The organism is Mucilaginibacter sp. P5_A6 (assembly GCF_056400585.1).
Genome location: NZ_JBFUKZ010000035.1, coordinates 1 through 43,074, shown reverse-complemented (window position 1 = coordinate 43,074; position 43,074 = coordinate 1). Strand labels below are relative to the sequence as shown.

Annotated in this window: 39 protein-coding genes; 16 read left to right on the top strand and 23 right to left on the bottom strand. The window is 42.1% G+C overall.

Annotated features, from left to right (window positions below; genetic code table 11):
* Positions 1 to 44: 44 nt before the first annotated feature.
* The 13 genes from AC1DO4_RS25935 to AC1DO4_RS25875 all read right to left on the bottom strand — a co-directional run bounded on the left by AC1DO4_RS25935 (position 45) and on the right by AC1DO4_RS25875 (position 14,646).
* On the bottom strand, positions 45 to 1,340 hold the full coding sequence (locus AC1DO4_RS25935; RefSeq protein ID WP_477420669.1) for a 4Fe-4S dicluster domain-containing protein: 1,296 nt from the start codon (positions 1,338 to 1,340) through the stop codon (positions 45 to 47).
* 22 nt (positions 1,341 to 1,362) lie between these two features.
* Positions 1,363 to 2,223 carry an SDR family oxidoreductase gene (locus tag AC1DO4_RS25930; RefSeq protein WP_477420670.1) on the bottom strand — a complete coding sequence of 287 codons (861 nt, stop codon included), beginning with the start codon at positions 2,221 to 2,223 and terminating at the stop codon, positions 1,363 to 1,365.
* A 58-nt stretch (positions 2,224 to 2,281) separates the two neighbouring features.
* Complete coding sequence (locus tag AC1DO4_RS25925; RefSeq protein WP_477420668.1) at positions 2,282 to 3,055, bottom strand: enoyl-CoA hydratase/isomerase family protein; 774 nt, start codon at positions 3,053 to 3,055, stop codon at positions 2,282 to 2,284.
* Between the two features lie 32 nt (positions 3,056 to 3,087).
* A complete protein-coding gene (locus tag AC1DO4_RS25920; RefSeq protein WP_477420667.1) occupies positions 3,088 to 4,899 on the bottom strand; it encodes an AMP-dependent synthetase/ligase in 1,812 nt (603 codons plus the stop codon).
* A 33-nt stretch (positions 4,900 to 4,932) separates the two neighbouring features.
* Positions 4,933 to 6,726, bottom strand: coding sequence for an acyl-CoA dehydrogenase family protein (locus AC1DO4_RS25915; RefSeq protein ID WP_477420666.1), 1,794 nt, complete (start codon positions 6,724 to 6,726; stop codon positions 4,933 to 4,935).
* A 26-nt stretch (positions 6,727 to 6,752) separates the two neighbouring features.
* Complete coding sequence (locus tag AC1DO4_RS25910; RefSeq protein WP_477420665.1) at positions 6,753 to 7,931, bottom strand: acetyl-CoA C-acyltransferase; 1,179 nt, start codon at positions 7,929 to 7,931, stop codon at positions 6,753 to 6,755.
* Between the two features lie 16 nt (positions 7,932 to 7,947).
* A complete protein-coding gene (locus AC1DO4_RS25905) occupies positions 7,948 to 10,320 on the bottom strand; it encodes a 3-hydroxyacyl-CoA dehydrogenase NAD-binding domain-containing protein (RefSeq protein WP_477420664.1) in 2,373 nt (790 codons plus the stop codon).
* Positions 10,321 to 10,361: 41 nt separating this feature from the next.
* Positions 10,362 to 10,817 (bottom strand): DUF2147 domain-containing protein, encoded by a 456-nt coding sequence (locus AC1DO4_RS25900; RefSeq protein ID WP_477420663.1) that lies wholly within the window; start codon positions 10,815 to 10,817, stop codon positions 10,362 to 10,364.
* Between the two features lie 228 nt (positions 10,818 to 11,045).
* On the bottom strand, positions 11,046 to 11,312 hold the full coding sequence (locus AC1DO4_RS25895) for an acyl-CoA-binding protein (protein WP_477420662.1): 267 nt from the start codon (positions 11,310 to 11,312) through the stop codon (positions 11,046 to 11,048).
* Positions 11,313 to 11,347: 35 nt separating this feature from the next.
* Positions 11,348 to 11,797, bottom strand: a complete 450-nt coding sequence (locus tag AC1DO4_RS25890) for an acyl-CoA thioesterase (RefSeq protein WP_477420661.1) — start codon at positions 11,795 to 11,797, stop codon at positions 11,348 to 11,350.
* 7 nt (positions 11,798 to 11,804) lie between these two features.
* Positions 11,805 to 12,782, bottom strand: a complete 978-nt coding sequence (locus AC1DO4_RS25885) for an electron transfer flavoprotein subunit alpha/FixB family protein (protein ID WP_477420660.1) — start codon at positions 12,780 to 12,782, stop codon at positions 11,805 to 11,807.
* Positions 12,783 to 12,823: 41 nt separating this feature from the next.
* Positions 12,824 to 13,567, bottom strand: a complete 744-nt coding sequence (locus tag AC1DO4_RS25880; RefSeq protein ID WP_477420659.1) for an electron transfer flavoprotein subunit beta/FixA family protein — start codon at positions 13,565 to 13,567, stop codon at positions 12,824 to 12,826.
* Positions 13,568 to 13,761: 194 nt separating this feature from the next.
* Positions 13,762 to 14,646, bottom strand: coding sequence for a helix-turn-helix domain-containing protein (locus AC1DO4_RS25875; protein WP_477420658.1), 885 nt, complete (start codon positions 14,644 to 14,646; stop codon positions 13,762 to 13,764).
* Positions 14,647 to 14,802: 156 nt separating this feature from the next.
* On the opposite strand from AC1DO4_RS25875, the gene AC1DO4_RS25870 reads away from it, so the two are divergent.
* Both AC1DO4_RS25870 and AC1DO4_RS25865 read left to right on the top strand, forming a co-directional pair.
* Positions 14,803 to 16,026, top strand: coding sequence for an OmpP1/FadL family transporter (locus AC1DO4_RS25870; protein WP_477420657.1), 1,224 nt, complete (start codon positions 14,803 to 14,805; stop codon positions 16,024 to 16,026).
* Between the two features lie 18 nt (positions 16,027 to 16,044).
* The gene (locus AC1DO4_RS25865; RefSeq protein ID WP_477420656.1) at positions 16,045 to 17,373 is read left to right on the top strand and encodes a G-D-S-L family lipolytic protein; all 1,329 of its coding nucleotides are present in this window, start codon (positions 16,045 to 16,047) and stop codon (positions 17,371 to 17,373) included.
* 118 nt (positions 17,374 to 17,491) lie between these two features.
* On the opposite strand, the gene AC1DO4_RS25860 is transcribed toward AC1DO4_RS25865, so the two are convergent.
* Entirely contained in the window at positions 17,492 to 17,761 is a 270-nt protein-coding gene (locus AC1DO4_RS25860; RefSeq protein ID WP_477420655.1) for a CHC2 zinc finger domain-containing protein, read from the bottom strand.
* A gap of 715 nt (positions 17,762 to 18,476) precedes the next feature.
* Between AC1DO4_RS25860 and AC1DO4_RS25855 the strand changes: the two genes are divergently transcribed.
* Positions 18,477 to 18,842 (top strand): RNA recognition motif domain-containing protein, encoded by a 366-nt coding sequence (locus AC1DO4_RS25855; protein ID WP_477420654.1) that lies wholly within the window; start codon positions 18,477 to 18,479, stop codon positions 18,840 to 18,842.
* 98 nt (positions 18,843 to 18,940) lie between these two features.
* On the opposite strand, the gene pckA is transcribed toward AC1DO4_RS25855, so the two are convergent.
* Genes pckA through AC1DO4_RS25840 form a run of 3 tightly spaced genes read right to left on the bottom strand, consistent with a single transcriptional unit; the run spans position 18,941 to position 22,359 of the window.
* The gene (pckA, locus tag AC1DO4_RS25850; protein ID WP_477420653.1) at positions 18,941 to 20,515 is read right to left on the bottom strand and encodes a phosphoenolpyruvate carboxykinase (ATP); all 1,575 of its coding nucleotides are present in this window, start codon (positions 20,513 to 20,515) and stop codon (positions 18,941 to 18,943) included.
* Positions 20,516 to 21,352, bottom strand: a complete 837-nt coding sequence (locus tag AC1DO4_RS25845; protein WP_477420652.1) for a sigma-70 family RNA polymerase sigma factor — start codon at positions 21,350 to 21,352, stop codon at positions 20,516 to 20,518.
* Positions 21,349 to 22,359 (bottom strand): NAD-dependent epimerase/dehydratase family protein, encoded by a 1,011-nt coding sequence (locus AC1DO4_RS25840; protein ID WP_477420651.1) that lies wholly within the window; start codon positions 22,357 to 22,359, stop codon positions 21,349 to 21,351. Before AC1DO4_RS25840 ends, AC1DO4_RS25845 begins: the two co-directional genes overlap by 4 nt.
* 383 nt (positions 22,360 to 22,742) lie before the next feature.
* Between AC1DO4_RS25840 and fbp the strand changes: the two genes are divergently transcribed.
* The 6 genes from fbp (at position 22,743) to AC1DO4_RS25810 (ending at position 29,646) form a co-directional block, all read left to right on the top strand.
* Positions 22,743 to 23,792 (top strand): class 1 fructose-bisphosphatase, encoded by a 1,050-nt coding sequence (gene fbp, locus AC1DO4_RS25835; RefSeq protein WP_477420650.1) that lies wholly within the window; start codon positions 22,743 to 22,745, stop codon positions 23,790 to 23,792.
* A 12-nt stretch (positions 23,793 to 23,804) separates the two neighbouring features.
* Positions 23,805 to 24,278, top strand: a complete 474-nt coding sequence (locus tag AC1DO4_RS25830) for an Lrp/AsnC family transcriptional regulator (protein WP_477408529.1) — start codon at positions 23,805 to 23,807, stop codon at positions 24,276 to 24,278.
* 415 nt (positions 24,279 to 24,693) lie between these two features.
* Positions 24,694 to 26,436 carry a sensor histidine kinase gene (locus tag AC1DO4_RS25825; protein WP_477420649.1) on the top strand — a complete coding sequence of 581 codons (1,743 nt, stop codon included), beginning with the start codon at positions 24,694 to 24,696 and terminating at the stop codon, positions 26,434 to 26,436.
* Positions 26,437 to 26,657: 221 nt separating this feature from the next.
* The gene (rpsO, locus tag AC1DO4_RS25820; protein ID WP_076379122.1) at positions 26,658 to 26,936 is read left to right on the top strand and encodes a 30S ribosomal protein S15; all 279 of its coding nucleotides are present in this window, start codon (positions 26,658 to 26,660) and stop codon (positions 26,934 to 26,936) included.
* Positions 26,937 to 27,066: 130 nt separating this feature from the next.
* Positions 27,067 to 29,202, top strand: coding sequence for a polyribonucleotide nucleotidyltransferase (gene pnp, locus AC1DO4_RS25815; protein ID WP_477420648.1), 2,136 nt, complete (start codon positions 27,067 to 27,069; stop codon positions 29,200 to 29,202).
* Between the two features lie 150 nt (positions 29,203 to 29,352).
* A complete protein-coding gene (locus AC1DO4_RS25810) occupies positions 29,353 to 29,646 on the top strand; it encodes a hypothetical protein (RefSeq protein ID WP_477409566.1) in 294 nt (97 codons plus the stop codon).
* Between the two features lie 32 nt (positions 29,647 to 29,678).
* On the opposite strand, the gene AC1DO4_RS25805 is transcribed toward AC1DO4_RS25810, so the two are convergent.
* Complete coding sequence (locus AC1DO4_RS25805) at positions 29,679 to 30,068, bottom strand: hypothetical protein (RefSeq protein ID WP_477420647.1); 390 nt, start codon at positions 30,066 to 30,068, stop codon at positions 29,679 to 29,681.
* A gap of 151 nt (positions 30,069 to 30,219) precedes the next feature.
* Here AC1DO4_RS25805 and rpe point away from each other — a divergent pair, with 151 nt between their 5' ends.
* The 3 genes from rpe to AC1DO4_RS25790 all read left to right on the top strand — a co-directional run bounded on the left by rpe (position 30,220) and on the right by AC1DO4_RS25790 (position 33,266).
* Positions 30,220 to 30,888, top strand: coding sequence for a ribulose-phosphate 3-epimerase (gene rpe, locus AC1DO4_RS25800; RefSeq protein WP_477420646.1), 669 nt, complete (start codon positions 30,220 to 30,222; stop codon positions 30,886 to 30,888).
* Between the two features lie 184 nt (positions 30,889 to 31,072).
* Positions 31,073 to 32,140, top strand: coding sequence for a 3-phosphoserine/phosphohydroxythreonine transaminase (gene serC, locus AC1DO4_RS25795; protein WP_477420645.1), 1,068 nt, complete (start codon positions 31,073 to 31,075; stop codon positions 32,138 to 32,140).
* A gap of 172 nt (positions 32,141 to 32,312) precedes the next feature.
* Entirely contained in the window at positions 32,313 to 33,266 is a 954-nt protein-coding gene (locus tag AC1DO4_RS25790) for a D-2-hydroxyacid dehydrogenase (protein ID WP_477420644.1), read from the top strand.
* A gap of 311 nt (positions 33,267 to 33,577) precedes the next feature.
* Here the strand turns inward: AC1DO4_RS25790 and AC1DO4_RS25785 are convergent, their stop codons facing one another.
* The 4 genes from AC1DO4_RS25785 to AC1DO4_RS25770 form a co-directional block, all read right to left on the bottom strand.
* Entirely contained in the window at positions 33,578 to 34,981 is a 1,404-nt protein-coding gene (locus AC1DO4_RS25785; protein ID WP_477408451.1) for an MBL fold metallo-hydrolase, read from the bottom strand.
* Between the two features lie 117 nt (positions 34,982 to 35,098).
* Positions 35,099 to 36,931, bottom strand: a complete 1,833-nt coding sequence (locus AC1DO4_RS25780) for an ABC transporter ATP-binding protein (RefSeq protein ID WP_477420643.1) — start codon at positions 36,929 to 36,931, stop codon at positions 35,099 to 35,101.
* A gap of 28 nt (positions 36,932 to 36,959) precedes the next feature.
* Positions 36,960 to 37,475 (bottom strand): hypothetical protein, encoded by a 516-nt coding sequence (locus tag AC1DO4_RS25775; RefSeq protein ID WP_477420642.1) that lies wholly within the window; start codon positions 37,473 to 37,475, stop codon positions 36,960 to 36,962.
* A gap of 9 nt (positions 37,476 to 37,484) precedes the next feature.
* Positions 37,485 to 38,261, bottom strand: coding sequence for an SAM hydrolase/SAM-dependent halogenase family protein (locus tag AC1DO4_RS25770; RefSeq protein ID WP_477420641.1), 777 nt, complete (start codon positions 38,259 to 38,261; stop codon positions 37,485 to 37,487).
* Between the two features lie 101 nt (positions 38,262 to 38,362).
* On the opposite strand from AC1DO4_RS25770, the gene AC1DO4_RS25765 reads away from it, so the two are divergent.
* From AC1DO4_RS25765 to AC1DO4_RS25750, 4 genes are all read left to right on the top strand, one after another.
* Positions 38,363 to 39,322 (top strand): PhoH family protein, encoded by a 960-nt coding sequence (locus AC1DO4_RS25765; protein ID WP_477420640.1) that lies wholly within the window; start codon positions 38,363 to 38,365, stop codon positions 39,320 to 39,322.
* Positions 39,323 to 39,469: 147 nt separating this feature from the next.
* Positions 39,470 to 40,414 carry a phosphoribosylaminoimidazolesuccinocarboxamide synthase gene (locus tag AC1DO4_RS25760; RefSeq protein ID WP_477420639.1) on the top strand — a complete coding sequence of 315 codons (945 nt, stop codon included), beginning with the start codon at positions 39,470 to 39,472 and terminating at the stop codon, positions 40,412 to 40,414.
* Positions 40,415 to 40,467: 53 nt separating this feature from the next.
* Complete coding sequence (locus tag AC1DO4_RS25755; RefSeq protein WP_477407353.1) at positions 40,468 to 40,845, top strand: STAS domain-containing protein; 378 nt, start codon at positions 40,468 to 40,470, stop codon at positions 40,843 to 40,845.
* 21 nt (positions 40,846 to 40,866) lie between these two features.
* Positions 40,867 to 41,781, top strand: coding sequence for a ribonuclease Z (locus AC1DO4_RS25750; RefSeq protein WP_477420638.1), 915 nt, complete (start codon positions 40,867 to 40,869; stop codon positions 41,779 to 41,781).
* Between the two features lie 183 nt (positions 41,782 to 41,964).
* On the opposite strand, the gene AC1DO4_RS25745 is transcribed toward AC1DO4_RS25750, so the two are convergent.
* On the bottom strand, positions 41,965 to 42,909 hold the full coding sequence (locus AC1DO4_RS25745) for an MlaD family protein (protein WP_477420637.1): 945 nt from the start codon (positions 42,907 to 42,909) through the stop codon (positions 41,965 to 41,967).
* Between the last annotated feature and the right edge of the window lie 165 nt (positions 42,910 to 43,074).

Below are 43,074 nucleotides of genomic sequence, written 5' to 3'. Positions count from 1 at the left end.
GCGTTCACCAGGGCTTCGCCGTTTTCCATTTCGGATTTATCATTTTACTTCTCCGCCCAGTTCAACCTGTCAGCCTGGCTATATTTCCAGGGGGCGCCGTTGTTTTCTACATTGCCAAACATGTTATTCAGGCTGGCAGGGGCCTGCGATTCTTCCATCACGATATAGCGGCGCATTTCGGTAATAATCTCCAATGGGTTAATATTTACCGGGCAGGCCTCTACGCAGGCATTACAGGTGGTACAGGCCCATAATTCCTCCCGGCTGATATAATTATCGAGCAAGGCTTTGCCATCGTCATAGTCCTTCCCATGCTTATCCAGGTTATTGCCCACTTCGGTGATCCTGTCGCGGGTATCCATCATGATCTTGCGGGGAGATAACAGCTTGCCGGTAATATTGGCCGGGCAAACACTGGTACACCGGCCGCACTCGGTGCAGGTATAGGCATCCATCAGGTTTTTCCAGCTGAGGTCGGTTACCTCTTTAGCCCCGAAACGACCGGGAGTTGTAGCCTCGGGTACAAATGCCGGGTCAAGCATCGCTTTTACCTCGTTGGTTACCGATGCCATATTGGTGAACTTTCCTTTTTTATCCAGGTTAGAATAGTAAGTGTTCGGAAAAGCCAGCAGGATGTGAAAATGCTTGGAATAGGGCAGGTAGTTTAAAAATGCCAGGATCCCGGTGATATGAAACCACCAGCATCCGCGCTCGGTCATTTCCAATGCGGGGGCATGGCCGGGTAACAGCGGGGCTATAAAACTGCTTACCGGGAAACTGCCCGCCTGGAGGTAATGCCCCACGTGAAGCGCCTGCAATTTGTAATCGGCGGCATTCATGGTTAAAAAGGCGGTCATGAGCAATATTTCGATGACCAGGATATAGTTGGCATCTGATTTGGGCCATTGGGTCATTTCCTTACCGCTGAAACGCTTTAAATGCATGATGTTTCTCCTGGCCAGGAAAACAACACAGGCAATAAGTACCAGCACCGCCAAAACCTCAAACCCGCCGATCAGGAATCCATATAAACTTCCCAGTGGTTTTGAAAATATCCTGTGCGAGCCAAACAAGCCGTCCACCATGATCTCCAGCACCTCGATGTTGATGAGCACGAAGCCTGCATAAATAAAAATATGCATTACCGCGGCCAAAGGGCGTTTCACCATTTTGCTTTGCCCTAAGGCTACCTTTGCCATCGTTTTCCAGCGCAGGCCAGGCTGATCGCTGCAATCGGTATCCCTGCCCAACAGGATATTGCGCCGTATTTTACCCGCGTTTTTGGAGAACAGGTAAACAGCGGCAACAAATAGGATGAGAAATATTAGCTGTGCAATCATTATTAATAATTTTATTGGCCGGTTAACTGCTTTTGGGGTGCCTGGTTAATTGTTCAATGCCATCCCACATATCGTTGCTTACCATCTCAAGGCCGTTAAACTGACCGGCCCCCTGCAGCCATTCGCCGCCATCAATGGTAATTACATCGCCGTTGATGTAACCAGCGAAATCTGAGATCAAATAAGCGGCAAGGTTTGCAATTTCCTGGTGCTTGCCCACTCTTTTAAGCGGTACCCTGTTTTTAAAATCAAATTTTTCGGCCATTTCACCGGGTAACAGGCGCTCCCATGCGCCTTTGGTAGGGAAGGGACCCGGCGCAATAGCATTGGTACGTATCTGGTGCCTTCCCCATTCTGCGGCTAATGATCGGGTCATGGCCAGTACACCACCCTTTGCACAGGCCGATGGTACCACATATGCGGAACCCGTGAAGGCATAGGTAGTAATAATGTTCAGGATATTTCCTGCCATTTTTTCTTTAATCCAATACTTACCCAGGGCCAGCGAACAATTGACAGAACCCTTAAGCACAATATCAATGATGGTTGAAAATGCATTAGCAGAGAGCCGTTCTGTTGGGGATATGAAGTTACCTGCAGCATTGTTTACTAAGGCGTTAACACTTCCAAAGCTTTCAATTGTTTTGTTTAGCATGCTTTCTACTTCATCGTAATTGCGCACGTCGCAGGCCAAGGCCAATACCTTGCCGCCAGTTTCGGCCTCCATTTCATTAGCTGTTTGCTGCAATACATCAAGCTTGCGGCTGGTAATTACCAAATTGGCCCCTAACTTTAAAAAGTAGGTACCCATGGCTTTACCAAGCCCTGTACCGCCACCTGTTATGATGATGGTTTTGTTTTTAAATGCATTGGCCTTGAGCATTCCGTTATCCTCATCGGCCTGGTTCAAAGGATTATTCTTATCAGGAGCTTGCATATAATTATTTGCTTTTTACAGGGTTCATTAGTTTGTCGATTATTTTTTGCAATGTCGCACGCGTTTCTGGTGCCCACCATTGCTGTAGCATCCTGTTTAAGGCTGCGCTGTTGTCGCCTTGTAGTTTTTCAGAAAGCTCCTTGCGGAAATTCATTTTACTCTGGCTCCAGGTAGTGGGATTCAATTTCATATATGCTCGCACTTTTTTTTCCGCCGAAGCCAATACATCCTCCGCCGCGCATACTTCATCAATTAAGCCCTCTTTAATTGCTTCTTCAACGGTTAGTAATTTACCCTCCAACAAGTACTGATAAGCCTTGCGATTACCTAACCAGAATGCGTAGAGATGAAATACAGTGTCGGGTACAATGATGCCTACCGGGATTTCATTTAAACCAATAATGTATTGGCCGCCGGCCATAACCCGGTAATCGCTGCATAAGGCTATAATACAACCGCCTGCAGGGCTATGCCCTGTTATTGCAGTTACAAATGGCTTTTTAAAGTTTACCAGAACTCTCTGCATCAGCATAAAATTGGTCCAAAAGTCTTTGCTCTCTTTTTCGTTATAATTGTAAACTTCCATCAGGTCGATCCCGGCAGAAAAAAAGCCCTCTTTGCCTGTAATAATTAGTCCGCCTATGTTATCGTCAGCTTCAAGATCCTTTACTGCAGTAATCAGTTCTGCGATCATTTCTGCATTTATCGGGTTGGAGCGGCCCCTGTTTAAAGTGATGATTGCAAGATTATCCCGGATGATTAACTGAAATGTATTCATTTACATGGATTATAAGAATGGAAGAGCAAAAATTAATGTGAAAGCGTTGGATTACCAATCTCGCTGGTGTACATTTTTTCTATTTCTTCGTTATATTTTTCTAAAATAGTGCGGCGCTTCATTTTGCCTGTAGGGGTTAGTTCTCCTCCATCAATGGTCCATTCGTGCTGAAGCAAGGTGAATTTTTTAACCTGTTCAACATGGTTAAACTCCGTATTTAATGAATCAATAACTGATTTAAATAAAGTGTTTACAGCTGCATTATTTACAATTTCGGTGTTTGAAGAAAGATTGAGCTTCTGTTGGGCGCACCATAATTTAAGATTAGGATAGGAGGGTACTATTAAGGCAGTTGTAAATTTCCTATCAGCACCAATAACCATCATTTGCTCAATAAAAGGACTCTCCTTCATCCTGTTTTCAATGGGGCCCGGTGCAACATATTTTCCGCCTGATGTTTTAAAGATCTCTTTCTTCCTGTCGGTAATTTTCAGGAAACCATCTTTATCCAGTACGCCAATATCCCCGGTATGGAACCAGCCGTCTTCCAGCACCTCGGCTGTGAGTTCGGGGTTTTTGTAATAACCAGCCATTATACCTGGCCCTTTGGCTAATATTTCTCCATCGTCGGCAATTTTAACCTGCACATCTTTTATTAATTGCCCAACTGTGCCGAATTTCCTGAAATGAGGATCATACTTGTTAACAGAAATTACAGGCGAAGTTTCAGTAAGACCATAGCCTTCCAAAATAACCATTTTTGCGGCAGTGAATATCCGCTCCATTCTAACCGGGCATGCCGAGCTGCCTACAACTATTGCTTTTATATTGCCGCCAATAGCTTTACGCCATTTACTGTAAACAAGCTTATCTGCAATGGCTAATTGCAGGTTATACCATGGACTTTTGCCTGCAAGCTCAAACTGTTCGGCAATTTCGATCGACCATAAAAAGATTTTTCTTTTTATACCTGTAAGCTTTTGCCCTTCAATAATGATCTTCTCAAATACTTTTTCCAGCAGGCGGGGTACGGCTGTAAAAATATATGGCTTTACTTCCCTCATATTAATACCTATAGTATCCATACTTTCGGCGTAGTAAATAGAGAAGCCGTAAAAGAAATAGATATAGGTACACATTTTCTCGAAAATATGGTTAAGTGGTAAAAAGCTTAAAGCGCGTTTATTTTCCAAAGGGATTTGATTCAGCACATCGGCCGAGCCGATAACATTACTTACAATGTTTTTGTGGGTAAGCATTACCCCTTTGGGCCGGCCGGTGGTGCCTGATGTAAAAATGATGGTAGCTACGTCATCTTCTTTAATGCCGGCGCTTATTGCATTTACCTTATCTCTGTCAATATCAGCAATGGGTTTAAGGAGTTGTTTCCAGTTGTTGCAGCTTTCTAAATCATTAAAAGAAAAAATAGATTTTAAAGAAGGAACATGGTCAATTATTGCATTTACCTTGCCGCAAAGGTCGGCATCGCTTACAAAAATACATTTAACCTCCGCTTCAATTAAAATCTGCTCCATTTCCTTTAAGCTGCTGTTAGGATAAAGAGGAACCAATATGGCTCCGATTAATTGAACCGCGAGATCAACTATCAGCCATTCGGGCCTGCCATTGCTAATCAGGCCAACTTTATTCCGGCCAATAGTAGTGCCATCACCGGCAGATATGCCCATTTTCAGGAGCGCTGTGGCTAACTGGTAAGTTTTTTCATGCACTTCGGCCGTGCTGTATGATACCCATTCACCGTTTACCTTGGCATTTAACAGGTCGGCTTTAGGGCTTTGCGCCTGGATGCTCATACAATCAAATAATCTTGCTACATTCTTCATATACCCTGCTTTTAAATATTAAATGAGGCTTTGTTAGAAGCAATATTTATTTTGCTCAATTAGTTTTGCAGCAATTCTTCTGCGCGCTGCAGTGGTGTTAATATCTTCTGTTTTGGTAAAGCGTTTTAACCCCGTCATCATCATCCTGCGTTCATCGCCTTCTGCAAAAGCATTCAGTGCTTCTTTACCGGCTTTGAATATTTTATCCGCGGCATCCCTGATATAAACCTGCATTATATCAATCTGATTTTTAACGGCGTCTTCGCCACGCTGACCGGCTAATTTTTCTACTCTTAGCTGGACAGATTCGCTTGCATAGGTCTCAATTACCATATCGGCAAGGTTCATCAAAACTTCCTGCTCTTTAGCCAGGTTGGTCATCAGTTTTTGAACTGCCGCACCCGCTACCAGTAAAATAGCTTTTTTAAAGTTTGATACATACTTTTTCTCTTTGGTGAAAAGGTCTTCTTCAATACTGTTAAAATCAGGAATGCTCATTAATTCAGCTATTACGTTCTGTGCAGGACCCATCAGGTCGATTTCGCCTTTCATGGCACGCTTCAGGATCATATCCACGGTTAATATGCGGTTGATCTCGTTGGTGCCCTCAAAGATCCGGTTGATGCGGCTATCGCGATAAGCCCTGTCCATCGGCCCTTCGGCGCTATAGCCCATGCCACCATAAATCTGTACCCCTTCATCTACAATATAATCCAGCGCTTCTGATGCATGTACCTTTATAATAGCAGCTTCTATGGCAAACAGCTCGATACCTTTAAGCCGGGCTTTTGATGCATCCATGCCATGTTCAAGTAAGTTATGTGTGGCATCTTCAATGTTCTGGCTTGCCCGGTACATAGCAGATTCGGCCGCGTAAGCACGGATAACCTGCTCACCTAATTTATAGCGGATGGCACCATATTTAGCAATGGCACGGCCAAATTGTTCGCGCTCATTGGCATACTTCACCGAATTGGTAATAACCGATTTTGCTGCCCCTAATGCTGCCCCTCCTAATTTTATACGGCCCAGGTTGAGGATATTTACGGCTATTTTGAAACCGTTACCCCGTTCCGACAGCAGGTTTTCAACCGGTACCTTACAATCATTAAAAAATACCTGGCGGGTTGAGCTGCCTTTAATACCCATTTTGTGTTCTTCGGGGTTAAGCGACAAGCCCTCAAAACCTTTTTCAACAATAAATGCGCTCAGGTTTTCGTCGTTATCAATTTTAGCAAAAACGGTGAACACATCGGCAAAGCCTGCATTGGTAATCCACATTTTTTGCCCGTTGATCAGGTAATGCTTACCATCGGCAGATAGTGTGGCGCGCGTTTTGCCCGAATTGGCATCAGAACCTGCACCCGGTTCGGTAAGGCAATAGGCGCCTTTCCATTCACCGGTGGCCAGTTTTGGGATGTATTTGTTTTTTTGCTCCGTGTTACCATAATATAGTATCGGCAGTGTGCCAATGCCCGTATGGGCCATTGCGGCGACAGAGAACGATGCCCCCGGACCTGTTTTTTCGCTGATGAGCATAGCTGTGGTGAAATCTTTACCAAAGCCGCCATATTCCTCAGGGACGGAAACACCCAGGATTCCCAGCTCACCGGCCTCATTAATTAAGCGCACCATTAGCCCTTCTTCCTGTGTATCGATACGATCCAGCAGCGGAACAACTTTTTGCTCTACAAAGTCCTGGCAGGTTTGTGCTATCATCAACTGCTCCTCATCCCAGTTTTCAGGTATAAACACATCCCCGGCAATTGTTTCCTTTACCAGGAATTCACCACCTTTTAAATGCTTGTTTTCTGCTAATGTGCTCATAATCGTATGTTTAAAATGTTTTTATCTTAGTTTAATAGTTCAAATATTCCTGCCGCGCCTTGCCCTGTACCAACGCACATGGTAACCATGCCATATTTTTTATCTCTTTGTTTCAATTCATCAAAAAGCTGTACCGAAAGTTTGGCGCCGCTGCAGCCCAACGGGTGACCTAATGCTATGGCGCCGCCATTCACATTCACGATATCGGGATTTAAGCCCAGGCCCTTTACTACAGCCAGCGATTGCGATGCAAAGGCCTCGTTCAGTTCAAAAAGGTCTATCTCATCTTGTTTTATGCCAGCTTTTTTTAATACTTCGGGAATAGCATACAAGGGGCCAATTCCCATAATGCGCGGCGGAACACCAACAACAGCGTAGTTTACTAAACGCGCAATAGGGTTTAGGTTGTTTGCTTTCATGAAACGCTCACTTACCACCATTACAAAGGCAGCACCATCGCTGGTTTGTGATGAATTACCGGCAGTTACCAAACCCCTGGCATCAAATACGGGTTTAAGTTTGGCCAATGCTTCCAGGGAAGTATCGGCCCGCGGACCTTCATCTGTGTCTATCGTAAATGATCTGGTTTTTCTTTTCCCGTTTTCATCAACATAGTTTTCGGATACATTAACGGGAACAATCTGATTCTTGAATTTTCCTCCTGCAATTGCACTTAGGGCTTTTTGATGGGATTGATAGGCAAACTGGTCCTGCTCATCGCGGTTGATATTATATTCTTTGGCAACAGCTTCAGCGGTTAATCCCATGCCCCAGTAATAATCTGGGTGTGCAATGGCAACATCTGCATTGGGAACAATGCGCCATCCGCCCATAGGTAACAGGCTCATGCTCTCTACCCCGCCGGCTATAATACAATCGGCTATACCGCTGTGTATTTTTGCCGATGCCATAGCAATAGTTTCCAATCCCGAAGCACAGTACCGGTTCACCGTCATGCCGGGAACTTTATCAGTATTAAGCGCCATAAGCGAAATAAGGCGGCCTACGTTTAAACCTTGCTCAGCTTCGGGCGTAGCGTTGCCAACTATCACATCTTCAATCTGGTCTTTATCTACATTGGGTACAGATGCCACCAGTTGCTTAATTACTTCGGCAGCAAGGGTGTCCGGTCGGGTAAACCTAAAACCGCCACGTGTTGCTTTTCCAACGGCACTGCGGTAAGCTGCTACTATATATGCGTTCATCTTGTTGTCTTTTAAATTAGTTTCTTAATGTTTTTCCGCCGGTTAAAATGGACTGTATGCGTTCTAATGTTTTGCGTTCGGCACACAGCGATACAAATGCCTCGCGTTCCAGGTTCAATAAATACTCCTCGCTTACCAAAGTAGGTTGCGACAGATCTGCACCGGCAAGTACATAGGCCAGCTTTTGTGATATTTTAACATCATGCTCGCTAATGTAATTACCGCTAAACATGGTGTTGGCCCCTACGTAGGCCAAACCAAGCGCCTGTTTGCCCAAAACCCTGATATCTTTACGCGGAACCGGTTGTACATAACCTTCGGTAGCCAATAACAGGCATTGTTTTTTTGCCTCGGATAAAAGCCTGTTGCGGGATACGACTACCATGTCCCGACCTTTTTTAAGATAACCAAGCTCAAAAGCTTCCTGTGCCGAGGTAGATACCTTAGCCTGGCCAATAGTAAGGAACCTGTCGCGGAAATTATTTAGTTCGATGTCGCCATCCTGTAATTCATCGCTTAAACGCAGGGCAAACTCTTTGGTACCGCCGCCACCGGGGATAAGCCCAACGCCAAATTCAACCAAGCCCATATAAAGCTCGGCATGTGCTACAACTTTATCGGCGTGTAAACACAGCTCGCAGCTGCCACCAAGGGCCATTTGGTGTGGTGCGGCAACAACCGGGATGGATGAATACCTAATCCGCATCATGGTGTTTTGAAATGCTTTGATCACCATATTAAGCTCGTCAAATTCCTGCTCAACAGCCATCATAAATATCATCCCAACGTTGGCGCCGGCGCTGAAATTTGCTCCTTCGTTGGAGATAACCAATCCTTTATAGCTTTGCTCGGCAAGGGTGATGGCTTTGTTAATGCCTTCAATCACCTCTCCGCCAATGGTATTCATTTTAGTATGAAACTCCAGGTTAATAATGCCATCGCCAAGATCAATAATTGTAGTGCCGCTGTTTTTCCAGATGGTATTTGCTGCGCGGATATTGTCCAGCAGGATAAAATCTTCGGTACCCGGAATCACCTGGTATGATTTGGATTTGATATCATAATATAAGCGCTTGCCATCCTGTATTTTGTAGAAACTTTTTGTACCGCTTTGCAGCATATCATAAACCCATTGTGCGGGTTTGTTGCCTTCTGCCTCCATGGCTTTAACGGTGGTTTCAACTCCCAATGCATCCCATTTTTCAAAAGGCCCCATTTCCCAGCCAAAACCGGCGTTCATTGCAGCGTCTATTTTATATAGCTCATCAGAAATTTCGGGAATGCGGTTGCTGGAATAAGCAAAAAGCTGATGAAATATAGCGCGGTAAAAATCACCGGCTTTGTCTTTAGCTGCAAACAAGATCTTCATCCGGTCTTTTAAATTATCAACCGTTTTGGTTGTTTCAAGCGACGGAAATTTTACTTTTTTAGAAGGTTCATATTCCAGTGTTTTTAAGTTGAGCGTATAAAACTGGTTGGCGCCATCCACTTTTTCTTTTTTATAAAAACCTTGTCCGCTTTTGCTGCCCAGCCAGTTGTTGGCCACCATTTTGGTTACAAACCCGGGGATTTGGAACAAGTCTTTAGCTTCATCATTGGGTACACCCTGGGTTAAACCGTTTGCCACATGTGCCATTGTATCAAGGCCTACCACATCACTGGTACGGAAGGTGGCCGATTTAGGATGGCCTATTACCGGCCCGGTAAGTTTATCAACTTCCTCAATAGTGATCCCGGTTTTATCTGCATAATGCAGTATGCTCATAATACTGAACACCCCAATACGGTTACCAATAAAGGCGGGGGTATCTTTTGCCAATACGGTTGTTTTACCTAAATATTTTTCGCCGTAATGCAGTAAAAAATCAATAACTTCTGGTAGGGTGTCAGTTGTTGGGATAACCTCCAACAGTTTTAAATACCGGGGCGGGTTAAAGAAGTGGCTGCCGCAAAAATGTTTTTTAAAATCTTCACTTCGTCCTTCGGCCATTAAATGAATAGGGATGCCGGATGTGTTAGATGTTATCAGCGTACCAGGTTTACGGTATTTCTCTACATTTTCAAATACCTTTTGCTTAATATCAAGCCGCTCCACAACCACTTCAATTACCCAGTCGCAACCGGCAATTTTGGGCATATCATCTTCAAAATTTCCAGTTGTAATATTTTTAGCCGACGCTTTTGAATAAACAGGAGAGGGGTTTGATTTTAATGCTGCAGTAAGCGCATCATTCACCAGCTTGTTTCTTGATTTAGCGTCGGCATCTTTTGGTACAATATCCAATAGCAGCACTTCCAGGCCTATGTTTGCGAAATGGCAGGCTATGCGGCTACCCATCACACCCGAACCCAGTACGGCTACTTTTTTTATAATTCGTTTAACACTCATTTATGCTTGTATTTAAAATGTAGATAGGTGTTTATGTTACTTTATTCTGCTTTTTCCCAGGTTGTAGTACGCCCGAAGAGTGAAATTCCGATATAGCCCCTTATATCAAGGGTTTGGCCTTTATAGGTTATTTTGCAGCTATACGTTTTTCCATTGTTTGGGTCGTAAATTGTACCGTTGGTATATTTGTTATCGCCATCTTTTTCAAAACCGGCTAATACAGGCAGACCAAGCCGGGGCCTGGTACGTAATTTTTCATCGCTGTTAAGCTCATCAACTTTAGGTTTGCCATTTTTTAAGGGCTCCTTAAGCCAAACAACCTTGCCATAAAATTTGTCATCCTTCTCTTTGGTTATCTGTATTTTGGCAGTTTTAACATCATTATACCATAAGCCTTCTATTTTGTCTTTTTCGCTCTGTGCTTTAGTAACAAAACCCGCGGATACCATGAGTATCATTAATACTAACCTGGTGAGATTTTTTTTACAAACTGACATTGTTTTTAGGGTTATGGACATGCAATTAAATTGATCGAAAAAGCACCGCATCAAATTCTCTGCGTACTAAGGCAGTAATCAAATGCATCTTAAAAGGAAAAACTTAGCCGCCTGAACGGTGAATAATTTATAATTGGTTTATATTAACAAATATCCTATTTAGTAGGGTATTATAAAGGGTTATATGGCGGAAACATTTGTCAAAATTTCGGTTATTTCTATTATAGTTTATTGAGAGCCTTTCAGCAGCTCAATAATATTGATGTAACCGGTCATCGCTGCATCCGGCGACATTCCTGTTAAACTTTTCCATGCTTCATATTTGGCCTTGTTTACAAAATCAAACATGCCGGGCGCCGGGGTATTGGGGTCTATGTCTCCTTCTGTTGCCTGCTTGTACAAACTGTATAATTTAAGCAGCGTATCATTATCAGGGCGCTTGGTTAGTTCTTTACTTCCTTTAACGGCCATTTCAAAGTTTTTGTTCAAACTCATTTTTATATTTTTTTATGGTTAGGGGCGATGATCGGTTATTGTTTAGATTTAGGAAAATCTTCAATATAATCGCTGCTACGTGGCGAATCCAAAAACAAGCTACTTAACTCAATAGGTAATACGGTTAATCTTCGTTTTTCCAGATCAATCCATGCGCCGTCTGTGATAATCGTGGCGGCTTTTACACCATCGCTACGATACAACTCGTGTTTGATGGTCCAGCGCGATCCATCTGCTCTTGAGCGTGTAATTTCACAGCTTACTGTAACGTAATCGCCAAGCGCTATTTCGCGTAAATAAAAAAGCTCTTCCCTGAAAAGCACAGGGCCTACGTTGTAGCCAAAAAGCTTTACGGGATTTAAGCCTACTTTTTCGAGCATGTTTAACCTGGCCTGCGCGGCAAGATCGGCATAGGCCGAATGTCTCATGTGCTGATTAGCATCTATTTGCGACCAAAGTACCTGGCCTTCATAAAAAACGTGCATACAATTATTAATGATGTTGTTCTTTAAACTTTTTTACCGATGCTGCCAGCTTTGGCAAAATCGTGAGGGCATCGCCTACAACACCATAGTTGGCAGCTTTAAAAAATGGTGCTTCGGGATCTGAATTGATTACAACAATAGTTTTTGAGCCATTAACCCCTGCCAGGTGCTGTATTGCACCTGATATGCCTACGGCTATATAAAGATCGGGGCGGATTGAACCGCCTGTTTGACCCACATGCTCATGATGAGGGCGCCAATGCGCATCGGCTACAGGACGTGAACATGCCGTTGCAGCACCAAGTTCTTTTGCCAGATTTTCTATCAGTCCCCAGTTTTCGGGACCCTTCATGCCCCGGCCGCCGGAAACTACAAGGGTAGCGTCAGCAAGAAGGATTTCCCCGGTGACCTTATTTACTGCAGTTATTTTTATTCCAAAATCCTTTTCGCTAAAATGGAGATCCAGCTTTTCAACCGTCGCTTTACCGGCTGTTTTATTTAGCAGGAAGGTATTGGGCATCAGCATAATTACTTTTATATCGCTTGCTACATTAACCCAGGCAAATGCCTTGCCCGAGAAGACGGATTTTTTTATCGCGAAACCTTTGCGATGATCAGGATAGGAGAGTGCCCCTGCCACCATACCGGCTTTTAATTGTACAGCTACCCTGGGTGCAACCGCACGGCCATTAATATCGTAAAGAGTTACAATGATCTTGCTATCCTCAGCCTGCGCAACTTTTACTATAGCGTTGGCATAAGCCCTTGCGTGAAGTTCATCAAGGCGACTATCGGCAATGTGGATTACTTTGCCGGCGCCATAGTTGCCCAAAGCTTCCATTTCCGCATCGGCAATGGTCCCTAAAACAACAGCCGTTACAGTAGTGCCTGTTTGTTGCGCTATTTGGGCGGCATACTGCACGGCTTCAAAACTTTTCTTTTTTATATTTCCTTCGGTATGTTCTACCAATACAATTACAGACATATGTGTTTAATTTAGTTAGATATTATGCCAATAGTTAATATTTAAATGGCTTTGGCTTCGGTGTGGAGCAATGCTACCAGTTCGTCCATATCATCGGCGCTTACTAATTTTACACCTGCTTTGGCGGGCGGTAATTCATAAGACAGTACAGCAGTTAAAGGGGATACAGAAGCGGGTACAACAACCTTTAAAGGGCGTGTGCGCGCGRCCATTATGCCCCGCATATTGGGGATCCGTGCTTCAGCAACTCCTTTCTGGCATGAAATTACAAGTGGGAGGTTGCAGCTATCGGTTTCTTCCCCTCCCTCAATTTCACGGTTTATAGTAGCAACACTACCTTCAATTTTAATACTTGTTGCAAAACCGATATAATCCATGTCGAGCAGTTCGGCAAGCATAACACCTGTAGTGCCATTATTATAATCTATTGATTCCTTGCCGCACAATACCAGGTGGTACCCAACACTTTTGGCATAATCAGCAATATATACAGCGGTTTGGTACGGGTCATTACTTTCGGCGTCAATCCTGACGGCTTCATCGCCTCCTAATGCAAGCGCTTTGCGCATTACCGGTTCCACATCGGCCTTGCCAACGGTTATTAAATGAACTTCGGCAGCAACACCACTTTCTTTTAACTCTATAGCGCGAATGAGTGCATACCATTCGTCATAGGGGTTAAGTATATGGGTGGTACCCTGGCTGTTAATGGCGGTATCATTATCTTTTAATATTATTTTGGTTGTAGTATCCGGCACCTGGCTAATGCATACTAATATTTTCATAGCGTTTGTTATGTTTATACCTGGTAAATAATTACAGGCCGTTTAAGACCCCAGAATGTTTTGATAGCAAGCGCTACCTGGTTTAATAATCGGGGGTAAAATTAAAGGCGATGCCCGCTGCCGAAAAGGGCGGCAATGCGGAGATATTAGTCAAAAAGTCGGAAAGAAAAATAGTGGCTATAGCATAGCCTTAATTAACGTGGAATAGCCATCCGGTAATCTGAAGGCGATAAACCGGTTTGCTTTTTAAAATATTTACCAAAGGATGATTGGTCTGGAAAGTGAATGGCATAAGCTATATTAGCTACGCTGATCTCCTGGTTCCTTAATAAAACTTTTGCTTCAAGAATTACGGCATCATCTATCCATTCGCCTGCGGTTCTGCCGGTTACATCTTTTATGGTTTCTGTAAGATGTTTTGATGATACAAACAGGGCATCGGCGTAATATTGTACGTTGCGATGTTCTTTATAATGATGAAAAACCAGGTCCTGGAAAAGTACATTGAGTTCCTGCTTGCGGTTTAGTTTTCCTTTAACTATTACGTGCTGCTTTTCATAAATAGACCCTACTTCATATAGTAGTGTGATAAGCATGCTCCTGGAGATCTCCATTCGGTAAGGATGGTCCTGCCTGTCGAGCTTTTGTTGTAACAGTACATAAATTTCGAGCAGCATTTTAGCATCCTGATGTTCCGGATATATTACGGGTAATGATGCGCTTTTAAAATAGCTGAAAGATTCAAGGAAATGGCTGTTTACATTGTTTTCTGTAAGGAAGGCTTTTGAAAAAACAATAAACCTGCACAAAAAATCGGGGCTGCTTTGGTAAATTCTCAATACATGAAAAGGTGTAGCCAGCAGCATGGCATCGGGTTTGGCATCGTAAATCTGCAGGTTTACCTCTACCTGGGCGGTTCCCCGTGTACAGATGCCTATAATATAGCCGTCGGAACGGTAGGGGTACTCGCTTAAGCTCAATAATTGCTTTTCGTCTGTTACAAAAAACTCCGGGCCGATAAGTTTGTCTGCATACAGATCCGCAAATTTTGATAAACTGAGTTGTCCTATTTTCTTCATTTACAGCTTAAAAAGGTCTAAAAGTTCTACAACCGACTTTTTGACTAATATCTCCGCATTATAGCCCTTTTTTTCATTGTTTTACGCAGTAATTTTAATTTTTAATTAACAACAGGAGCAATCCCAAAGCTACCTGCAAATTATACCAATTATATTATGAGAAAATTATTACTCTTCGCATTCGCGTTATTACCGGTGTTTGCGTTTGCACAAGGGTTCCAGGTTAACCTGGAAGGCCAGAAACAGATTGCAATGGGGCACACCGGCACCGGTTTGGTGCAGGATGGAGCATCCGTGTTTTTTAATCCCGGCGCTGTTGTTATGCTGCCCGGTAACTACATCCAGGCCGGAATAAGTCCGCTTGTATTTAAGTCCGTTTTCAACCCAAGTGGTACATCGGCACAGTATCACACCACCAACAAGGTTGCCACTCCATTTAGCTTTTATGCCGCAGTAGGCCCTAAATCGTCCTGGTGGAAACTTGGAATGGCTGTTTATACCCCTTTTGGGGGGCTCACCGACTGGGGTCACGACTGGGCCGGGAAATATTCGCTGGAAAGTCTGAATCTTAAGGCAATCTATTTTCAACCTACCCTGAGTGTTAAAGTCGCTAAAAATTTAAGTATAGGCGCAGGCTTTGTTTACAATCGTGGTATTGTTGACTTAACACAGGCTATCCCGATATCAAATCAAAACGGGCAGGACGGGCAGGCCCAATTAAAAGGAACAGGCAATGGATATGGCTGGAATGCCGGTGTTTATTATAAACCATCTGAATGTTTTACTGTTGGTTTAACGTACCGTTCGAAAGTAAAAACCACCATTAATAAAAAGGAAGCCATCTTTACCGTACCAGCTTCCCTGCAAACCAGTTTCCCTCAGCCTAATACTTTTAGTGCTTCCATACCTTTACCGGCAACTACATCTCTTGGTGTCGGCATCTATCCAAACAAAAAACTCATACTTGCTTTTGATGTTAACTACGTTAACTGGAGCGTTTATAAGCAACTGGCGTTTGATTATACAACCAATACCGCTACATTAAAGGATACTTATTCTCCGCGTAACTACAAAAACGCTGTGTCGTTAAGGGCAGGCGGCCAGTATAAGGCTAATAATAAATTTGATATCCGCGCCGGCGGGGGGTATGCCAGCACTGCCGTTCGTGATGGTTATGTTACCCCCGAAGCACCCGATGCCAACCGTATATTTTTAACAACAGGTTTGGGCTACCATGCCACCCGTCATATCGATATAGACTTTAGTTTTGAATATGAACACCTGATGTCGCGGACGCAAACCAATATTCAATCGCAATTATCAGGCACATTTAAAACCGATGTATATATCCCGGGCATTTCTATTGCTTATCACTGGTAAACCCTTAACAACAAACAGATGAAGACTTTTAAACAATATAGCTACCGTTACCTTTTTATCCTCGGCCTATTAGGCCTTGCAGCCTGCAAGCCCGAGATTAATACTTTTAAACCATCCAAAGGAAATGCTGATTTTTCACGATATATATCCATTGGTAATTCATTAACCGCGGGTTATGCCGATGGTGGATTATATCTCGAGGGGCAGTTAAACTCGTATCCGGGCATAATTGCCAAACAAATGTTAACTGTTGGCGGGGGAGCGTTTACCCAGCCACTTTTTACCGCCGACCAGGCAAATGGTTCTGGTTATGTAAAACTCAGCGGCTTTAATGCTGATGGAACGCCCATTACTACCGCTGTTACCACAAACCTGGCTGTAAGGGGCGTTTTGGCAGTACCTGGTTTTGGCGATGTTACTTTATATACCAAATATGCCGGCGAACTCAATAATTACGGGGTACCGGGCATAAAATTACTACATATAGCCTATGCTCCTTATGGTAATCTTAATGGTTTTTTTGAGCGCCTGTTACCCGGGAACGCACCAACCAATACTACAACCTATCTTGATTTTGTTACCGCAAAACCTTTTACCTTTTTCTCCAACTGGCTTGGTTATAATGATGCACTGCTATACGCTACTTCTGGCGGCGCCGGTGATGCACTGACAGATAAAAGCACCTTTGCGCAGTTATATAATGTGCTTATCAATAAGCTTACTGCAAGCGGTGCAAAAGGCGTAGTAGCAACCATACCTGATGTTACATCGGTGCCTTATTTTACTACCAAAACGGTAAATGCAATTTTGGCCGGGGTTAAAAAGGTTAATCCTGCTGTTACTGCGATTTATGTTAATGCCCTCGTTTCGGGCACTACCTATGCACCAAGGGCGGCCACAGCATCCGATCTTATCATACTTACCTTTCCAACAAGTATGATTGGGCAAACCGTATCGACACCATACGGGAACCTGCCGTATGGCCTGACTCCATATACCCCCATTGATAATAAATATGTGCTCGATCAAAATGAAGCCGCGATGACCCTTGATTATGTGAACTCCTATAACGGAACCATTAAATCAGTTGCTGCGGCCAAAGGTCTGGCTGTTTTTGACGCTTTTACCTTTCTGAATAACATAAAACAATCCGGTTTACTTATTAATGGGATAAGTTTAAGTTCAAACTATATTAGTGGCGGTATTTTTTCGCTGGATGGGGTACATTTAACGCCAAGAGGTTATGCTGTTGTGGCTAACCAATTTATCAGCGCTATTAATAGACAATACAACGCCAATATTCCCCAAACCGATGTTTCCTCATATAGCGCAGTGAAGTTTCCCTGATGGTAATCATCAAACCATATGTTAAAGCCATCATTACTAACCAAAGTTTAGTAATGATGGCTTTATAGTTTAAAAGGCGCTCAAAACTAATTAAAACAGAGGCCGGCCGCTGTTTTAATTAGTTTTTTTGCATCGTGATCAGCTGTATCGCTTCTTCCCGTGTTTTGTTCTCTATTGCCATCACGAATTCTACAGGGCCTCCGCCCTTGCCGCAGCCAAAACACTGGAAAATATTTTTATCAGGAGAAACCATCAGTGAGGTTGCCAGGTCCTTATGGAAAGGACAGCGCCCTTTTAGGTTTTTGCGGCTTTCCTGGAGTAGTATATACTTGGAAATAATTTGGACAAGGTCTGCCTGTACTGGTAAAATAGAATGATCTGAAGACATAAATTAATAAGTAGTATCGCTGGTAAACAGGAAGCGAAATTACCTTTTATTGCTGGCAGCAAAGTGGATTTTTTGAAAAAAAATACCAGGCGTTTACATCATGGTTTCTATAATTAAAATAAAAGCCCCCTAAGCGCTCGCCGCCGGGGACTTTAAACCTAAACCTTATCACAATGGTAAGCAGAGAGCTTACCTATAGATTTTGTAAGTATATAGAATCAAATTGTAAAAATCAATAGGCATCAAAACATTGATTGTTTTTGTGTGTGCGGACGCCACCTTAGTGATTGAGTATAATGAGGTGGCGAAAGGTAGCAACATCATTGATTATAGGTGTTTGCGGTGTAAAACAAGCTGATTTGCAGCGGTGCAATAACTACATTTATTAAAATCGTAGCCTAATTAGTGTTTTACTTATCTTTACGCGAACGAAAATGTATTTTTGTAACAATTGCGTGACGGTTATAGCCCGGTTTAGTATCAGCATGAATAGGTAACAAGTGTTTTTTGAGATGGATGATACTGCCAGGGAATTTTTTTTGAAACCTGAACAAGAACAAATAATACAGGGAGTTTTTTTAATGAATTTTCACTAAACATAACGCAGGGGCAAGCGCGGTACTTATGGTTTATTATGTTTAATTATTTCTGGTTGGCAGGAAACTATTCCCAGCTATTTAAGTAGATTTATATAATAAACGCCTAAAATTATAATATGGTAAAGTTATTTGTTGTGGGCATCCCACGAAATATGCAGGAAATTGCACTGCTGGAGTTATTTATGACCGAAGGTCAGGTAGAAATGGTGAAAATTGTTACGGATATAGATACAGGTGAAAGCAAAGGCTATGGTTTTGTTCATATGACCGATCAGGCGAGTGCGGATAGGGCAATAGCTGCTTTTGATGGGATGGAGATAGAAAGCAGGCAGATTAATGTAAGGATAGCCGATGATAAAAGAGCAACCGCGAATAAGCCGGCCCCGTTTGCCCCTAAACCCAGCTTCGAATCGCCCGGTTATCAGAAAGTTGAAAAACCGGACGGTTCAGTAAAGAAAAAACGCCCGAGACGGGCATCATAAATACCTTAACCTTTAGGCAAGCTAAATCTCGGATAAAATGCTTCGTGAAGATCTAACAGCAAAAACAACAACTTTTATTTTAGCCTGTAACTGAATCACTATATGGCATCAGCCAATGATAATGGTAACTGATCATGATATGGTTTAAAATTCTCCCTGAATTTATCAGCCAATCTCCCCGCAATAAAATCATAGTCCTGTTTATTGGCCCAGGTATCCCTTGGATTTAAGATGGCCGTAGGAACGCCGGGGCAGCTTTCAGGAATAAAAACCCCGAAAACCTGGTGAGCGCGGTACGGCACCATCTCTAACTGACCGCTGAGCGCTGCAGAAATCATGGCCCTGGTATATGCTAAGTTAATCCGGCTACCGGTTCCGTATGACCCGCCCGACCAGCCGGTGTTTATCATCCATACCCTGGTTTGGTGTTTTTCGAGTTTTTCTTGTAGAAGTGTGGCGTAAAAGTTGGGATGCAGAGGTAAAAACGGCGCCCCAAAACATGCACTAAAAGTAACTTGTGGTTCTTTTACGCCTTCTTCTGTCCCGGCAACTTTAGCAGTATAACCGCTGATGAAATAGTACATAGCCTGTTCATGGCTTAGCCTGCTCAGGGGCGGAAACACGCCATAGGCATCGCATGTAAGAAAAAACAGGTTTTGGGGAATCCCGGATATGGCCGGGGCCTTAGTATGTGGTATAAAGTGTAAGGGGTAACTCACCCGCGTATTTTCTGTGATTGATTTACTTTCAAAATCAATGCGGTTAGTACCGCTGGTAAAGCAGGTATTCTCTACCAGTGCTCCTGTGTGTATAGCCCGAAAAATCGCCGGTTCGCGCTCTTCAGAAAGGTTGATGACTTTTGCATAACAGCCACCCTCAAAATTAAAAATGCCCTTATCATCCCAGCCGTGTTCGTCATCACCTATCAGCCTGCGCGATGGGTCCGAACTCAGGGTTGTTTTACCCGTTCCACTTAAGCCGAAGAACAGGGCGGTGTCGCCTTGCGGCCCTTCATTGGCGCTGCAGTGCATGCTTAACACCCGGTGCTCAACCGGTAAGATGAAATTAAGCACAGTAAATACCCCCTTTTTTATCTCGCCCGTATAGCCGGTACCTCCTATGAGGATGGTTTTGTGAGTAAAAGAGATAATAGTAAAATTACTTTGCCTGGTGCCATGCTTTGCAGGGTCGGCTTTAAAGCCTGGCGCATGGATAATGGTCCAATCGGGCTCAAAGTTTTCCAGCTCTTCAATAGCAGGAGCGATGAACATATTGGCTGCAAAGTGGTTTGATGAAGGATTTTCGTTGACTATACGTATGTTGATGCGGAATGCCGGGCTGGCACAGGCATAAGCATCCCTTACCCATATTTCAGATTGCTGGTTGAGGTAAGCAATCAGGTCACGCCGGAGCATTAGAAAGGATGACACAGCTATCGGGTTGTTGAATTTATTCCAGTCGACGGTTTTTTTCGTTAGCGCATCTTTTACAATGAACTTATCTGCCGGGCTGCGGCCGGTAAATTCCCCGGTGCAGATTACCAACGCTCCGGTATCGTTTAAAATACCTTCCTTTCTTTGCAGCGCTTGTTCTACCAATTTTACAGTTGGCAGCTGGTAATTTATCCTGGTTTTCAGTGATAGCTTTTGGGCAATATGTTTTACCATGATCATTTAAATTTTTTTTGTGTTGCGAAGTTTATGCAGCGCCTGATTACGAATTTGCCTTACGCGTTCCCCGGTGAGCCCTAAATGCCTGGCAATGTCTGCAGATGTTGCTTCCTCATTCCCGGAAAGTCCAAAAGACAGATCGATCACCGAGCGCTCCCGCTCATTTAGCCGGGACAGGAGCAACTTTATCTCCAATGAAGCGTCCTCTGCCACCAGGGCTCCATCGGTACAGTTATCCTTTTCAAACAGCTGCTCGTGAAGTGAATATTCGTCTTCATCTCCGTAAGGCGCATCCAGGGAACTGATCCATGCTGCTACTGATAAAGCGTCGTTAACCTTTTCCGGCGACGTAGCCAGGTATTCGGCAATCTGTTCTGCCGAAGGTTTGCGCAAGGTTTCCTGTTCTACCGCTGCTATCGCTTTATTGATCTTCGAGATATCGTGGATCTTGTTCATCGGCAACCTTATCATACGCGAATTTTCTGTGAGGGCCGCCAGGATACTCTGCCTTATCCACCATACCGCAAAAGAAATAAATTTGAACCCCCTTGTTTCATCAAACTTTTTGGCCGCTTTAATCAGCCCTAGGTTACCCTCGCTTATCAGGTCGCATAGCGGCATGCCCTGGCGCTGGTATTTCTTGGCTACAGAAACCACGAAACGCAGGTTGGTTTTAACCAGCCGGTCAAGCGCCGCCTGGTCGCCCTCTCTAATCCGCTTGGCCAGCGTTACTTCTTCCTCGGTGCTTAAGGGGTTTAACCTGCTCAGTTCATGCAGGTAGGTTTCTACCGCGCGGCTTTCCCGGTTAGTTATGGTCTGGGTTATCTGTAATTCTCTCATGCTTCATCTATGCGGGTAAAAACATAATTATCATCTTTGATCCAGGTCTCCGCTGTTTCTGTCGACCTTTTTTTCTGTTCCAGGTTTTTCAGCATATCCTTAACCATCATGTCAAGATCATATTGCGGCCGCCAGTTCCAATCTGTGCGGGCGGGCAGGTCATTGATACTTGCAGGCCAGCTATTTGCAATGGCCTGGCGACTGTCGGGCAGGTAGGTTACCCCGAACTCCGGGATATGTTTTTGGATAGCTGCTGCCAGATCACAAGGGGAAAAGCTCAATGCAGAAAGGTTATAAGATGTACGTATTTTAACTTGCCCGGCGGGCGCTTCCATTAGTTCCATTGTGGCGCGTACAGCGTCGGCCATGTACATCATCGGCAGGCAGGTATCTTCCTGCAGGAAACAGGTATAATGCCCTTTTTCAATGGCCTGGTGAAACATATCTACCGCGTAATCTGTGGTGCCGCCACCCGGAGGGGATGTGGAGGAGATGAGGCCGGGATAGCGCAGACTGCGTACATCAAGGCCATATTTATCAAAATAATACCGGCACCAGTATTCGCCTGCCCGTTTGCTAATGCCATAAACTGTTGTTGGCTCTGTAAGGGCTTCCTGCGGGCAAAGATGCCTGGGAGACCCGGGACCGAATACAGCAATGCTGCTTGGCCAGAATACTTTATCCAGCCGCTGGGAAACGGCCACCTTCAGCACATTCAGCAAACCATTCATGTTAAGTTCCCAGGCTGTATGGATGTGCTGTTCGCTGCTTGCCGAAAGCATGGCTGCCAGCAGGTATACCTGAGTGATGTTTTCTTCACGGACCAGTTGTGTTAAAGCATCTATATTCAAAACATTCAGTTGCCGGTAAAGGCCATCATTCGGGCTGCCGAAAAAGCGGTCGGCCGCAATGACATTGTTACTGCCGTACCTCAATCTTAAGGCACTTGTCAGTTCGGTCCCGATCTGTCCGCAGGCACCGATCACCAGGATTTTTACAGGTCTCATTGGTTTAATAATAGTTATAATTGGTTGGTCGGGATGTTGAGCATCCTTAATAATGTAAAGGTTGGGTTATTTGGTTTCTGAAACTATAGGCTGTTTGATATTTAGAAAAAAGAACTAAAAAAACGACTGTTTGTGGCTGATAAGATTAAAAGAGCGCTGAATTTGCACCGCTTTTAAAAAAAACGGCTATAACCCTGTGTTTACTGTCAGAATAACAGGTTTATAATATTGCCTATTTTACACTTAGTATCCGTTGGTGGATATCGGTTATTTAGTGCTAAATGAAATATTTTGTGCTTAAATGTTGTTTTTTAAGGATATAAGTGCTTATATTGGCTGAGCCAATTAGTATCAATAAAAACGTAAACCATACACTAAGTTATATGCCGGTAGTTAAAACTTTAGGACAATTTATCATCGAAAAACAAGCCGATTTTGCATACGCCAAAGGGGAACTTTCCAGGCTTTTGCGCGACATCGGGATCGCTGCCAAGATCGTTAACCGGGAGGTAAATAAAGCCGGCCTGATGGATATACTGGGGCAGGCGGGCAGTATGAATATCCAGGGAGAAAGCCAGCAGAAATTGGATGTTTTTTCTAATGAACAATTCATATCTGCGTTGTCAAGCGGTGGCGAATGCTGTATCGTAGCGTCAGAAGAAAACGAGGATATCATCCGGATAGATACCGAGGTGGCAAACAACGCCAAATATATCGTAGCTATCGACCCATTGGACGGTTCGTCCAATATTGATGTGAATGTGCCCATTGGTACCATCTTTTCAATTTACCGTAGATTATCCCTGGAAGAACCAGCCACCCTGGCCGATGTACTGCAACCAGGTACTGCACAGGTAGCGGCCGGGTATATAATTTACGGCTCATCTACCATGTTGGTTTATACCACAGGGAAAGGCGTAAACGGGTTTACGCTCGATCCATCCATCGGTGAGTTCTGTTTATCGCATCCGGATATGCGGATTCCTGAAGATGGTGTCATCTATTCTATCAATGAAGGGAATTATGTGCATTTTCCTAAAGGAGTGAAGCAATATATCAAGTATTGCCAGGTGGAGGATAAGAGTACCAGCCGGCCTTATACCTCGCGTTACATTGGCTCAATGGTGGCCGATCTGCATCGTAACCTCATCAAGGGCGGTATTTTTATTTACCCGGTTACATCTGCTGCGCCTAATGGCAAACTGCGCCTTGTTTATGAGTGTAATCCAATGGCTTTTATTTTGGAACAGGCCGGGGGCAGGGCAACCAATGGTACAGACAGGATACTGGAGCTTGATGTGCAGGAGCTGCACCAGCGTTCGCCAATTTTTATTGGTTCGGTTAATATGGTAAAAAAGGCCGAGTGCTTTATGCGGGAGGCCGGGGTGCTTTCTTTTAATGACGCGGAACCTTTTTTAACAAAAGCATCATAGCTTATATTCATCATGCAGAACAATCAACTCGACGATACCGATATTGCTATTATACAACTATTGCAGAAAGATGCGCAAATAACACATAAGGAGATTGGCTACCTGCTGCATAAAAGTGTTACCCCCATTCATCTTAGGATAAAGCGGCTGGAGGATGAAGGATACATTAAACGCTACGTGGCCATTATTGATCCTAAAAAGGTTGGCCGGGGCCTTATCGCTTATACGCATGTACAGTTAAAGGAGCACTCCCGGGATGCGTTGCTGGCCTTTCAGCAGGAGGTGGTTAAGTTGCCCGAAATTATGGAATGTTACCATATGACCGGGATTTTTGATTTTTTGCTCCGTATAGCCATAAGTGACATGAACGAATACAACGTACTGCTGATGACGAAGCTGGCCGGATTGCCGGATGTTGGTAACATGCAAAGCTTTTTCGTATTGTCGGAAGCAAAACAGGAAACCGCTTATCCTGTACATATATAAAAATGCCCCATTATAACCGGTTACTAATTCCGTAGTTTATACCCTGATCGTCGATAAGTCTTTTATCTATTTGTCATCCTCTCCTTCAGCGTCGCCGGATTTTACCTCGTGGCATGATCGTAGTTAAGTTCCAAACCCAATACGTTTTCGCCATTTTTACAGGATCATCATAGCGGATATCAGCCAATGGCGGTGAGATATACGTTTCACGAATGCGTAAAAATATTACTGAATGAAATTTAAATAGCTGCTAAGCGTTCTCCCTTTATCTGAGCATATTTAAAAAGTGCATAAGGTTGAAATTTCTATATTTGCGAAATTTTATAAGTTATTTGAACGAAAAGGCGTCGGTAGGTGACCTGTTATTAACAATACCTAAACCAATCAATTTTTCCCTGTTTACAACGAGTCAACGATGCTAAAAAATATAGGAGTTACAAAAGGAAGATCAACACATTATCACCGCAGGATATTTATCATTTTCCTGGTATTTACCTTCCTGATCACCGCTGGTTCCCTGTTCCTGAGAAATTCAATTTCAAAAAAACTGCAAAACCTGGGTCAGCAATATAAAGACCCTCTGCAATCCCAGGAGATCAATAATGTTTTGCTGGATTTAAACAGTGCAGAAAATGATTTTCAGAAAGCGAGTTTATATGGTGGCACCGAAAAGTTGGAGTCCTATAAAACAAAGCTTACAAATGTTTTCAATCAGATCAATACAATACTTAATAAGTATAAAGCTGATATTCCCAAATATTTTCCAGCGGGTAAGGGTGAGCTTGAAAAAACTTTTGACCGTAAATTATCAATGTCAAAGGAAGTATTTGAACTTAAGCACAAGTTTGATTCGCTTTTAAACGCAACAACCATACAGGGGATTAAGGGCCAGGGTAATTTAAATGCTGCGGCCGGTTATCAAACCAGGCGCCATTTCAATGTGAAAAATGGGGCCGATACACTGGTAAAAGAAATAAATGCACCAGCCAGCAAAAACGGTTTGTTTAAACGTTTGAGGGATGCGTTTAATAATAAAAACCAGGCAGGCACCTCTGTCAGGGTGCTTACAGTCAATCGTGTAAAACAGATCAGCGATTCGGTAACACGGTCTTTAGTCAGAAAGCAAAATCTATCGGTTGAGCAATTAGTGCGGGAATTAAATGAAGAAAACAATCACCTCACCGAATCTAACAAGCAGCTGATAGCCGCCAACCTTAACCTGGTTATCCAGCTTCATCAGTTGGTACAGGAGCTCAAAGATGTTCATATTAATGCCTGGGAGTTAAGCCGGAATAAAACACTTGCCCAGTACCAGCTTGCAACAAGCGAGCTTAACAATTTTACCGGCGTGGCCGTTATTATGATTCTTATTTTCATCATCCTGCTGCTTGTTTACATCCGTAAGGCAGGAAAGGCAGAAGAACTTTACCTGGGAGAAAATGAACGAGCCATTGCCCTTGCCGAGCAAAAATCGGAGTTACTGGCCATTATGAGTCATGAAATCCGTAATCCGCTTACAACCATTACTGGAACTATTTATATTTTAAATAAAACCATTCGCTCACCTGAACAGCAAAAACGCCTTGCTTCTATGAACCATGCTGCCCAGATGTTGATGGAGACTATTAATAATATACTTGACGCCAGCAAGATAGATCATCAGAAAGATGAAGTGCTTAACTTATCTGAGTTTAATCCCTACCATGAGATCAGCCAGGCAATAGCAGCCATGAGCTTTCTTGCAGAGAACAAACAGATTTATTTAACCGCAGCGTTTGATGGGGAAGGGGATGTGTTAATCAGCGGGGATGCTTTCAGGCTAAAACAGGTAATGATTAATTTGCTTGGCAATGCTATAAAATACACAGAAACCGGAGGCGTAACGGTTAAGGTTAGTTTGCGTTCAATTAATGAGCATCAGCAAAAACTGGAAGTACGGATTATTGATACCGGAACAGGTATCCCTAAAGAAAGGCAAGCTAAATTGTTTACCAGGTACTACCAGGCCGACCGCTCCGGAGATAAAGCGGGTACAGGTCTCGGTCTTTATATTTGCCACCAGCTACTTGTATTACAGCAAGGAAGCATTGGCGTGGAAAGCGATGCAGGAAAAGGCAGCTGTTTTTACTTTAATATTCCCTATAAAAAAGCTGGTTAGCAGTATTGTATTGCCGTTTATAGCAATAAGGTTATTCTTTTATAAATTCTTTTACAATTCAGGATCTTCTTCTCCCGGCATCCTATGTGGCATTTACTAATGAAGGGAATGGTTTCGGTTAAGAATCATCTTACTGTTCGCCCTTGCATATATGAAACATTCACACTATCTTTGCACCCACAATTAACAAAAATATTTAACGCTTTAATATTATTCAAGTAATGTATTTAGGTAAAGAAGCAAAGGCAGAGATCTTTGCAAAACATGGTAAAGGTGCTACAGACACAGGTTCGGCAGAAGGACAGGTAGCATTATTCACCACTCGCATTGCACACTTAACTGGTCACCTGAAAAAAAACAAACATGATTTTTCTACCCAGTTATCGCTACAAAAATTAGTAGGTAAACGCCGTGCATTGCTGGCATACTTATTCAAAAAAGACATTGAAAGATATCGTGCTATCATCAAAGCTTTACAGCTAAGGGATATCATTAAGTAATTCTCTCTTTTTTTATTTAAAAGCCATCCCGAATTTGGGGATGGCTTTTTTACTTTTGCAACAAATATTATACATACATAAAAAACCGGTGCGCTCCGAAAGATGAAAAGTGCACCACAAACAAAAGAAGATGAGTTTAAACGTAATTAAAAAAGTTATCGATTTAGGTGATGGCCGCACTATTGAGATCGAAACAGGTAAACTGGCCAAACAAGCCGATGGCTCTGTAGTTATTAAAATGGGTGATACCATGTTATTGGCTACTGTAGTATCATCACAGGAAGCGAAAGAGGGAGTTGATTTTTTACCCCTTTCTGTTGATTACCAGGAAAAATACGCTGCCACCGGCCGTATACCGGGTGGTTTTTTACGCCGCGAGGCACGTTTATCAGACTACGAGGTTTTGATCTCGCGTTTGGTTGACCGCGCTTTACGTCCGTTGTTCCCTTCAGATTATCATGCTGATACACAGGTGATGATCTCTTTAATTTCTGCAGATAAAGACATTATGCCTGATTGCCTTGCCGGTTTGGCAGCATCAGCAGCATTAGCTGTATCTGATATTCCTTTTAACGGTCCTATCTCTGAAGTACGTGTTGCTAAAATTGATGGCCAGTTGGTAATTAACCCAACTTTAAGCCAGCTTGAGCGTGCTACTTTAGAATTTATTGTAGCAGGTAGCGAGCACGATATCAACATGGTTGAAGGTGAATCAAAAGAGATTCAGGAAGCCGAATTGGTTGAAGCTATTAAGTTTGCACACACCGCTATTAAATTGCAGTGTTTAGCTCAAAAAGAATTAACCATTGAAGTTGGCAAAACCGAAAAACGTGTTTACAGCCATGAAAACAGCAATGAAGATTTGAAAAAAGCTATTTACGCTGCTACTTATGATCAGGTTTACGCTATCGCTTCTTCTGCATCTGCAAAAGATGAGCGTTCTGCCAAATTCAAAGAAGTTCGTGATGCTTACATTGCTACTTTAGGCGAAATTGATGATGTTACCAAGTTTTTAGCTAAAAAATACTACCATGATGTGGAGTACGATGCTATCCGTAACCTTGTATTAGATGAAGGCAAACGGTTAGATGGTCGTACAACTACCCAAATCCGCCCTATATGGAGCGAAGTTGGTTATTTACCATCTGCTCACGGTTCTGCGGTATTTACCCGTGGCGAAACCCAGGCATTAACTACTGTTACTTTAGGTGCTAAGGATGATGAGCAAATGATTGATGGCGCGTTCATCAACGGTTATCAAAAATTCCTGTTGCATTATAACTTCCCAGGTTTCTCAACCGGCGAGGTTCGTCCGAACAGGGGTGCTGGTCGCCGCGAAATTGGTCACGGTAACCTGGCCATGCGTTCATTAAAACAGGTATTGCCATCTGAGGATGAAAATCCATATACTATCCGTATCGTTTCTGATATCCTGGAATCAAACGGTTCGTCATCAATGGCTACGGTTTGTGCCGGTACATTGGCTTTGATGGATGCAGGTATCAAAATCAAATCGCCGGTATCAGGTATCGCGATGGGATTGATCACCAACGAAATGGGTACTAAATATGCTATCCTATCTGATATTCTTGGTGACGAGGATCACTTAGGTGATATGGACTTTAAAGTTACCGGTACCACGAATGGTATAGTTGCCGTACAAATGGATTTAAAGATCAATGGCTTATCATACGAAGTGTTGACCAACGCTTTAAACCAGGCTAAAGAGGGTCGTTTACACATTCTTGGTGAAATGGCTAAAACTCTTACTGCTCCCCGTGTTGATTACAAACCACACGCTCCGCGTATTGTTACCATTAAAATTGATAAAGAATTTATTGGTGCAGTTATCGGGCCCGGCGGTAAAATTATCCAGGAAATGCAACGTGAAACCGGTGCAACTATTTCTATCGAAGAAAAAGACAACCAGGGTATCGTTCAAATATTTGCCGATAACAAAGCTTCCATCGACCAGGCTTTATCGCGGATCCGTAACATTGCTTCTAAACCAGAAGTTGGCGAGATTTACGAAGGTAAAGTGAAATCAATTATGCCGTTTGGTGCATTTGTTGAGATCATGCCAGGTAAAGACGGTTTGTTACACATCTCTGAAATTGATCACCGCAGGATTGAGAAGATGGACGGCATCTTTGAAGTGGGTGATGAGGTAAGAGTTAAATTGCTTGATGTTGATAAACAAGGTAAACTGAAGTTATCGCGCAAAGCGTTATTGCCAAGGCCAGAAGCACCAAAAGCAGACAAATAAATTTTATATTTTGATATATACAAAACCCTCTATATGAGGGTTTTGTTATTTTTTCTTGTATTCTTGACACTTTTTTTGCAAAAAATTAAAACAAAAGGCATTTATTTAAACTTTATATCAGTTAATAAATAGTTGATAAAACCTTAAATTTTGACTCCGCTTGTAAAAAACATGACTCCTGCTACCAATGATCCTTTAGATTTTCTCAACAATAATCCGCATGGGAAGCAGTCGGCTGCGCAAAATGATCTGGTGCAGCAGTTATTATATGAAATTATCCGTGTTAAAGAATTAATACAGTATTATGATTCCATCCCCAATGGTGGCGGTCAGCTTGGCTCATCGATTTTGAACGAACTGGTAGCAGAGGCCTATGGTTCTTTAGTCAATTATGATACGGTACTGATGAAAAAGTACTATGATCTGCTGCTAAACTGCGATTAGGGGCGCCCTAAGTCCCTGAAGGGGGAAAATGATCATCTATAAAATTTCAGGAGCTTTTTTTCCAACAACCCCATATCCAATAGCGACGTATTTTTGCCGTTATTGATAAAATTCTCTTTTTGAATATGACTTATTAAATCGGGGTCGATCAAAAATCCGGGATAATTTTTCAAATAAAGTGGATAATACCCTGGCCAAATCCATACTCCGTCGGTATAATAGCCGTGTGGGCAAAGTAGTTCGCCGGTTGTAAAGTCCTTTACATAATGCATCCAACCAAAAACTATCGCTCCATTGTTTAAATAATCAGCCACTTTGGCTATCAACGTTTCATCCCAATTCTGAAATTCAAACATATCTGTAAATGGAATTGCCGAATGGATATTGTCGTCGTGCTCCTGTACAAAGCCAGTTAGTTTCATCGCATTTGATTATATGTCGGTAAAATTATACAAATTCCCTTTTTTACCTAATTAGATCCGGTTATATGAGATACGGTGAAGTTTGTGTAAAAGTTTACAATAAAATTTCTGAACCTTCCTTTCATGGGGCTGGGGATTTATATATTTGCACATGAATCACCTGATAGCACCATCAATTTTAGCAGCCGATTTTGCCAACCTGCAACACGATATTGAAATGATCAATAAAAGCGATGCCGACTGGGTGCATGTTGATATTATGGACGGCATGTTTGTGCCAAACATCTCTTTTGGTTTCCCCGTTGTTATTGCCACTAAACAGCATGCCACCAAACCGCTGGATGTACATTTAATGATAGTTGACCCCGACCGCTATTTAAAAGCTTTTAAAGATGCGGGAGCTGATGGTATCACTGTTCACTATGAGGCTTGCCCGCATTTGCACCGAACTATACAGGCTATTAAAGAACTTGGCTGCAGGGCAGGAGTAGCCCTTAACCCGCATACGCCTGTTGCCTTGCTTGAGGATATTATTGCCGACCTGGACATGGTGCTCATCATGTCTGTAAACCCCGGCTTTGGCGGACAGAAATTTATTGACAATACCTACAAAAAACTCAACGACCTGAAAGAGCTTAGCCGAAAGAAAAATCCCGGATTACTGATAGAAGTTGATGGTGGTGTTGGCGAGCATAATGTAAAAAAATTGTTAGATGCCGGTGCAAATGTGCTGGTTGCGGGCAATTCGGTGTTCTCGTCGGCCGATCAGCTGGCTGCGGTATCTAATCTTAAATACCCCGAAAGGTTATTACAATTGTAATAATTACTACCAACCTTATAGGATTAATTTAAAATTTGCAATCAAAAAGGCTTTTGTTGATTAATTGTATATTTTTTCAAAAAATGCAAATAAATGATATCAATTTTGTCAAATTGATTAACTTCGGCCCAACTAAATACAAAGTTCCTAATCAAGTATTCAGAACCTACAATACGTTAATTATATGWAACATAATTTTGGTGCCGGACCAGGCATTTTACCTCACGAAGTTTTAAAACAAGCTTCAGAGGCGGTTATTGATTTTAATGGTACAGGATTATCATTGCTGGAGATCTCCCACCGGTCGAAAGAATTTGAAGCAGTTTTGGATGAAGCTGTTGCATTGGTAAAAGAATTATTCAGTGTACCAGAAGGTTATTCGGTATTATTTTTACAGGGTGGTGCCAGCACGCAATTTGCCATGGCCCCTTATAACCTGCTGCCATCGGGTGGCAAAGCTGCGTACCTTGAAACAGGTGTATGGGCAAACAAAGCTTTAAAAGAAGCTAAATATTTTGGCGAAGTAGAGGTAGTAGCCTCATCAAAAGCGAGCAACTTTACTTACATTCCTAAAGATTATACTATTCCTGCTGATGCGGCTTACTTTCACATCACATCAAACAATACCATTTATGGTACACAGTTACAGGAGTTTCCTAAATCACCTATACCTGTGGTTTGCGATATGTCGTCAGATATATTTAGCCGCAAAATTAACGTTGCCGATTTTGGTTTGATTTACGCCGGCGCTCAAAAAAATATGGGCCCTGCCGGTGTTACCCTGGTAATTGTTAAGGATGAGATACTGGGCAAGGTTGATCGTAAGATTCCTGCAATGTTTAACTATCAAACTCAGATAGAAGGTGGTTCTATGTATAATACGCCGCCATGTTTTGCTATCTATGTATCAATGCTTACCCTTAACTGGTTAAAAGCCAAAGGCGGTGTTGAAGCCATTGAGCAGGAAAATATTACCAAGGCAAGAGTATTGTATGAGGAGATTGAACGCAACCCAATATTTAAACCCGTTTGCGCTGTTGAAGACCGCTCACATATGAACGTTACCTTTGTAATGGAAAATCCAGAGCTGGAAAAACCATTCCTTAAATTATGCGACGAAAGAGGTATAGTAGGCATCAAAGGACACAGAAGTGTTGGTGGTTTCAGAGCATCAATATACAACGCATTGCCAATAACCAGTGTATACGCGCTGATTGATGTAATGCAGGAATTTGCAGAATTAAATAAATAATTAACGTTCATTAGTTCATTGGTTCATTCGTTCATTAGTACTTACGAAGCAAGCCTCTGAACTAAATTAACTAAGTAACAATCGTTTATTTGTTCGCTGTTCATCAGTCTATTTAATATTTAATAAAGCAGACCAATGAACTAATGAACCAATAAACCAATGAACCAATAAGATGATCAAAATATTAGCTAATGACGGTATCGATCCGATAGGAAAGCAGCTTTTGGAGGAAGCCGGTTTCTTTATTGATACCAATAACATTCCACAGGATGAATTGCCTGTTAGGTTACAGGAGTATGATGGTATCACTGTACGTAGTGCGACTAAAGTACGTAAAGCATTAATTGATGCCTGCCCAAATTTGAAACTGATTGGCCGCGGCGGTGTTGGTGTTGATAATATTGACGTTGACTACGCCAAAGAAAAAGGCATAGGTGTTTATAACACTCCGGCTTCTTCATCATTATCTGTTGCCGAACTGGTATTCGCCAGTTTATTTGGATGTGTACGTTTCCTGCCTGATAGCAACCGCAAAATGCCGGTTGAGGGCGCTACTAAATTTAACGACCTGAAAAAAGCTTACGCAAAAGGTATCGAATTGCGTGGTAAAACTTTAGGTATTGTAGGTTTTGGCCGTATTGGCCGCGAAGTGGCTAAGATAGCCATTGGCGTTGGTATGGAAGTTTTAGCTTATGACCTGTTTCCATTCAACCCTGAGGTTGACATAGTTTTGGGTGGTGGAACTACAGTTAAAGTAAGTGTTAAAACAGCTACTTTAGATGAGGTTATCAAACAATCTGATTTTATTACCCTGCATACCCCATTTATTGATAAAGCGTTGTTTGGAGCAGAGGAATTGGCTCAAACCAAAAAAGGCGTTGGACTTGTAAATATTTCCCGTGGTGGTTTAATTGATGAGTTGGCTTTGGTTGATGCATTAAACAGTGGCCAGGTTTCATTTGCAGCTCTTGATGTGTTTGATAACGAGCCAACACCTCGCGAAGAAATATTAAAACACCCTAAAATTTCTTTAACTCCTCATATTGGCGCTGCCACCAATGAGGCCCAGGAGAGAATAGGTACCGAGCTTGCTAATTTGATCATTGGTCATTTTAAAAAAGCATAAATACGAATTCTCTCGAATTGGTTCGTATTTCACGAATTGAATCAGACTCCAATTTTACGAATAAAACAAATGGCACGAATTCCTAAAGAGTTCGTGCCATTCGCTTTTATAAGCCATATATAATTAAAATAAGTCATGCATGTTTCAGCCTCTCACGTGTTAAGCGGCGATATGCAGCGTTTACAAATTGACTGTTGCCTTCATATGAGTTGCAGAAATAATTTCCATGACCGAAGTGTCGGCTCATCAATTTATCCGACTTGTCGACTCCTAAAATTCGTGACAATTAGAGTCCATTGGTGAAATTCGTGTTAAATTAAATTGTACGTTATGTCCCTCTCCGGTACTGTAACCGTATATCCTTCTTCCTCCAAAGAATTTGCCAGCAGCTTCATACTTTCTCCTTCACCATGGACAAGGAATACGCTCTTAAGTTTTGCTTTATCCTGCTGTTTTACGTTATCTAACAGGTCCTGGTGATCGCCGTGGGCGCTAAGTACATCGGTTTGTTTAATGGTGGCGTAAACGGCCAGCTCACGGTCTTTAATGTGAACTATAGAATCGCCGCGCAATAAACGGTGACCTAAAGTTCCCTTGGCGCAATAGCCTATGAACAGGATGGTACAATAATAATTCTGGATATTATAGAACAGGTGATCCTGGATACGCCCGCCCTCCAGCATTCCGGCTGATGAGATGATGATACATGGTTCATAGTAGTTCGAGATCTGGCGGCTATCTTTCAGGTTTTCTACATAAGTAAGATTGTCAAACTCAAATTCATCGCCTTTATCCCGGTAAAAATCCTGTGCTTCCTGGTTTACCAGGCTGTGGTATTTGCGGAAGATACCGGTTGCCATGGTAGCCATTGGGCTATCCACAAAAACCTTAACCTGTGGCAGTAAACCTTCTGTAAAGATCTTATTTAATGAATACACCAATGATTGAGTACGCCCGATGCTAAATGCAGGAATAATTAAACGGCCCTGTTCTCTTACACAGGTTTTATCAATAACTTCGATAAGCGTGTCCTCTACGGATTTACCTTTACTATGGTAACGACCACCGTAGGTTGATTCTGATACCAGGAAATCAACCGGGGGTAATTCCTGCGGATCGTTGAGCACCGGGTAATTCTTTCTGCCGATATCGCCTGTAAAGGCGATGGACTTTTCTTCGCCGTTTTCGATTACTTTTAAAACTGCCGCAGCTGCACCTAACAGGTGACCAACCGGGATAAAAGTAAGTTCGATATTGCCGTTTATCCGGAAAGGACGGTTAAAGCCTATGGTAACAAAACGGTCAACAGTGTCCATTACATGCTTTTGCAGGTATAAGGGTTGCGGGCCACTACCATTGTTAAATTTACCTTTGCCGCGTTTCCTGTTTCCTTTATTTGCCTTATTCATGAAAATGCTTACCGAATCAAGCAACAGCAGCTCGGTAAGATCAGCAGTAGGAGGGGTACACAATATTTGGCCGTTAAAGCCTAACCTTACCAGGGTGGGCAGATTACCGGAGTGATCAATGTGTGCATGTGTAAGTATTACCACGTCGATCTCTTCCGGCCTGAAGGGGAAGTTTTCGTTTGATTGTATGCTGCGGTCCTTCTCATAATCTAATCCGCAATCTATCAATATTTTATATTGGTCAACCTCCAGCAAATGCATGCTGCCGGTTACCTGTTGGGCAGCTCCGTGTATCGTTAATTTCATTTTATAAGTCGATGGGCCACAGTCAATATACCATAGCCTCTATATACCTTTTAGGTTTTCGGTTTAATATCCGAACTTTTATTTAAATAATGGTAATCCGTAACAGATAATCACGAATTAGTTACTCTGCGATTCAAATTGCAACTGACTTAAATAGCGATAAAGCCCCTGTTCGTTGCCGATGAGTTCCTGGTGGCTGCCGCTCTCGATGATCTCACCTTTTTCCAATACAATGATCTTATCTGCCTCACGGATAGTTGATAAGCGGTGCGCAATGATGATAGAGGTACGGTCTTTCATTAACTCTTCCAAGGCTTCCTGAACCAAACGTTCAGATTCTGAATCTAACGATGACGTGGCTTCATCCAAAATTAATATTGACGGATTTTTTAATAATGCCCTCGCGATAGCAATACGCTGGCGCTGACCGCCCGAAAGCTTTACACCACGCTCACCCACAATGGTTTCATAACCTTCGGGAAAAGAGGTAATAAACTGATGTGCGTTTGCACGTTTGGCAGCCTGTATAATATCCTCTTTGGATGCATTCAATCGGCCATAAGCAATGTTCTCTAATATCGATCCGCCGAACAGCAGTACATCTTGCGGAACAATGGCAACCTGGTTACGGATATCGGTAATGGAATAATCTGACGCCGGCCGGTCATCAAATAAAATTGTTCCGTTTTGCGGATGATAGAACTGCAATATCAATGAAGCCATAGTTGATTTGCCCGAACCGCTTGGCCCAACAATGGCTACCTTTTGCCCGGCAGCAGCATCAAATGAAATACCTTTTAAGATGGTTAGCTCCGAGCGGGATGGGTAGGCAAAAACCACATTATCGAAAGATATATCTCCTTTGATGGGTTGATCTACCTGGTTGTTATTTTCAACCATAGAGATATCTTCGCCGGTTTCGGCTAATATCTCCAGTACACGCTCACTTGCACCTACTGCTTTTTGTAAGTTGGCATATAAGTCGGGGAAACTGCCCATAGCAGCGCCTACAAATATGGAGTACATGATAAAGGTGGTTAAATCACCCACCAGGATTTCTCCGTGGCTAACCAATACCGATCCGTACCATATAACGCCCACAAAAGTACCGAATAAACAAAATACAATAAACGATGCAAAAATTCCACGGAACTTGGCACCCTTTACAGCTATATCTACTACGTTTCGTAATATTTTATCATAACGGGTGGCTTCATAAGCTTCGTTTACAAATGCCTTTACGTTGGCAATGCCCTGCAGGGTTTCCTCAACAATGGTGTTTGATTCTGCGAGTTTATCCTGCGCCTGCCGTGAGAGTTTACGAATAAACTTCCCGAAAAATACAGCGAATGCCACCAGGAATGGTAAAATAGCCAGTAAGGCGAGCGTTAATTTTATAGATACCACTGCCAGCAAAATAACACTACCTACCATGATCACTAACTGCCTGATGATTTCGGCTATGGTAGTTGTTAATGTATCCTGTATTTGAGAAAGATCGGCAGATATGCGGCTGTTTAATTCACCAACACGGCGGTTGGCAAAAAAGTTCATAGGCAGGGTGATGAGCTTAAAATAGGTATCGCGCCTGATATCAGCTAATGAACGCTCTGCAACCTGAACAAACCATACTACCCTGAAAAATGAAACAAATGCCTGGCCAAATAATAAGATAAACCCAAAAACTGCAATTCCATTTAAGCTATGCGGGAGGTATTGGCTTACAAATTTGCCCTGGGCCGCATCAATTAATGAACCTAATATTTTAGGGAACGCAAGCCCAACCAAACTCGATATAAACAAAAATAACATTCCTGCTATAAACTTCCACCGGTAGGGTTTTATGTAAGTGAGCAGCTTCCGTATGTTTTGGATGCTCTGCCTGTTTATTTTTGCTTTAGGTAATTCGGTCTCGGTCTTAGCGCCACTGTTCAGTCGTCCTCTTGCCATTTATAGTTTTATAGTTACGGGCGCTAAATTACACCTTAACTTTGTTTCTTTTGTAAAGGAGATATAAAATTGACGCAAGCATGAGGGCAATTACAATTATATAGATGGTATGTGAATTGCCCTTTTGCTCTGCGTTGGCTTTAAGTTGCGCATTTTGTTGTTTAAGTTTTTTTATAGTGGCTATAAAGTTCCGGTTAATAGTTTCTGCTTCCTGGCTATGACTTTGGATTTGCCTTTGCTGAAAAGCACGGTACTCCAGTAAAATTTTTAGCTCCTTATAAATATTGTCATCTGTTTTTACAATATCCATCAAAATGTTGTTGGAGCGGCGGATATCGTCCTTTGTTTGAAGACCGAAAATTCCGGTATGCTGGCTTAAACTTTGACTATACTGCCCAAATTTTTGCTTACGCGAAGCCAGCATATTGTTGATTTTTTTACGCTGAAGCTGGTATGCAATAGAATCGGCGTTAAACTGCGATTGTGCGAAAAGATCGCCCACGGCAAAAAAACATAGCAAGCCAAGTAGTATTAGTTTTCTCATATGTTAATTTTACTGAAACTCGATGATCACCTTATCATTAAGGTTTAAACCTAATAAACCACTCGCGTTTCCTTTATTTATAGCAATCTCTAAATGGTCGCTGATGCCAAAAAGGCATAATTTTTCGCCTACTGGAACTTCATTATAGTGCCAGCTAAGGTGGTTAATCGTTTCGTTACGTTTAAAATTCAGCACAAAACGACGGCCCTGCTGTACACTGTTAAAAAACTCCTTGGTAATGTTGGTAATCACATTTTGAAACGAATCGATATAAATAACAACACCTTTTATCAGGTTTTTTTCGATAACAGGCTGCAGGTTCATTTTGTTTTCTATTTCATGTACCGGAAGGCCAATCTCGCTAAGTTTTCCGCCTTTTGCCAGGTGACAGGCTGCCTTTACAAAAATATCTGCAAGGGGAAAATGGAGAAATTTAAGGTCTTGCATAATGTTGATCTCTACAATCTCTTCCGGGTCGGTATCAAACATCAGGGAGAAAATTCCATTATCGGCACCTACAAAATAATGTTTTTTGTACCTTACGGCCAGGTACTTGGTATGGTCGCTATATACAGTATCGATGCCTATAAGGTGCACCGTATCTTCGGGGAAGTAATAAAAGCTGTTCTTTAATATAAACGCGGCCTGTTGCACATTAAAAGCCGCTACACTGTTGGTAATATCAACAATATTAACTGTAGGCAACAATTTATAGATACTTCCCTTTAAAGTAGCCTGGTAAATGTCCTTATCGCCCAAATCAGTAGTTAATGTTATTATTGCCATTAATTTTATAATATTTATTGCTAATCTTGTAATAGCATTTGAAGCTACAAATATTCAATTTTTAATTCATAAAAATCCGTAACTAAAAAATCAAATTAGTATTGAACGAACTTAAGCTATCAATTGAAAACGTAAATCCAGCCGTATTGTGGGGGCCAAATAATGATCATTTTGAGATCATTAAGAAACAATATCCCAAGCTTAAATTAGTTGCACGAGGCAACGAAATAAAAGTTTTGGGTGATGATCACGAACTAAATGTTTTCCAGGAAAAATTTTCTCATCTGCTGCAACATGTTGAAAAATTTGAGAACCTGAACATTACCGATCTTGAACGTATTTTAGGATCGAAAGTTACTACAGGGCCGTCAACTGACCAGGTAACCGATAAATTTGCCAGCGGCGAGGTTATTGTTTTTGGCCCGAATGGGGTAATGGTGAAAGCCCGCACTGCCAACCAGCGTAAAATGGTTGATAGCATTAATCAAAGCGATATTCTTTTTGCCATAGGGCCTGCAGGTACGGGTAAAACCTATACTGCCGTTGCATTAGCTGTACGTGCCCTCAAGAATAAAGAAATAAAGCGTATTATTTTAACCCGCCCGGCAGTTGAAGCAGGAGAGAACCTCGGCTTTTTACCCGGCGACTTAAAAGAAAAAATCGACCCATATCTGAGGCCGTTATATGATGCCCTTGATGATATGATCCCAGCGGAAAAACTTAAGTTTTACCTGGAGAACCGTACCATTGAAATTGCACCATTGGCATTTATGCGCGGCCGTACCCTTGATAATTGCTTTGTGATATTGGATGAGGCCCAAAATGCTACTGATATGCAGCTCAAGATGTTCCTGACACGTATGGGACCGTCTGCAAAGTTTATTGTTACAGGCGATGTTACGCAGATAGATTTGCCCAAAAAACAACAATCGGGCCTGCACACCGCCCTGCGTATATTAACAGATATAAAAGGGATTGAAATAGTATACCTAAGCGGCGAAGACGTAGTGCGCCATAAGCTGGTACGTAAAATATTAGCCGCTTACGGGGATATTCAGTAGATATGAGATATTAGATTTGAGATATGAGATGCCTTTTCGGCGTTTTATACTCAAATAGATATTGTGATATCAGTAGATCTGAGATATGGGTTTTGATTGTTCTTCAGTCTTAAATCTCACATCTCAAATCTCAAATCTAATTCAACAATGAATTCAATAAAAGAGACACATTTTAATTTTCCCGGGCAAACCGGTTATTATAAGGGTAAGGTACGGGATGTTTATACCATAGATAATAAGTATCTGGCCATGGTAGTATCTGATAGGATCTCGGCATTTGATGTTGTACTGCCCGAGGCTATTCCTTATAAAGGACAAGTGCTTAACCAGATAGCTGCCCGTTTTTTAAAGGCTACAAGTGATATTGTACCCAACTGGGTTATATCGGTTCCGGACCCAAGTGTTACTATAGGCCGCATTTGTGAGCCTTTTAAGGTAGAAATGGTAATTCGCGGATATTTAGCCGGCCATGCTGCACGGGAGTACAATGCCGGCAAGCGACAGGTTTGCGGTGAAACACTGCCCGAAGGTTTGAAGGAAAACGACATTCTTCCCGAGCCTATAATAACGCCAACTACTAAAGCTTCGGTGGGGCATGATGAAGATATTTCAAAAGGAGAGATTCTGGCACATGGCATTGTATCTGCCGGTGATTATGCCCAATTGGAAAGTTATACCAAAGCGCTGTTTAAACGCGGTACCGAAATTGCTGCAAAACAAGGACTTATACTGGTTGATACCAAATATGAATTTGGAAAGGTTGGTGACGAAATTTATTTGATTGATGAAATTCACACCCCTGATTCTTCAAGGTATTTTTACAAGGAAGGTTATGAGGAGCGTCAGCAAAAAGGTGAACCACAAAAGCAGCTTTCAAAGGAGTTTGTAAGAAAATGGCTTATAGAAAACGGTTTTCAAGGTAAGGACGGGCAGGTTGTTCCGGTTATGACAAAAGAAATTGTTGAATCTATATCTGAACGCTATATTGAGCTTTATGAGCAAATTACAGGAGAGGCATTTGTAAAATCGGATACCATGAATGTTTTGGATAGGGTAGAAAGTGCTATAAAGCATGCGCTTAATAACATGTAATTTTTATTTCCAAATAAAATAATCTTATCTTAGCTTAATAATTTTCAATAAGAATGAAATTTGCTGTCGATAAACACGAGAAATACATTTTAGTGAAGCTCAATGAATCAAAATTGAATTCATTAGTAACACCTCAGTTAAAATCTGAGCTGATATTGATCAATACGGAAGGGCAAAGAAATATCATTCTTGATCTTTCTCAAGTTAAATTTGCCGATTCATCTGGCTTAAGCAGCCTGTTGGTTGGGCATCGTCTATGTAAAAATGCGTCTGGCGTATTTATTCTTGCGGGTTTAAATGATGCTGTTTCGCGGTTGATCACTATTTCTCAATTAGATAACGTACTAACCATAGTACCAACTTCTGAAGAAGGCGTCGATCTTATTTTCATGGAAGAAATTGAAAAAGAACTTAAAAAAGAATCAAGATAACCCAATGATTGTTTACCGGGTATGAAATTTGAGGTAACAATACTTGGAAGCAGTTCTGCCACCCCCATTTTTAACAGAAATCCTACAGCACAAGTGCTCAATATTAATGATCACTTGTATTTAATTGATTGCGGCGAAGGTACCCAGCAGCAAATGCTGCGCTTTGATGTTAAAGCAAGCCGCATCGATTACATATTTATCAGCCACCTGCATGGTGATCATTACCTGGGCCTGGTAGGTTTGCTTTCGTCAATGCACCTTAACGGACGAAAAAAAACGCTATATCTTTTCGGCCCTCCGCATTTAATGGAGATCATAGACCTGCAATTAAAGTATTCTGAAACCACGCTTCATTTTCCGTTGGCGTTTACCCAAACCAATGCGCAAAAAGCCGAAGTTATTGTGAATAATAATGATATCATTATAGAAACCATCCCGCTAAATCACCGGATCGACTGTACCGGTTTTATCTTCAGGGAAAAAAAACGCTTACGTAAGCTGCGTAAGGAGATAATAGAAGAAATGGAGATCCCTGTAGCATATTTTACGGCTTTAAAAAAGGGTGCTGATTATACTTCGCCAACCGGGAAGGTATATAAAAACGAAGATCTTACCATTGATTCTGAAGAGCCTAAATCCTACGCTTATTGTTCAGATACGTTATATGGAGAGCAATATTTTAAACAGATAGCTAACGTTACACTTTTATATCACGAAGCTACCTTTTTAAATGATATGCTGGATAGGGCGAATATTACTTATCATACTACGGCGCTACAAGCAGGAGATATTGCGTTAAAAACAAATGCGAAAAAATTGCTGATCGGCCATTTTTCGGCCAGGTATAAAACCTTAAATGAGTTACTGGATGAAGCAAAAAGTGTTTTCCCTGCTACCGAACTGGCAATTGAAGGAAGAACATTTTGTATAGAATAACAGATGCTGGATGTGCAAATTAACTCCGTTGAGGGCTTCGCCGTTTCAAATGTGCAAATTTTAGATGTATGATAATTTATTAACAGTCTTTCATTCTCAGATTAACACTTTCCGGCCAAAAAAAAGGCGGCAATCATCAGTGATTGCCGCCTTTTTTCTTTGTCTTAATTCTTTCTTCCGTTTTTAATCTTTCTTCCCGCCAAAAACAGAGAAGCTTACATACCGTTTTGGATGCGCTTTTAAGTCAAGTAAAAGGTTGTTAAGACTATTGGTGGCGGCATCCATATTTTTGTATACTTTATCGTCGTTCATCAATAAGCCTAATGTTCCTTTTGTCGAGTTGATATTAGCTATGGTAGCCTGCAAATCGGCCATGGCTTTGTTTGCATTATCCAGGGTATTTTTGATGTTTGATGCGGCTATATCGTTGCTTATTTTTTCAAAATTGGTAGCCATGCCATTAACGTGTACTGTACTGGTTTTTAAATTATCAGACACAACTTCGGCATTTGAAAGTATAACATCAATGTGTTTTGTTTGAGTGCCTACCAAATTGTCAATCTTTTTGGTAACCCCTTCTAATGTTTGTAGTGAGTTGGCAATGCTCATGAAGCTTCGGTCAACATTTTTTTGAAAGTTGGGGTTCAATATTTTGTTGATTGCCGCAAGGGATGAATCGAGTTTATTAATAAGCATTTCGGCCTTTTTTTGAATTGGCTGCAGGCTTTCGGCAAGGCTTCCCTGTATATCGGCTTTTAAAGTGTCTTTGTTCTCGGCAAGTATTTTACTGTTGCCCAGTTCAAAAACAATGGCTTTACTACCTAAAAGATCGGTACTTTCCAGCTTTGCAAGTGTGTTATTAGGTACATCGTATTTTTCCTCTATTTTAAATTCTACGATGGTATGGCCATCTGGCTGAAGTTCCATTTTCGAGATCCGGCCTATCTGGAAACCATTTACCAACACCGGTTTTGATACACCAAGACCTTCTACGCTGTTGTAAACTGCATAAAATTTATTTGACCCCGAAAAAACATCGTTACCTTTTAAAAAACTATACCCCAATATCAGTATAGTAACAGAAATTACTGTAAGTGCGCCAATTTTTGTTTCGTTTGAAATTTTCATTAATAAGTAGTTGTGATTATGTTTATGCTTTGCAGGAAACGCCTGTACTATAGGTAATGTTTTGTTTCTACTAATAAATGTTTAAGCACCGGATTAAGTTTGGGTGTAAACGTTGCGTAAGTACCTTTATTATTGCGATACCTGTTCAACCGATACCTGTTCAAC

What these genes read in the sequence shown, in the direction of transcription:
- AC1DO4_RS25865 (WP_477420656.1), top strand. Translation starts at nt 16,045, where the DNA reads ATGAAGACTTTTAAACAATATAGCTACCGTTACCTTTTTATCCTCGGC.
- AC1DO4_RS25755 (WP_477407353.1), top strand. Translation starts at nt 40,468, where the DNA reads ATGAAATTTGCTGTCGATAAACACGAGAAATACATTTTAGTGAAGCTC.
- AC1DO4_RS25875 (WP_477420658.1), bottom strand. Translation starts at nt 14,646, where the DNA reads ATGAAGAAAATAGGACAACTCAGTTTATCAAAATTTGCGGATCTGTAT.
- AC1DO4_RS25805 (WP_477420647.1), bottom strand. Translation starts at nt 30,068, where the DNA reads ATGAAACTAACTGGCTTTGTACAGGAGCACGACGACAATATCCATTCG.
- AC1DO4_RS25855 (WP_477420654.1), top strand. Translation starts at nt 18,477, where the DNA reads ATGGTAAAGTTATTTGTTGTGGGCATCCCACGAAATATGCAGGAAATT.
- rpe (WP_477420646.1), top strand. Translation starts at nt 30,220, where the DNA reads ATGAATCACCTGATAGCACCATCAATTTTAGCAGCCGATTTTGCCAAC.
- AC1DO4_RS25770 (WP_477420641.1), bottom strand. Translation starts at nt 38,261, where the DNA reads ATGGCAATAATAACATTAACTACTGATTTGGGCGATAAGGACATTTAC.
- AC1DO4_RS25750 (WP_477420638.1), top strand. Translation starts at nt 40,867, where the DNA reads ATGAAATTTGAGGTAACAATACTTGGAAGCAGTTCTGCCACCCCCATT.
- AC1DO4_RS25785 (WP_477408451.1), bottom strand. Translation starts at nt 34,981, where the DNA reads ATGAAATTAACGATACACGGAGCTGCCCAACAGGTAACCGGCAGCATG.
- AC1DO4_RS25870 (WP_477420657.1), top strand. Translation starts at nt 14,803, where the DNA reads ATGAGAAAATTATTACTCTTCGCATTCGCGTTATTACCGGTGTTTGCG.
- pckA (WP_477420653.1), bottom strand. Translation starts at nt 20,515, where the DNA reads ATGATCATGGTAAAACATATTGCCCAAAAGCTATCACTGAAAACCAGG.
- AC1DO4_RS25825 (WP_477420649.1), top strand. Translation starts at nt 24,694, where the DNA reads ATGCTAAAAAATATAGGAGTTACAAAAGGAAGATCAACACATTATCAC.
- AC1DO4_RS25830 (WP_477408529.1), top strand. Translation starts at nt 23,805, where the DNA reads ATGCAGAACAATCAACTCGACGATACCGATATTGCTATTATACAACTA.
- AC1DO4_RS25885 (WP_477420660.1), bottom strand. Translation starts at nt 12,782, where the DNA reads ATGTCTGTAATTGTATTGGTAGAACATACCGAAGGAAATATAAAAAAG.
- rpsO (WP_076379122.1), top strand. Translation starts at nt 26,658, where the DNA reads ATGTATTTAGGTAAAGAAGCAAAGGCAGAGATCTTTGCAAAACATGGT.
- AC1DO4_RS25760 (WP_477420639.1), top strand. Translation starts at nt 39,470, where the DNA reads ATGAATTCAATAAAAGAGACACATTTTAATTTTCCCGGGCAAACCGGT.
- AC1DO4_RS25840 (WP_477420651.1), bottom strand. Translation starts at nt 22,359, where the DNA reads ATGAGACCTGTAAAAATCCTGGTGATCGGTGCCTGCGGACAGATCGGG.
- AC1DO4_RS25745 (WP_477420637.1), bottom strand. Translation starts at nt 42,909, where the DNA reads ATGAAAATTTCAAACGAAACAAAAATTGGCGCACTTACAGTAATTTCT.
- fbp (WP_477420650.1), top strand. Translation starts at nt 22,743, where the DNA reads ATGCCGGTAGTTAAAACTTTAGGACAATTTATCATCGAAAAACAAGCC.
- AC1DO4_RS25845 (WP_477420652.1), bottom strand. Translation starts at nt 21,352, where the DNA reads ATGAGAGAATTACAGATAACCCAGACCATAACTAACCGGGAAAGCCGC.
- AC1DO4_RS25780 (WP_477420643.1), bottom strand. Translation starts at nt 36,931, where the DNA reads ATGGCAAGAGGACGACTGAACAGTGGCGCTAAGACCGAGACCGAATTA.
- AC1DO4_RS25930 (WP_477420670.1), bottom strand. Translation starts at nt 2,223, where the DNA reads ATGCTCAAGGCCAATGCATTTAAAAACAAAACCATCATCATAACAGGT.
- pnp (WP_477420648.1), top strand. Translation starts at nt 27,067, where the DNA reads ATGAGTTTAAACGTAATTAAAAAAGTTATCGATTTAGGTGATGGCCGC.
- AC1DO4_RS25790 (WP_477420644.1), top strand. Translation starts at nt 32,313, where the DNA reads ATGATCAAAATATTAGCTAATGACGGTATCGATCCGATAGGAAAGCAG.
- AC1DO4_RS25890 (WP_477420661.1), bottom strand. Translation starts at nt 11,797, where the DNA reads ATGCACGTTTTTTATGAAGGCCAGGTACTTTGGTCGCAAATAGATGCT.
- AC1DO4_RS25920 (WP_477420667.1), bottom strand. Translation starts at nt 4,899, where the DNA reads ATGAAGAATGTAGCAAGATTATTTGATTGTATGAGCATCCAGGCGCAA.
- AC1DO4_RS25915 (WP_477420666.1), bottom strand. Translation starts at nt 6,726, where the DNA reads ATGAGCACATTAGCAGAAAACAAGCATTTAAAAGGTGGTGAATTCCTG.
- AC1DO4_RS25925 (WP_477420668.1), bottom strand. Translation starts at nt 3,055, where the DNA reads ATGAATACATTTCAGTTAATCATCCGGGATAATCTTGCAATCATCACT.
- AC1DO4_RS25775 (WP_477420642.1), bottom strand. Translation starts at nt 37,475, where the DNA reads ATGAGAAAACTAATACTACTTGGCTTGCTATGTTTTTTTGCCGTGGGC.
- AC1DO4_RS25910 (WP_477420665.1), bottom strand. Translation starts at nt 7,931, where the DNA reads ATGAACGCATATATAGTAGCAGCTTACCGCAGTGCCGTTGGAAAAGCA.
- AC1DO4_RS25895 (WP_477420662.1), bottom strand. Translation starts at nt 11,312, where the DNA reads ATGAGTTTGAACAAAAACTTTGAAATGGCCGTTAAAGGAAGTAAAGAA.
- AC1DO4_RS25935 (WP_477420669.1), bottom strand. Translation starts at nt 1,340, where the DNA reads ATGATTGCACAGCTAATATTTCTCATCCTATTTGTTGCCGCTGTTTAC.
- AC1DO4_RS25860 (WP_477420655.1), bottom strand. Translation starts at nt 17,761, where the DNA reads ATGTCTTCAGATCATTCTATTTTACCAGTACAGGCAGACCTTGTCCAA.
- AC1DO4_RS25905 (WP_477420664.1), bottom strand. Translation starts at nt 10,320, where the DNA reads ATGAGTGTTAAACGAATTATAAAAAAAGTAGCCGTACTGGGTTCGGGT.
- AC1DO4_RS25900 (WP_477420663.1), bottom strand. Translation starts at nt 10,817, where the DNA reads ATGTCAGTTTGTAAAAAAAATCTCACCAGGTTAGTATTAATGATACTC.